The organism is Streptosporangium sp. H16, from assembly GCF_051918855.1.
In the GTDB taxonomy this organism is placed as follows: domain Bacteria; phylum Actinomycetota; class Actinomycetes; order Streptosporangiales; family Streptosporangiaceae; genus Streptosporangium.
Genome location: NZ_JBPXMD010000020.1, coordinates 114,323 through 167,937 on the forward strand (window position 1 = coordinate 114,323; position 53,615 = coordinate 167,937).

Here is a 53,615-nt window from a genome sequence, read left to right on the forward strand (position 1 = left end):
CAGACCTCGGAGCGGCGCAGGCCTCAGAGCGGCCTCAGGGCAGTCTCAGAACGGCTCAAGGCATTCTCAAGGCATTCTCAGGGCGGTCTCAGGGCAGTCTCAGGGCAGGGAGGCCGGGGGGAGGTTGCGTCCGAGGAAGTGCACGGCCCGGTCCCAGGCGGCCCGCGCGGCCTCCGGGTCGTGGAACTGCGGGGCCTCGTGGTTGTGGAAGGCGTGCCCGGCCTCCTCGGCGACGTACACCTCGACGTTCGGCCGTCCGGCCGCGGCCTTCTCCACCACGGAGACCCGCTCTCGCGGGATGTAGGGGTCGGAACCGCCGAACACGAGCAGCAGCGGGCAGGTGATCTTCTCCAGCATGCCCGCCGCGTCGGGTACGGCGGATCCGTAGAACGACAGGACCGCGTCCACCTCGACCGTGGCCGCGAGCAGGTAGCCGATCGAGCCGCCCAGGCAGAATCCGACCACCCCGGCCCCGCCCTCCGCCTCGGGGAGCCCGCGCAGGTGCGCCAGTGCCACGGCCGAGTCGGCCACCCCGTGGGGAACGTCGAACGTGGAGACCATCTCGATCGACAGGGCCGTTCCTGCGTCGTCGTGGCCGGACACCCAGTTGGGCCGGATCCGCCAGAACAGGTCGGGGGCGCCGACGACGTATCCGAGCGCGGCCAGGTCCTCGGCCACCTTCCTGATGTACGGCCCCACCCCGTAGATCTCCTGGACCAGCAGGACGACCGGGCCCCGGCCGGCCGGGGGCAACCACAGATGCAGGTCGAACGAGCCGTCGGCGACGGTGACCGTCTCGGTGCGAGCTTCCACGTGTTCCTCCTGCTGGCGTATGGCGACCGGCTGATGTACGGCGACCGGCTGATGTAGGGCGACGGACGGGCGGTGAGACGAGCGGGCAGTGAATCGCATGAATCGCATGAATCGCATGAATCGCATACCCGTCGAACGCGGACAGATGTGCGGGTGGACGTACGGCCTGCCCGTCAGATGGTTCTGGCCAGGGCGCGGGAGATGCCCAGCGCGGCGGCCTTGACGGCCGGGGCCAGCCGGGTGGGCTGGAAGCGGGCCAGCGGCACCGAGACGGACAGCGCGGCCACGGCCACGCCGTCGCCGAACACCGGGGCCGCGATGCACGCGCCGCCCAGCTGCGCCTCCTCCCGCTCGTAGGCCAGCCCCGCCGCCTGGATCTGGCCGATCGCCTCCTCCAGGCGGCGGGGGTCGACGATCGAGTGCGGGGTCAACCGGCGCAGCGGGCGGCCGAGGACCTCGTCGATCAGGTCGGGCCCGGAGTAGGCCAGCAGGGCCTTGCCGATCCCGGTACAGGTCAGCGGGAGGCGCCCGCCGACGCGTGAGGGCAGCGCGAAGGTCTCCTGGCCGCGGATCTTCTCGACGTAGACGACGTCGAGGCCGTCGCGCACGCCCAGGTGGACGGTCTCGTGGGTCGCCTCGTAAAGGTCGTGCATGAAGGGCAGCGCCGCGTGTCTCAGGTCGCGCTCCAGGGGCACGATGCTTCCGAGTTCGAAGAGGCGGCGGCCGAGATAGTAGCCGTCCGGCCGGCGGGTGATCGCGCCGATCGAGGTCAGTTCGGTGAGCAGCCGGAAGGCGGTGGTCTTGGGCAGGTGGCAGCGCTCGGCGACGTCGGCCAGGCGCAGCGGTCCTCCCGTGGGGCGGAACGCGTCGAGTACGAGCCAGGATTTCTCCAGCACGGACAGCCGGTCGGGGTTCCGTTTCACGGAACGCATTCTTGCCTACGGGCCACTCACGGCTCTATACCCGTACATAGTGACCTTAAGGAGTACATCACCGAGGAGCAGTCTTGTCTGACCAGGTGAACCACTTCATCGGTGGGGTGCCGGTCGCCGAGGGCGCGACGTTCAGCACCTATGACCCGGTGACCGGCCTGCCGGTGCGCGAGGTCCGCGAGGCGGACCGGGAGATCGTCGGCAGGGCGGTGGCCGCCGCCCGCGCGGCCCTGCCCGCGTGGGCGGCGCTGCCGGTGGCGGAGCGCGCCGCCTGGATGCGCCGCCTCGCCGACGCGATCGAGGAGCGGTTCGAGGACCTGGTGGCGGCGGAGATCGCCGACACCGGCAAGTCGGTCACCCAGACCCGCACCCTGGACATCCCGCGCGGGGCCGCGAACTTCCGGTCGTTCGCCGAGATCGCGGCCCAGCACCCGGAGGACGCGTTCCACCTGACGGACGTGCTGAGCTACACCGTCCGCAAGCCCCTCGGCGTGGTCGCGGTGATCGTGCCGTGGAACCTGCCGTTCCTGCTGGCGACCTGGAAGCTCGGTCCCGCGCTCGTCGCGGGCAACACCGTCGTGGTCAAACCCTCGGAGCACACGCCGGGCTCGCTCGCGGTGCTCGCGGAGATCGCCGCGTCGATCGGCCTGCCCGCCGGCGTCCTCAACGTCGTGAACGGCTTCGGCGGCGGCTCCACCGGCCAGTTCCTGGTGGAGCACCCCGGCGTGGACGCGGTCACCTTCACCGGCGAGAGCCGTACCGGATCGACGATCATGAAGGCGGTCGCGGACCGGGTCAAGCCCGTCTCGTTCGAGCTGGGCGGCAAGAACGCCGGGCTGGTCTTCGCCGACGCCGACCTGGACGCGGCCGTCGAGGGGAGCGTGCGGTCGGTCTTCACCAACGGCGGCCAGGTCTGCCTGTGCACCGAGCGGCTCTACGTGCAGCGGCCCGTCTTCGAGGAGTTCACCGCCCGGCTGGCCGCGCGCGCCGGGGAACTGCGGTTCGGCCGCCCCTCCGACGAGGACGCCACGATGATGCCGATGATCTCCGCCGAGCACCGGGACAAGGTGCTCTCCTACTACGAGCTGGCCAAGCACGAGGGCGCCGAGATCCGCGCCGGGGGCGGGGTGCCGCGCTTCGGCGACGACCGCGACGGCGGCTACTACGTCGAGCCGACCGTGCTGACCGGCCTGCCGCCCGGCTCGCGGGTGAACCGGGAGGAGATCTTCGGCCCGGTCTGCCACATCGCCCCGTTCGACACCGAGGCCGAGGCGGTCGGGCTGGCCAACGACAGCGAGTACGGCCTGGCGGCGACCGTCTGGACCTCTCACCTGAGCAGGGCCCACCGGGTCGCCAGGTCGCTGGAGGCCGGGCTGGTCTGGGTCAACACCTGGTACCTGCGTGACCTGCGCACCCCCTTCGGCGGGGTGAAGCTGTCCGGCATCGGCCGCGAGGGCGGTACGCGCTCGCTGGACTTCTACTCCGAGCCCACCACGATCACCATCAAGCTGGAGCCTGGACATGACTGAGTGGAGCGAGGCCACCGACGTGCACGCGGAGGCGGCCGACCGGCTGCTGGAGGCGGCCAGGAGCGGCAAGCCGTGCGCCCCGGTGCGCGAGACGCTGCCGAGCCGGAGCGCCGAGACCGGGTACGCCGTACAGGAGATCAACACCAGGCGGGCGCTGGACGAGGGCCGCAGGCTGGTCGGCAGGAAGATCGGGCTGACCTCCGCGGCGGTCCAGCGCCAGCTCGGCGTGGACCGGCCGGACTTCGGGATGCTCTTCGCCGACATGGCCTATCTCGACGGCCTGCCCGTGCCGACCGGCCGCTTCCTGCAGCCCAGGGTCGAGGCGGAGGTCGCGCTGGTTCTCGGGAACGACCTGGAGGGCGGTCCGTTCACGGTCGCCGACGTCATCCGGGCGGTCGACTTCGCGCTGCCGGCGATCGAGATCGTCGACAGCCGCATCGCGGGGTGGGACATCACGCTCGTCGACACGATCGCCGACAACGCCTCCAGCGGCGCGTTCGTTCTCGGCAACACCCCGGTGAGCCTGCGCGGCCTGGACCTGCGCCTGGCCGGGATGACCATGAACCGGCGAGGCCAGGAGGTCTCCACCGGCGCGGGCGCGGCCTGCCTCGGGCATCCGCTCAACGCCGCGGTCTGGCTGGCCGACGCGCTGGGCGGCACGGACTTCCCGCTGCGCGCCGGGGACGTCGTGCTCACCGGCGCTCTCGGCCCGATGGTCGACGTCGAGCCGGGCGACGCGTTCGAGGCCCACATCGAGGGCCTCGGCTCGGTCAGGACGGTGTTCTCGTGACGGCCCACGCCGCGGGGGGATCCGGGAAGGCGGTGTTCTCGTGACGGCTCGCACCGCGGGGGGATCCGGGAAGGCGGTCCTTCCGTGAAAATCGCCATCATCGGTTCGGGGAACATCGGCACCGACCTGATGTTCAAGGCACTGCTGTCGGAGAAGGTCGAGGTCGTCGCGATGGCGGGCATCGACCCCGACTCCGACGGCCTGGCCCGCGCCCGCCGCCGGGGGATCGCCACCACCCACGAGGGTGTGGAGGGTCTGGTCGCGCTGCCCGGGTTCGCCGAGGTGGACGTCGTCCTCGACGCGACCTCCGCGGGCGCGCACCGGCACAACGACCGGGTGCTCCGGGCGCACGGCAAGCGCGTCATCGACCTCACCCCCGCCGCCGTCGGCCCCTACGTGGTGCCCCCGGTCAACCTGGACGCCCACCTCGCCGAGCGGAACCTCAACATGGTCACCTGCGGCGGGCAGGCCACCATCCCGATCGTCGCGGCGGTCGCCTCGCGGGTGCCCGTCCGGTACGCGGAGATCGTCGCCTCGATCTCCTCCCGGTCGGCGGGGCCAGGCACCCGGGCCAACATCGACGAGTTCACCGAGACCACCTCCCGGGCGATCGAGCGGGTCGGCGGCGCGGCGAGGGGCAAGGCGATCATCGTCCTCAACCCGGCCGAGCCGCCGCTGATCATGCGCGACACGGTCTACTGCCTGGTGGACGAGTGCGACGAGACGACCGTGGCGGAGGTGGCGGGCGCCGTGCTGGAGATGGTGGCGCGGGTCAACGACTACGTGCCCGGCTACCGGCTCAAGCAGGACGTGCAGTTCGAGACGATCCCGGCCGGGGAGCCGCTGCCCGACGGCACCCGCGACGGCGGCGTCAAGGTGACCGTCTTCCTGGAGGTGGAGGGCGCCGCCCACTACCTGCCCGCCTACGCGGGCAACCTCGACATCATGACCTCCGCCGCGCTGCGCACGGCCGAGCGTCTGGCCGAGCCGCCGGACCGGGCCGCGGACGCGGGCCGTACGGACGCCGAGGCTCGTACGGACGCGGAGGTGGGCGCGTGAGGCTGTACATGCAGGACGTGACACTGCGGGACGGCATGCACGCCGTCCGGCACCGCTACACCGCCGCCCAGGCCGCCGAGATCGCCGCGGCCCTCGACGCCGCCGGGGTGGCGGCCATCGAGATCGCGCACGGCGACGGTCTCGCCGGGGGCAGCTTCAACTACGGCGCGGGCGCGCACACCGACGACGAGTGGATCGAGGCGGTCGCCGGGGTGGTGCGGCGGGCGAGACTGACCACCCTGCTGCTGCCCGGCATCGGCACCATCCACGACCTCAGGCGCGCCCACGCCCTCGGCGTCACCTCGGTCAGGGTCGCCACCCACTGCACCGAGGCCGACATCTCCGCCCAGCACATCTCCACCGCGCGCGAGCTCGGGATGGACGTGGCCGGGTTCCTGATGATGTCCCACATGGCTCCGGCCGAGGAGCTGGCCCGGCAGGCCGCGCTCATGGAGTCGTACGGCGCCCACTGCGTCTACGTGACCGACTCCGGCGGCCGGTTGACCATGGACGGGGTCAGGGAGCGGGTCAGGGCCTACCGCTCGGTGCTCGGCGAGGGCACGGAGATCGGCATCCACGCCCACCACAACCTGGGTCTGGGCGTGGCCAACTCGGTCGTCGCGGTGGAGAACGGCACCTACCGGGTGGACGCCTCCCTCGCCGGGATGGGCGCGGGCGCGGGCAACTGCCCGATCGAGGTGTTCGCCGCGGTGGCCGACCTGATGGGCTGGGAGCACGGCTGCGACCTGCACGCCCTGATGGACGCGGCCGACGACCTGGTCAGGCCGCTGCAGGACCGGCCGGTCCGGGTGGACAGGGAGACGCTGACGCTCGGCTACGCGGGGGTCTACTCCAGCTTCCTGCGGCACGCCGAGGCGGCCTCGGAGCGGTACGGGGTCGACACCCGGACCATCCTGACCGAGGCGGGCCGCCGCCGGATGGTGGGCGGCCAGGAGGACATGATCGTGGACATCGCGCTGGACCTGGCAGGGGCGGGGAAGCAGCCGGACCTGGCACGGGCGGAGGCGCGACCGGACCTGGCGAGGGCGGGGGAGCAGCCGGACCTGGCGCGAGAGGGGGAGCGGTCATGACCGACCTCCACAAGCTCGCCGCCGTCCTGGACGAGGCCGCCCGCACCGGTCGCGCGGTGCCGAGGCCCGAGCAGGACTACGGCGTGGCCGACGCCTACCGGGTCCAGGAGGAGCTGATCCGGCTCCGCCTGGAGCGGGGGGACCGGCTCGCCGGGGTGAAGCTGGGCTTCACCAGCGAGGGCAAGCGCCGCCAGATGGGCGTGCGCGACGTCATCTTCGGCCGGGTTCCGGAGTCGTCGGCCATCCTCGACGGCTCGTATGCCGATATATCGAGATACATCCATCCGAGGGTGGAGCCGGAGGTCGTCTACCTCGTCGGGCGGCGCATCGCGTCGCCGGGCGACGCGCTCGCGCCGGGCGCCATCGCGGCCGTCGCGACCGGCGTCGAGGTCATCGACTCGCGCTACGAGGACTTCAGGTTCTCGCTGCCCGACGTGATCGCCGACAACACCTCGGCCGCCGGGTACGCCGTCGGCCCCTGGCAGCCGTACGACCCGTCGCGCTGGAACCTGGGCGTCGTCCTGGAGATCGACGAGCGCGTGGTCCACGCCGGGTCGACCGGCGCGATCCTGGGCGACCCGCGCCGGGCCCTCGCGGAGGCCGCCCGCCTGGCCCTCCGGGCGGGAACGGTCCTGGAGCCGGGCTGGGTCCTCCTCGCCGGTGCCGCCACGCCCGCCGAGCCGCTCACGCCCGGCGCGCGGGTGCGGGCCGAGATCCAGCACCTGGGCTCGGTCTCGTTCACCGCCTCCGCACCGGAACCCGCTCCTGAGGTTCCGGGGACCTCGGGGGCTCCAGGGACCTCGGGGGCTCCAGGGACTTCGGGGACTTCGGGGGAGGGATCATGAGCGACGGGCTCGTCATCGCGGGGAAGGCCACGCCGCGGGGCAGGTTCCCGCACGTCAAACGGGCGGGAGACTTCCTATACGTGTCCGGGACCAGCTCGCGCAGGCCCGACAACACGATCGCCGGAGCCGAGGCCGACGAGTTCGGCACGGTGGCGCTCGACATCGCCGAGCAGACCAGGGCCGTGATAGAGAACATCGGCGACATCCTCCGGGCGGCCGGGGCCGACCTGAGCGATCTCGTGCAGATCACCACCTACCTGGTGAACATCAACGACTTCGGCGGGTACAACGCGGTCTACGCGGAGTACTTCGACGAGACCGGCCCGGCGCGCACCACCGTGGCCGTCCACCAACTGCCCCACCCGCACCTGCTCATCGAGATTCAGGCCGTGGCACACCGACCGGAGGAGCGCCCGTGATCCCGCCCATCGACCTCACCACGTGGATCGACGAGCACGCCCACCTGCTCAAGCCACCGGTGGGCAACAAGATGGTCTTCGAGGGCGCCGGCGACTTCATCGTCATGGTCGTCGGCGGCCCGAACGCGCGGACCGACTTCCACATCGACCCGTACGAGGAGCTCTTCTACCAGATCCGCGGCAACATGCACGTCAACGTGATGACCCCCGAGGGGCCGGAGACCGTGCACGTGCGCGAGGGCCAGATGTGGCTGCTCCCGGCGAACACGCCGCACTCGCCGCAGCGCCCCGAGGAGGGGTCGGTCGGCCTGGTGGTGGAGCGGATCAGGCCGGAGGGCGTGCTGGAGCGGTTCCTCTGGTACTGCCCTCGGTGCAGTGGCGTGGTCCACGAGGTCGAGCTCCAGGTCCGCGACATCGTGACCGACCTGCCGCCGATCTTCCAGGCGTTCTACGACGACGAGAAGGCGCGCACCTGCGAGAACTGCGGCACCGTCCACCCCGGCAAGGGATAGTCGTTGATCATCGACGTCCACACGCACCACGTCCCCAAGGGCTGGCCGGAGCTCGGCTGGCCGGGGGCGCCCCGGCTCAGGATCGACTCCGAGCGGGAGGCCGTGATCCTGCTCGGGGACCGGGAGTTCCGCCGGATCGCCGACGACTGCTGGAGTCCCTCGGTCCGCCTGGAGCGGATGGACGCCGACGGGGTGGACGTCCAGGTCGTCTCGCCGACGCCGGTCTTCTTCTCCTACGAGCGCCCGGCGGCCGAGGCCGTACGGGTCGCGAGGGTGTTCAACGACCTGGCGCTGGAGATCTGCGCCTCCGAGCGGCTGGTGCCGTTCTGCCAGGTGCCGCTCCAGGACCCCGACCTGGCCTGCGCCGAGCTGGACCGGTGCCTGGCCGCCGGGCACGCGGGCGTCGAGATCGGCAACCACGTCGGCGACCGCGACCTCGACGACGAGGGGGTCGTCCAGTTCCTCCAGCACTGCGCCTCGGTGGGCGCGCCCGTCTTCGTCCACCCCTGGGACATGGCGGGCGGCCCCCGGCTGGAGCGCTGGATGGCGCGGTGGCTGGTCGGCATGCCGGCCGAGACGCACCTGTCGGTGCTGGCCCTGATCCTGGGCGGAGTCCTCGACCGGGTGCCGGAGACGCTGCGCCTGTGTTTCGCGCACGGCGGCGGCTCGTTCGCCTTCTGGCTCGGCCGGTTCGAGAACGCCTGGCACCGCCGCAACGACCTGGTCGGGGTCTCGGAGTTCCCGCCGTCGCACTATCTCGGCCGGTTCAGCGTGGACTCGGTCGTGTTCGACGAGCGGGCGCTGCGGCTGCTGGTCGACACGATGGGAGAGGACGGGGTGATGCTCGGCTCCGACTTCCCCTACCCGCTGGGCGAGTCGCCGGTGGGCTCGCTGATCCGCCGGGCGGGGTTCCTCTCCGACACCGCCCGCGCCAAGCTGCTCGGCGGCAACGCCACTCGTTTCCTCGGCCGTCAACCGGGGCGGAATGCCATGAAATCTGACATTGACGGCATTATGGGAGGGTTGCCAGGCGCCTAACCGGGAGACGATTCGTGGCCATCAGCCGTGCGGAGTGCGTCGCGCTCGACGCCGCCGACCCCCTCAAGCACATCAGGGACGAGTTCGTCCTGCCCGACGGGACGATCTACCTGGTCGGCAACTCCCTCGGTGCCCCGCCGAAGACCGCGACGGCCGCGGTGACGCGGACCGTGGAGCAGGAGTGGGGAGGCCGCCTGGTCGGCGCCTGGAACACCTCCGGCTGGTTCGACCTGCCGCTGACCACGGGCGACCGGCTCGCCCCGCTGATCGGCGCGGGCCCCGGCCAGGTGGCGGTGGGCGACAGCACCTCGATCTCCATCGTCAAGGCCGTGTCCGCCGCCCTGGGGCTGCGCCCCGGGCGCCGGGTCGTCATCTCGGACCTGGCCAACTTCCCCACCGACCGCTACGTGGTCGAGGGGCTGGCCGAGGCGCTGGGCGGCTACGAGATCCGCGACGTCACCGGCGTCGACGACCTCGCCGGCGCCCTCTCCGACGAGGTCGCGTGCGTGCTGCTGTCGGAGGTGGACTACCGGACCGGGGCCCGCCACGACACGGCCTCGGTCACCGCGCTGGTCCAGGCGGCGGGCGCGCTGATGATCTGGGACCTGTGCCACAGCGCCGGCGCCTACCAGGTGGACGTCTCGACGGCCGACTTCGCGGTCGGCTGCACCTACAAGTATCTGAACGGCGGCCCGGGATCCCCGGCCTTCGTCTACGTCCACCCGCGCCACCAGGCCGAGGCGCGGCCCATGCTGACCGGCTGGCACGGCCACGCGGCGCCGTTCGCGTTCGAGCCCGGCTTCCGCCCCGCCGACGGCATCCGGCGCTTCACCGTGAGCACCCCGCACGTGATGTCCTTCGCCTCGCTCAACGCCTCGCTCGACATCTGGGAGCGCGTCGACCTGGCCGCCGTACGGGCCAAGAGCGTGGCGCTGGGCTCGATCTTCATCGAGCTCGTCGAGGAGCTCTGCGCGCCGTACGGGCTGGAGCTGGTCTCGCCCCGCGACCCGGAGCGCAGGGGCAGCCAGGTCAGCTTCGGTCACCCCGACGGCTACCCGGTCATGCGCGCCCTGATCGACCGCGGCGTCCACGGCGACTTCCGGGCCCCGGACGTCCTCAGGTTCGGGTTCGCGCCGCTCTACATCCGTTTCGCGGACGTCTACGACGCTGCCGTGATCCTGACCGAGGTGCTGGAGAAGGAACACTGGCGCGACGACCGCTACAACCACCGCCTCACCGTCACCTGAGATCACCGTCACCTGAGATCACCGTCACCTGAGATCACCGTCACCTGAGATCACCGTCACCTGGGTTCACCGTCACCCGAGAAAAGGGGACCCCGCCGGGGGGAAGGCGTCCTGACCGGGAGAGAGCGGGCGCCTGCTGAGGGGAGCGGGCCTCAGCGCCTGCTCAGCCGGCGTCCCTTGTACATCGGGTGGTCGGTCTCCCAGTATCTCCAGCCCTCCACCCGCGCGGGGACGCTGGCCACTCCGGCGGCGATCTTGCGCACCCGGCAGCTGTAGATCTGCCGCCACGCCGAGAAGCCCACCCGGTAACCGAAAACGCGATACCACATGTTTCCGTACTTGCCGTCGGTGATCTCCTGCACGTATTCGTGCCCGGTCTCGACGATGTACTCCTCGGCGAGCAACGGGTTCACCATGTTTCGCAGCTGGCGGATCAGCTCGTCCCTGTCGATCTCGCCGATTCTTTCCCTCTCGATCTCCATCTCGGCGTACACGCGGTGCTGCCGGGTGACCGAAACCGTCATCGTGCCGCCGGGGCCGTCGATGAAGCGCGTACGGGGAACGAAGAAATTCCTCGGCTTGAAGGAGTGGAACCGGAAGAAGGACCTCGGCTTGCATTTCTTCCGCGCCTGCTCCGCAAGCGTGTGGCGGGGGCCGTCGTCATCGTCGTCGGTGCCGAAGTCGGTGCCGGTGCCGGTGGTGGTCTCGCTGTTGGGGCCGGTGTCGGTCGCGGAGTCGGTGTCGTCAGGGGCGGAAGTGCTGGTGGAGGTGCTGGTCGACCTGACGGACGAGTCCGAGTCCGAGTCCGAGTCGGGTGGCGGGTCGCTGAGCGCGGACGCGGTGGCGGGTGAGGGGAAGGCGGGGGACATGGGGGACACGGGGGCCATGAGGGCCACGGAGAGGGATCCGGCCAGGGCCAGCATCGCCGGCCTTTTCGCCGGCCGGCGTCCCTTCCGCCGTTCACGCGTGGTCGCGGCACTTGTTTCAGGGGTGGGAGTGAGCATGGAGACACCATTCCCTTCGAGACGTGGTCCGTGGCCGCGACCAATCCGCTGACCGGAATACGGCTTTTGCCGGTACGCCGAGCCACTCATCGTGACAGTGATGATGCTTACAGTCGCGATTGAGGGCCATGTGGTGACACGCCGAGACCCCGTCCACTGAATAGGGAAAGGCGGAGGGAAGGGGGCTAGAGTGATTGTCCGCCGGTGCGCGCCGACTCGTCGCCGGGCTGCGAGGGCGCGTCGAGCCTGGCGACGAGCCTCTTGGGAGCGACGGCGCGGTAGCTCTCCTCGACCCAGTCGAGGAGCATCTCGGTCTCCGGGAGCGCGCCGGAACCCGTCAGGGGAATCGACACCCACCCCGCTCTGCCCAGCCCGTAGCCGGACGGTTTGGCGCCCTCGACCGCAAGCGCGTGGCCGTTCGACTCGGGTAACTTCATCCCGACGCTCGGGCTCCACTTCTCGGTCGGCTCGTCGACGCCGAGGAAGAGGAAGATCTTCTTGTTGACCTTGACGACCGTGTCGCCCCAGGGGTGGTCCTCATAGGATTCCGGCAGGCGCAGCGCGAACTCGCGCAGCGTCTCGCGGACCTCACTCCAGTTGTCCATGGCGCCCATTGTGAACCTCGGCACCGACGATTCCGGCCGGATCCGGCACGGGCCGGCCCGGGTGCCCGCGACCGTGCGGTTCAGGGGCGCGGGATGCTCCGCAGGTTCGCCTTCGCCATCTCGATCATGCGCCCGACCCCGCCGTTGAGCACGATCTTGCCCGCGGCCAGGGCGAACCCCTTCACCTGCGCCCGGCTGATGTTCGGCGGCATGGCCAGCACGTCCGGGTCGGTGACCACGTCCAGGAGGAAGGGCCCGGGGGTCGCGAAGGCCGTGGCCAGGGCCTCCCGTACGTCCGCGGGATCCTCGACCCGCAACGACCCGATCCCGGCCGCGGCGGCGATCGCCGCGTAGTCGACGGGAGCGTGGTCGGTGCCGAAGTCGGGCATCCCGTCCACCATCATCTCCAGCTTCACCATGCCGAGCGAGGAGTTGTTGAACACCACCGTCTTCACCGGCAGGTCGTGCAGCCGGACGGTGAGAAGCTCCCCGAGGAGCATGCCGAGCCCGCCGTCCCCGGAGAGCGAGACGACCTGCCGGCGCCGGTCGGTGAACTGGGCGCCGATGGCGTGCGGGAGGGCGTTGGCCATGCTCCCGTGCCAGAACGAGCCGATCACCCGGCGGCGCTCGCCGGGGCTGATGTAACGGGCGGCCCAGACGGTGCACATCCCGGTGTCCACGGTGAACACCGCGTCGTCGGCGGCCAGCTCGTCCACCAGGTTCGCGACGTACTCGGGGTGGATCGGGAGGTGGTGCTCGATGTCGTGGGTGTACGCCTCCACGACGTTCTCCAGCGCCTTGAGGTGTTTGCCCAGCATCCTGTCGAGATGGCGGCGGTCCGTCTTCTGGGCGACATGGGGCAGCACCGCGCGGATCGTCGCGCCGACGTCGCCGTGCACGGCCAGCTCCAGCGGGGTCCTGCGGCCCAGCCGCGCCGCGTCGTGGTCGATCTGGACCGTACGCGCGCCCGGCAGGAAGTCGTCGTAGGGGAAGTCGGTCCCGGCCAGCACCACCAGGTCGGCCTCGTGCATCGCCTCGTAGCAGGCGCCGTACCCGAGCAGCCCGCTCATCCCCACGTCATACGGGTTGTCGTACTGGATCCACTCCTTGCCGCGCAGCGCGTGCCCGACCGGGGCCAGGACGCGTCCGGCCAGCGCCATGACCTCGTCGCGGGCGTGGCGCGTCCCGGCGCCGCAGAACAGCATCACCTTCTCCGCGCGGTTCAGCGCCGCCGCCAGCTCGGCCACCTGGTCGGGGTGGGGGACGACCGTGCCGGTCCTGGTCAGGACGTCGTGCTCGTCGGTGGGGTGGGCGGCGGGCAGGTGCGCCACGTCGCCGGGAAGCACCACGACCGAGACGCCGCCGAGGCCGATCGCCTGCTGGACGGCGATGCGGAGCACCCGGGGCATCTGCTCGGGAGTGCCGATCATGTCGCAGAAGTGGCTGCACTCCACGAACAGGCGCTCGGGGTGGGTCTCCTGGAAGAAGCCCGTGCCGATCTCCGAGGAGGGGATGTGCGAGGCCAGCGCGAGCACAGGGGCGCCGCTGCGGTGGGCGTCGTAGAGCCCCTGGAGCAGGTGGGTGTTGCCGGGCCCGCAGCTGCCCGCGCAGACCGCCAGGCGCCCGGTGACCTGTGCCTCGGCCGCGGCGGCGAACGCCCCGGCCTCCTCGTTGCGCACGTGGATCCACTCGATGCCGTCGGCCTTCCTCACGGCGTCGACCACCGGGTTCAGGCTGTCACCCACCACCCCGTAGATCCGTTCCACTCCGGCCTGGCGGAGAACCTCGATGAACTGTTCGGCAACGGTCGCCATGGTGCCCCCTTGTTTCCGGCGTCACCGGGGTACCTCACCGTATTTCGCCGGATCACTCCGGATCACTCCTGGAGGAAGTGCCCGACGAGGTGCTCGGAGACCGCTTCCGGGCGCTCGACGTTCGCCAGGTGGGCCGCTCCGGGCAGGACGACCAGCCGGGAGCCGGCGATCCCCTCGGAGATCCGTTCCGCGTGCTCGGGCGGCGTGGCGGGGTCGTCGGCCCCGGCGAGCACGAGCGTGGGCGCCGAGATCAGGGGCAGCTCGGCGCGGAGGTCCATGGCTCCGACGGCCTCGCAGCAGGCGGCGTACCCCTTGGCGGAGATGCCGCCGAGCATCGCCGCGTACGGTTCCCGCCCGGTGAAGGCGGGGGTGAACCACCGGGCCACGGCCGTCTCGGCGATCGACGCGGTGCCCGCCTCGCGGACCGCGCTCGCCCGCTCGGCCCAGGACTCGGGGGTGCCCAGCTTCGCCGACGTGCACAGCAGCGCGAGCCGGTCGATCCGCTCGGGCGCGTGCGCGGCCAGCCACATGCCGACCATGCCGCCGAGCGAGAGCCCCGCGAGGGAGACCTTCGGCAGTTCCAGCAGGTCGAGGAGGTCCAGCACGTCACCGGCCAGGTCGGCGATCGAGCACCTCCCGGTCGCGGGGGACCGCCCGTGGCCCCGGTGGTCGAAGCGGACGACCCTGAAGTGCCCGGTCAGCGCCTCCATCTGCGGATCCCACATCTCCAGCGTGGTGCCCAGCGAGCCGGCCAGCACGACCGGCCGCCCGCCTGCGGGTCCTTCGATCTCGTGATACAGCACTGTTCACCTAACGCACATAAGTTCTTTATTCGGACATACTGTAGCCGGGAGGATACGTTCTCCAGAGAAGATGGCCAGGTCCGGCCGGAGGCCTGTCACTTTCCGTGGCGACCTACCTACCATGCGGCGAGGTAACCGCTCATGGAAGGGTCCAGATGACCGGGCAGAACTCAGCGACCGCGTCCGACTACGTGTTCGACAACGACGGGGACCACTCGTCCGACCAGCACCACTATCTCGCTCGGCTGCTGGATCCGCTGACCTTCGAGCGCCTCGCCCTGACCGGCGTCGGCGCCGGCTGGAACTGCCTGGAGGTCGGGGCCGGTGGGGGCAGCGTGGCCCTCTGGCTGGCCGATCGGGTGGCGCCGGGCGGGCGCGTGCTGGCGACCGACATCAAGCCGGGCCTGATCCCGTCCAGGCCGGGGCTGACCGTGGCCCGCCACGACATCGTCACCGACCCGCTGCCGGAGGCCGCGTTCGACCTGATCCACGCCAGGCTCGTGCTCAGCCACCTGCCGCGGCGCCGCCAGGTCCTGCGACGCCTGCGGGCCGCGCTGCGGCCCGGTGGCTGGCTGCAGCTCGACGAGATCGACATCACCCGCTGGGTGGCGCCGTCCACCTCCGGCGGGCGGGAGGGGGAGGTGTACGGGGCCTACGTCACGGCGATGGCCCGGGTACTGAGCGCGGCGGGCAGCGATCCGACCTGGGGGGGCTCCGCCGCGCGGGACATGGCGGCGGCGGGGCTGGTCGACATCGACCAGACCCACTGGACCGAGGTGTGGGAGCGCGGTTCCGCCGGCCTCGGCCTCCTGATCAGCAACAGCCACCACCTCGAGGACCGCCTGGTAGAGGCGGGGATGACCCTCGGGCAGCTCCGGGAGGTCCGGGAGGTCATGTCGGCTCCGGGTTTCAGCGCCCCCTCCTTCGAGATCCACTCCATCCTCGGCCGCAGGGCGGGCGACGGCTGAGCGGCTCGCGGACGTGTGACGGCAGAGAGTGGCTCGCGGACGAGCCCGAGGCCGCGTGAGCCCGAGGTCGCGCGAGTCCGAGGTCGCGTGAGCCCGAGGTCGCGTGAGCCCGAAGCCGTGCACGAGTCCGATCTCACATCTCGTATTTCGGCCATTTACCGGCGCTGTGATCTGTGCCACCCTCCATAACAAAGCTCTAGAAGCGGATTCTAGATTTTGGCTACAGGAAGGCCGGCGCATGGTCGACACGCCCACCACCCCACGCCTGAAACTCGGAGCGCCTCGCAACGGAGAGGTCGACGCCGGGTCTCGTGCCCCCTACGGCTGGGCCCCCCTGGTCGTGCTCTTCATCGTCGGGCTGGTCGACCGCATCGAGTTCAACCTTCTGTCCGGAGTGCTGCCGCTCATCCAGGCCGAGTGGGGCTTCAGCGACACCGTCGCCGGTTCCATACCGACCGCCTCCGCCCTGGCGGCCGCGCTCGTCGCGCTGCCCGCCGGGTACTTCGCCGACCGGCGCAGCCGCACCCGGATCATCGCCGTCGTCGTCTTCTGCTGGGCCCTGGCCACGCTCGGCTCGGGGCTGGCCACCGGCTTCGCGATGTTCTACGCGATGCGCGTCTTCCTCGCCGCCGCCGAGAGCATCGACAATCCGGCCGCCGGCAGCCTCCTGGCCGACTACTACCCCCCGGCTACCCGTGCCCAGGCCTACGGCTGGACCCGGGTGACCGCCTACCTGGGAGGCATCGGCACGCTGCTCGGCGGCGTGCTCGCGGAGGCGTTCGGCTGGCGCAGCGCGTTCCTGATCATGGTCGTGCCGGGCGTGCTCACCGCACTCCTCGCGTGGCGGCTCCACGAGCCCGTCAGGGGCGACCTCGACCGGCTCGTCGCCAACGCGGCCCCCGGCGGTCCCGGTACCGATTCCGGCACCGATTCCGGCACCGATTCCGGCACCGATTCCGGCACCGATTCCGGCACCGATTCCGGCACTGTCCTCGACGCCGGTTCCGGCCTCGCCACCGCCGAGGCGCCCGCTCCCAAACCGCCGTTCGCCCGCCAGCTGCGCGAGGTCCTCACCATCCGCACCCTGCTCGCGGTCTCCATCGGCCTGATGCTGCTCAGCCTGGGCCTCGCCGGGATCTTCTACTGGCTGCCCTCGCTGCTGGTGCGCAACTTCGGCATCGGCCCCGCCGCCGCGGGTTCGCTGGGCGGTCTCATGACCATCGTCGGCGTGGTCTCGGGAACCCTGATCGGCTCATGGCTCGGCAGGCGCTGGCACGGCACCCGCAAGGGCGGCAGGCTCCTGGCGGGTGGCGGGGGCATCACGGCCGGGTCGCTCGTCCTGGCCGTCGCGCTCACGATGGACTCCCTGGCCGCCTTCTGCGTCGTGCTCACGGCCTCCAGCGTGCTGACGTCGATGGCCATCCCCAACATGACCGCCTCGCTCGCCGACGTGATCGGCGCGTCCTCCCGCGGCCTCGGCTTCGCCGTCCTGCAGGTCCTCATCACCGCCGGCGCGGCGTTCGGGCCGCTGGTCGTCGGCATCGCCTCCGACGGCACCGGCTCGCTCATCTCCGCCATGTACGTCCTCATCGTGCCCATGGTGGTCGGCGGCCTGCTCACCCTGTCCGCGCGTGGCTTCTTCGAGAGCGACGCGCGGCGGGTTCTCGAGGACGCCCGCCGCTGACCCCGGCCCGCCGGCCCGGTCGCCCATCGCCGGACGGGCGACCGCCGACCGGCGACAAACAGTGACGGAACGATGTCAATCCGTGGCGAGGGGCGAGAGGTGCCCGCTCGCGTACGGCACCCGGTGTGAGCTGGGTGATTGCCGAAAACTCCGGTTTGCATGAGAAAGCGGTCACCCAGCCCACTGCGAACATTGATACCCAATATTCGCTCCGGTGGCTTGAAGCTCGATATGTCCCATGGGCATAGTGTGTCGAATCACACACGCACCAGTCGCGGCGTGCGACCGCGGGGCACTTCTCGCCCGCGGCTGTCGGCCACGCACAGGAACCGCGGATTGGACACGTCGAATGAGTTCCCCCCCTCCGATTCGCTGGAAGATCCTCCGGATCCTCCTCCTTCCCGTGCTCTCGTTGATCGTCCTGTGGGTGTTCATCGCCTACTCGACCGTCGCGCAGGTCGCCGGCATCGCCCAGACCCAGAACCGCTGGCAGGTGATCGGGGCGCCGATCCGGCAGCTGATCGTCGAGATCCAGCGGGAGCGCCAGTTCTCCGCCGACGCGGCGGGCGCCACCGCCCACAGCAGGGCGCTCACCGAGCAGCGGCGGGTCACGAACACCAAGCTGGACCTGGTGCGCCAGGCGATCACGTCCGCCGAGGCCTACGAGCCCGACAACGCCCCGACGGACGTGCGGGCGCTGCTGGCGGCCATGGACGGGCTCATCCAGGTGCGCACCTTCGCCGACAGCGGTGCGATCAAACCCATCCAGGTCACCGACGGCTACAACGAGTTCATCAGCGTCGCCAACCGGCAGTTCGGCGACTCCGACGCGATCGCCGAGGTGTCGTCCTTCCGCGTCGTCCGCGGCATGGGCGCCTACAGCACCGCCGGCGAGTACGCGAGCAGGGAGCACGCCGTGCTCACCGCCGCGATGAAGCGTGGCGAGATGACGCCCGTCGAGCACGCGGCCTTCGTCTCGGCGATGACCAGCCGGAGGAACTACCTGGCCTACGCGGAACGGGACATGGGGCCCGAGCTGCGGGCAGGGTCCGAGACTCTCGCCGAGAGTCCGGCCTACCTGCGATTCAAGGCCAACGAGGACAGGATCTTCTCCTGGAACCTCATCGGCAAGCCTCCGCTGGACGCCGCCGAGTGGAAGCGTGACGCCGAGGCCGTCATCGGCGCCGTCGCCAAGCAGAGCGTGCAGGAGTTGGCCCGCGCCGCGGCCAAGGGCGAAACGCTCAGGAACGACGCCTATCTGCGGGTCGCGCTGATCCTGGGACTGGGCCTGCTCGCGATCATCATCTCGATCATGGCCTCCTACCGGTTCGGCCGCTCCCTGATCTCCGAGCTGAAGCGGCTCCAGGCCTCGGCCGTGGAACTGGCCGAGGAGCGGTTGCCCCGGCTGGTCGAGCGGCTGCGCAGGGGCGAGGACGTGGACCCGGCGACCGAGGCCCCCGAGCTGGCCCCGGCGAAGACCGCCGAGGTCGACCGCGTCGTGCACGCCTTCTCCGCCGTGCGGCGTACCGCGGTGGAGGCCGCGGTCGGCCAGGCGACGCTCCGCAAGGGCGTCGGCCAGGTCTTCCTGAACCTCGCCTGGCGCAACCAGGCGCTGCTCCACCGCCAGCTCACGCTCCTCGACACGATGGAGCGCCGCGTCGAGGAGCCGGAGACCCTGGAGGGTCTCTTCAAGATCGACCACCTGACCACCCGCATGCGGCGGCACGCGGAGAACCTGATCATCCTGTCCGACGCGGCCCCGGCCCGCAGGTGGCGCGACCCGGTGCCGATCTTCGACGTGGTGCGCAGCGCCGTGCTGGAGGTCGAGGACTACACCCGCGTCACCGTGCTTCCCATGCCGCAGGCGCCGCTGCTGGTCGGCGCCGCGGTCACCGACGTGATCCACCTGATCGCCGAGCTGGTGGAGAACGCCACCATCTTCTCGCCGCCGAACACCGTGGTGCACGTACGGAGCATGGTCGCGGCCAACGGCTTCGCGCTGGAGGTCGAGGACCGGGGACTGGGACTGAGCCAGGCCAACCTCGACGAGCTCAACGCCAAGCTCGCCGATCCGCCGGAGTTCGACCTGGCCGACAGCGACCGGCTCGGCCTGTTCGTCGTGGCCAGGCTCGCCGCCCGGCACGGGATCAAGGTCGTGCTGCGCCCCTCGCCGTACGACGGCACCACCGCGATCGTGTTGCTGCCGCAGAACCTGCTCGCCACCTGCGCGTCGCTGGCCGCGGAGGCCGAGCCGCACCGGGCGCGGCAGGGCGGCGCGCACGCGGGCGGGCCCGTCCGGGCGCTGAGCGCGACACCGGAGGAGTGGCCCAAGGCCCTCTCCGGCGCGCAGGACGAGGTGACGGTCAACGCCTCCGAGACCACGCAGAACTGGTTCCCCGCCCAGGAGCGGCGCGAGGCGTCCCCCGACCCGGCCCCCCCGACGCCCGTGCGGCGGGCCGTGTTCGTACCGGACACCAACGACGACCTGGACGGGCTGCCGATGCGGGTACGGCAGGCTAATCTGGCCCCCCAGCTCCGCCAGGCGCGTTCCCCCGAGAAGCGCGACATCAGCGCGCGCACTCCCGAGGAGCTCTCAAACCTCATGTCGTCCATGCAACGAGGCTGGCAGCAGGGCCGCAGCCAGGCCGAGCAGGAACTGGACGTGTGGAAGCGAAAGGATGGCCACTCCGATGCCCGACCCCAGATCTGAACTGAGCTGGTTGCTCGACGACCTGACCCAGCGGGTCACCGGTATCCGGCACGCCATCGTGCTGTCCGCCGACGGCCTGGCGATGGGCGGCTCCCGGGAGCTGACCCGGGAGGACGCCGAGCATCTGTCCGCCATCTCGGCGGGAAGCCACAGCCTCGCGCTGGGCGCGGGGCGGCACTTCGGCCTCGGCGGCGTGCGGCAGACCATCATCGAGATGGAGGGCGGCTTCCTGTTCGTCACCGCGGCGGGGCAGGGGGCCAGGCTGGCCGTGCTGGCCGCGGGCGACGCCGAACTGGGCATGGTGACCTACGAGATGGCGCTGCTGGTCAAGCGCGTCGGCGAGCACCTGTCCGCACAGCCGAGGGGAGCTGCCCCGGCGCCCGCCTGGAACGGTGCGAGGACGTGACGGGAGAGGATCCCGGGCCTTTGATCAGGCTCTTCGGGGTGACCGGCGGCAGGGCGCGCCCGGTCGGGGAGAGCTTCGACCTGGTGGCCATCGTCACGACCGTCGAGATGCCCGTCGAGCCGGTCGGGCTGGTGCCCGAGCATCTCGACGTGCTGTCCACGTGCCGCCGGCCCACCCCCGTGGCGGACGTCGCCGCGCACCTCAAACTGCCGCTCAACATCACCCGCGTACTCCTCAGCGAACTGCGCCGTGAGGGCCTGGTCACCATCGACAGGCCCCGGCCGATGGGGAAGACGATCGACGAACGCATCTACAGGGAAGTGCTGCATGGAATACGCGGCCTCTGAGCCGGGGACGGCCCCGGCAGACAGCCCGGCCATGGCCATCAAGATCCTCGTCGCCGGCGGTTTCGGGGTCGGCAAGACGACCATGGTCGGCACGATCAGCGAGATCAGGCCCTTGCACACCGAGGAACTGCTGAGCGAGCGCGGCATCTACGTGGACGACACCGCGGGCGTGGAGTCCAAGATCACCACGACCGTCGCGCTGGACTTCGGCCGGATCACCATCCGCGACGGGCTCTGGCTCTACCTGTTCGGCACCCCGGGCCAGGACCGGTTCTGGTTCATGTGGGACGAGCTGTCCGTCGGTGCCCTCGGCGCGGTCGTGCTCGCCGACACCCGCCGCCTGCAGGACTGCTTCCCCGCCGTGGACTACTTCGAGCAGCGCGGGCTCCCGTTCGTCGTGGCGGTCAACTGCTTCGACGGCGCGCGGCGGCACGACCCGATCAAGGTACGGCGGGCGCTGGGCCTGGACGGCGTGGCCCCGATCGTCCTCTGCGACGTGCGCAGGCGCGATTCGGTCAAGGAAGTGCTGACCACGCTGGTCACCTACTCGGCGGGAGGTGCCTTCCAGGCGGCTCACGCGGGCGCCTGACGCCCGAGCCCTCCTTCTTCCCCGCCGAGCCCGTTCTCCCCACCGAGCTCGGCGGTGCCGTGGGCCGGGTTCTCCGGGACATCCTCGGCCCTGCCGTCGCGTTCCCCGTCCCGCTGGCCGCGCCTCCTGTCGCGCTCTCCCAGGAGCCGCGCGGTCTCCTCGGAGACCTCGGTGGCCAGCACGGCCGACACGACGTCGATCAGGTGGCTGGTGAAGAGACGGTCGTCCTTTCCCTCGGGCCCGGCGGCGCGGCGGGCCAGCTCCACGTACGTGACCCGGATCGCCATGAAGCGCTGGTGCAGCCGGCGCAGGGCGACCTCGGACAGCAGCGGGGCCACGAGCTCGCGCCAGCGGTCGATGCTCTGCCCCGGGTCCGTGCTCCGCGTGGCGGGGAGGGGCGTGCGCTGGACGAGCTGCTCCATGATCCGCAGGTAGTACCGGCCGCCGTCGGGGTCGGCCAGCTTGGCGGCCATCGGCCGGACCAGCGCGGCGGCGAGGGTGCGGCGGGCCTCGGCCTCCGGCAGGTCGCCCCGGGACTCGTACTCGTCGAGCAGCTGGTGGCGGCGCGCCTCGATCTCGGGATGGTGCTTGGTGAGCACCGCGCCCAGCAGTCCCGCGCGGTCCCCGAAGTGGTACTGCAGCGCCGTCGAGTTGCGCTGCCCGGCGGCACTGTTGATCTCGCGGAGTGACACGCCGTCGATCCCGCGCTCGGCGAACAGCCGCTCGGCCGCCGCGACCAGGCGCCTGCCGGTCGCTTCCGGGTTAGGGGGCATGCCGTGCTCCTGCCTTGCCGGTGAACGCACCGGTCGCTAGGGTAATAATGCATGTGTATCAAATCATGAAGCAGTCGCATCAAGGTCGCGGCACACAGCGGGGAGTCCCCGCCCGGCGGCCCTTCGGACCTGTCAGCCGCCGCAAGGGGAGGACCCCATGGCCATCGACTTCACCCTCGCCCCCGAGCACGAGGAGATCCGCCGCCGCGTGCGGGCCTTCGTGCGGGAGACCATCATCCCGGCCGTCAGCGGCTTCGACGACCTCGACGACCTCGACGACACAGGGAAGGTCACCGCGCGCGACGAGTACATCCGCGTCATCTTCGACCTGCGCGCGAAGGCGCAGGCCGAGGGACTGTGGCTGCCGCACATGCCCAAGGAGTGGGGCGGCATGGGCCTCGGCCACGTCGAGCTGGCCATGGTGCAGTCAGAGGCGGCCAAGACCCGGCTCGGGCCGTGGGTCCTCAACTGCTCGGCGCCCGACGAGGGCAACATGCACACGCTGCTGCACTGGGGGACCGACGAGCAGAAGGAGAAATACCTCAAACCACTGCTCAAGGGCCACAAGATGTCGTGCTTCGCGATGACCGAGCCGGAGGTGGCCGGTTCCGACCCCACGCTCATCCGCACCCACGCCGTCAAGGACGGCGAGGAGTGGGTCATCAACGGCCACAAGTGGTTCATCTCCAACGCCCGCCGGTCGAGCTTCGCCATCCTCATCGCCAAGACCGAGCTCGACGTGCCCGAGGGCTCGCGCGGCGGCAACACGGCCTTCCTCGTCGACCTCCCGCAGGAGGGGTGGAACGACGTCCGAGAGGTCGAGACGATGCACGGCTCCACCGGCCACAGCGAGATCGTCATCACCGACCTGCGGGTGCACGACAGCCAGATCCTCGGCGGGCGCGGCAACGGCCACCGGCTCGGCCAGTACCGGCTGGGCCCGGCGCGGCTGGCGCACTGCATGCGCTGGATCTCCCAGGCGGAGACGGCGCTCGACATGATGGTCGACCGCGCGCTCAACCGCTACAGCCACGGGTCGCTGCTCGCCGAGAAACAGGGCATCCAGTGGCTGATCGCCGACTCGGCCATGGAGCTGTACCAGTGCAAGCTGATGGTCCTGCACGCCGCCTCGAAGATCGACAAGGGTGAGGACTTCCGGACCGAGGTCTCGATGTCGAAGCACTTCGTGGCCAACAGCCTCAACCGGATCGTCGACCGGGCGATCCAGGTGCACGGCGCGCTCGGCTACTCGACCGACACCCCGCTGGCCAAGATGCTCCAGCACGCCCGCTGGGCCCGCTTCGCGGACGGGGCCGACGAGATCCACCAGATGCGCATCGCCGAGCGTACGATCGCGGCGTACCGGAGCACGGGCTCGACCAACGCCGCCACCGGAGGGTTGCCACTGTGAGTACGGAGAAGACGGGCGGGTTCACCGCGGGCAGCGGCGGTGGCGGGCTGCTCAGCGGGCTGGGCGCGAAGAGCCCGGGGATCTCGGCGGAGGCGTTCAACGTGGTCCGCGGCGACGACCTGGAGGGCAGGGTCGCCCTCGTCACCGGCGGCGGCAACGGCATCGGCGCGGGCGTGGCCCGGCGGCTGGCCGAGGGCGGGGCCCGCCTCGTGCTCGCCGACATCGACGACGTCGCGGGCGGGAAGCTCGCGGACGAGCTGGGCGCGACGTACGTCCACTGCGACGTGTCGCGGCTGGAGGACAACGAGGCGGCGGTGGCGACCGCGGTCGAGCGGTACGGCAGGCTCGACCTCGCCTTCCTCAACGCGGGCATCGCCACGGGCTTCGGGCTGGGAGAGGACTTCGACGTCCGGCGCTACCGCCGGGCGATGGGCGTCAACCTCGACGGCGTCGTCTTCGGGGTGCACGCCGCGATCCCGGCCCTGCGCGCGGCGGGCGGCGGCACGATCGTGGCGACCGCGAGCATGGCGGGCATCGTCGGCATCCCGTCCGACCCCGTCTATGCCGCCAACAAGCACGCCGTCGTCGGCCTCGTCCGCTCGCTCGGCGAGGACCTCCGGCCGCAGGGGATCAAGGTACAGGGCCTGTGCCCGTCGTTCGCCGACACCGCGATCCTCGGCGAGGGCAAGGCGGTGCTGGAGCAACTCGGCTTCCCGATCCTGGACGTCTCGTCCGTCGTCGACACGTTCGTCCGGCTGCTCGACAGCGACGGCACCGGCGAATGCTGGTTCGTGATCCCGGGCCGCGAGAGCGAGCCCTTCACCTTCCGCCGCGTCCCCGGCCCGCGAACCTGAGTCTGTTCCGTATCGGGCGAACGCCGAACTCGCGATTCGCGTCGCAGCTCGGCTGTGTGTGTTCCGATGGTGTCTGGTTACACTCGACACATGAGCGTGATGCGTGAGGAGCTTCACCATCTGGTGGACCGCCTGCCCGAGGAGAAGGTGGCACCACTGCTACGCCTTGTCCGAGACCAGTTCGACGAACAGCCCATCGTCCGTGATCTGCCATTCATCGGAACGCTCGAGGCCGAGCCGGATTTCGCGGAACGCTCTGAAGAGATCTTGCGATCGGAGGACAATCACTCTTCGTGATTGTCATTGATTCAGGGCCTTTGGTCACAGCGGTCAATATCCGGGACAACCATCACGAACTCTGCGCCGGGCTTTTGCGGACTCATCCGGGTCCGCTTCTCGTTCCCGCCACAGTTGTCACGGAAGTCTGCCAACTCATCGAGAAGCGCCAAGGAAGCAAAGCGGAAGCGGCTTTTCTGCGATCTTTTCAATTTGGGCTGGTTCTGATCGACCTCCTCAATGAGGATTTGGACCGAATGAGTGATTTGGTGGAAATGTACGCCAATCTCCCGTTAGGTGCGGCTGATGCCTCAGTGATCGCGGTGGCTGAGAGGCTTGAGCTGGCCGAGGTTGCCACACTCGATCGTCGTCATTTCACCGTCGTACGTCCCCGGCACGTAAACGCGTTCACCCTCTTGCCCGAGCGGTTCTGAGTACGGAACTGAAGGATCATCGCCAGCGGCATCCGGACGGATCGGCTATCGAGGAACCGTTTTGTGGCCCTCGGAAGGGTGATGAGACCTGATCCGTTGCCTTTGCGTGGATATTCTCCGGCGCGTCAACCCGGGCGGTCGCCTGTCGTGAGGGCGTGGAGTTCGCGGGCGGCGGGCAGGGTTCGGGCCCGCTCGGGGAGAGCGGCCACGACCTCCCGCATGATCTTGCGTCTGGCGATCGTGGTGGGAAGGGAGGTCGCGAGGTCGAGAGCGTGGCCGAGCCCTTCGGTCACATCGCGATCCTGGACCAGCCCCCATGCCTGGATGAGGCCGATGTTGGCCCTTCCCCCGGCCTTCTCGCGCGGACACGAGGCGAGAGCCTGCTCCAGCATCGGCATCGCCGACTTCCCGTCTCCCAGCTTGGTGAGCACGAACGCCTCGGCGTACTGCGCGCTTTCCAGAGGCAGGCCCCACACGGAGATGGGGTCATCGGTCACGGAGGTGGGAAGGCGCTCGTACACGCCCCTGAAATCGTCGAGGACCTCGCGGGCGGAGGTTACCTGCCCAGCCTCGGCGAGAATGCGGCTGCGCCCTTTCAGCGCCTGCGCCAGGCCGAGGCTTGGACGGCCGTCGGCGAGATGCACGGCCTCCTCAATCAGGGTGTCCGCGGCCGGTCCGAGACGACGCATGTAGAACGACTGGGTGGCCTCTTCCGCGCGTATCCACACGCTCAGCTCACGGTCGCCGGAGGCGTCGGCGGCCGACCGGGCGGCACGCCACGAACGCCAGCACGCGCGGGCACTGGAGGTCTCAGCCAGGTCAAGGGCCAGGAACGCGGCCAGCTGGGCGTAGACGCGCAGCAGGGTGGTGTGCTCGGCCGGGGCCTGAGCGTGCGTCAGAGCCTGCTCCAGGTTGCGGATGTCGCCTGTCAGGTCGGCGATCCTGGAAGCCGGCGGCTCCGTCCACACGCCTTGCGCGTAGTCCCACGCGATCTGCTCCCAGTCGCTCACGCTGTTCTCGGCCGCGTGATCCGTGGTCCGCCCCAGGCCCGCGTGCAGAGCGTCCACGGCGGAAGCAGGGATGCCGGAACCGGCACCCATCGTGATCAGGAGTTGGAGAAGGGTACGGCGCTCCACATCATCCTCATTACGTCCTGAGGTGCTGGTTTTTTCGTTACTTACCCGGAATCGGGCGAGTTCCACGACGAGAGCGTGAAGCTCTGCGATCTGCCCGTTCGCCTCCAGTGCCGTGTCGATCGCCCGAGCGCTGGAGATGTCCATTCGCGAGGCGGCGCGTTCCCAGGCGGAGATCATCGTGTGGTCCACGTGGACCATTTCGGCGAGGCCGCGCTGCGAAAAATGGGCATTTTCCCGCCAATGGCGAATGGTGCTGCCAAGCAGGCGCCAAGGGGAATCAGCGGGATTAACCGGCTGGGGCGTACGTGGCATTCCGTACTCCGGGGTTGGGGAGGTTGGGGGGTGCGCGTCTTCCCCCAACAAACCTCTTGGATATCTCGTCGGCCGATTCCACTATTACACGGACGCGGTGAAAAGCCTCGTGAAATGGCGGAGCCCGCCACGGCATCGCACGCCGGGACGGGCCCCTTGATCGGATGGAGGTCCGATCCATGGACGATGGTAAATCAACGACACCCGAGCCGGTGATTTCGGGCTGGCGGGTCATTCTCAGTGACAGGGGGCGGCTGTGGGCCTCCCGCGTCGTCCCGTTCACCGATGCCGAGTTCGACGCCGGAGCGGCGCGTACGGTCGACGCCGACACCCTCGACGAGTTGCGGGCCGAGGTCGAGCGGCAGGAGAGTGCCGCTCGGCGGGGGACCGGGCAGGCGGTCTCGTGATCTGGCACAGGCCCGCGCCTGCCAGGGGGCGGCACCGTGACGGCATGGTCCCCGCCCTCGTTCCTCGCCGCTCTTGGGATCGGCGGGCACGCGCGGACGCGGAGCGACTGGATCGAGAGTGGAAGGACTGGGCCGTCTTCTACGGCACGCACTCGCGCCTGTTCTACGCGATCGCGGCCTGGCCCGTGGCCGGACCGGTGACCCTCCAGGCTTCCACCGCCGACGATCTCGAAGCCCAGAGGTACGGAGTCGCCATGGCCTTGGCCGTCCGGCCTGAGGCGGCCACTGCCCGTACATCCCCTGAACGGGCGCGGCGGCGTTCCCGCGACCGTGCCGAGGACCCCCGCGAGCGGCGGTGCGAACCTTCCGGGACCGCTCGCGAGGGCGGGGACGACCGGGGACCATGAGCCCGGTCGCCACGCGGTGCCCTCGTCAGGGGTGGCGAGGGCACCGTTCCCGCCAGAGGTGGTCCGGTGAACATAGATGAGCGGGACATCGCCGGAGGCTCGTGCCAGAATGCCGTCGACTTCGACTTCGACTTCGACTTCGACTCGGTCTCGGTCTCGATAGTGGTAGAGCCGTACAGGTTCTTCCGCCCACGTCGGTTGGCGGGCCAGCTCACCGAGGACGAAGTTCTCTATCAGCGGACCCACGGGGGCGGTTGTGTCCGTAACCCGGGATGAGGTAAGGCCGGAAAGGTGTGCTCCAAGCCCAGAATCGACCACCAGGAGTTTGGGCGTCGCGATGGCGCGGGTGGTCGCGTTGGAGGACCAGGCCGGAATCCGTCTCTTCTCCGATGCGAGAGGCGGCCACCGGCTCATCGCCGACCTGGCCTGCCGATCAGCGTGGACGGCTGAGCGCGGCCTCGGCCAGATCCGTCCATTTCTCGGCCGAGGAGTGGGGCACGACCACCCAGTCCTTCATCGCCCTGCCCCGCCCCGAGGGGTCGAACAGGGACGCCCCGGCCAGCTGGAGCGCGGCTGTGTGTTCGGGGGTGTCCCTGACCAGCCGGAACACCATCGCGCCGTCGCGCTGCAGGCTCGCGAACACCTTCCCCGCCTGATCTTTCAGCGCGGGACTCCCCATCATCTTGGAGATCCCCACACCCAGGTCGGCCAGCTCGGCGCCGACCTGCCTGAAATCCTCTTCCGCGCTCATCGTCAGTCGGTCCCCAACTCCGTGGCGGCGTGGTCGAGCGGCTCGTCGTGGCCGGGACCCTTCCCACGTGACGCGATCGCCTCGGCCCCGCCCTCCGGCAGCACGGCGATCAGGCTAGCCGTCCTGGCGGTACCGATCAAGGCCGGATGCGGGGTGCCGAAGCCGGCCCGGCCGGCCACGACGGGCTGACCGGGCAAAGCACTACCGGGCCGGGGAGGCGTCCGGATCGCTCACCGAGATGGCGCCCGAGGGGCACAGCTGCCGGGCCCGGCGGGCGGCGGCGTGCAGCTCGGGCGGGGGCGTCTCGTCGAGGAGCACGACGGTGCCCTCGTCCTCGCTCTGGTCGAAGACCTCCGGCGCGGTGAGCACGCACATGCCCGCTCCGATGCACCGCGCCACGTCCGTGGTGACCTTCATGTCCTCTCCTACCATCTGACCGGCAGCTCCCGTACACCGTAGATGGACATCGTGTCCCGCATCGGGACCTCATCCGCCGGCACGGCGAGGCGCAGGCCGGGGAAGCGGTCGAACAGCATCGGGAACGCGGTGCGCATCTCCACGCGGGCGAGCTGCTGGCCGAGGCACTGGTGCAGCCCGTGACCGAACGTCAGGTGCCCGGTCGCGGGGTTGGTGATGTCCAGGTGGTCGGGGTCGGAGAAACGCGCGGGGTCGCGGTTGGCGGCCAGGAGCGAGAGGGTCACCGGGTCTCCGGCCCTGATGAGCTGCCCCTCCACCTCGACGTCCTCCAGGGCCGCGCGGAGCGGGCCGACGTGGATGATCCCGAGGTAGCGCATCAGCTCCTCGACCGCGTTGTCGATCAGCGAGGGGTCGGCGCGCAGCGCGGCGAGCTGTTCGGGGTGCTGGAGCAGGGCGAAGGTGCCGAGGCTGAGCATGTTCGCCGTCGTCTCGTGCCCCGCGACGAGCAGCAGGAACCCGATGTTGCTCAGCTCCTCGTCGGTCAGGTCGCCGTCCGCGATCAGCCCGCTGAGCAGGTCGTCGGCCGGGTCGGCCCGCTTGGCCGCGATGAGCCGGGCGAAGAACGCGCCGAAGCCGACGAACGTCGCGCGGATGTCCTCGACGGAGGACTCCAGGTTCAGCAGCACCGCGGTGGACCGCTGGAACTCGTCGCGGTCGGCGTACGGGACGCCGAGCAGCTCGCAGATCACCAGCGAGGGGATGGGCAGCGCGAACTCCCGCACCAGGTCCTGGGGAGGCCCGGCCTTCTCCATCGCGGCGAGTCGCTCCTCGGTGATCTCGCGGATCCTGGGCTCCAGCTGCTTCATCCGCCGCACGGTGAACTGCGCGGTGAGCGGCTTGCGGTAGCGGGTGTGGTCGGGCGGGTCCATCCGGATGAACAGGCCGGGGTCGGCCGGGCGGCGCATCTCCTGCATCAGGGGGAAGGGCACCGGGACGTGCAGCAGCTCGCGCCGGGAGCTGAACCGGGGGTCGGCGAGGATCGCCCGTACGGCGGAGTAGCCGGTCACCAGCCAGCCCGTCGTGCCGTCCGGGTAGGCCATCGGGGCGACGGGCCGCTCCTCGCGCAGCGAGGCCAGGCGCTCGGGCGGTTCGAAGGGGCTGGGACGTCCGAAGGGGAAGGTGACCGCTTCCGGGTGGGCGGGGTGGGACTGTGTCATCTCGCGCTCCTCTGCGGTGATGCGCTTCGTCCCATCCAGAAAACTACATCGTGTGCAAAATTACAATAGGTGCAAAGTATGCTCAGATGCATTAAGCTGCCCGCATGAGTGAGGTCCCGGGACTGCGCGAACGCAAGAAGCTCCGCACCCGGCACGCGCTCATCGCCGCCGCGCTGGAGCTCTTCATGGAGAAGGGCTACGAGCAGACCACCGTCTCGGAGATCGCCGCGGCCGCCGACGTCTCGACGCGCACCTTCTTCAGCTACTTCGCGAGCAAGGAAGACGTGATCTTCTCCAACACGCGCGACGGCCTCGATCGCGTGCTGCGGGTGGTCGCGGAGCCCCGTCCGGGAGACCGGGCGATCGACCTGCTGACCCGTGCCGTCACCTCCGTCTTCTCCGAGCTCGTCCTCGACGGGCAACTGCAGAGAGAGATAGGCCCGGTCAACTACCTCGTCATGACCGTTCCCTCGTTGCGGGCGCGTAGCCTGCTGCTCCTCTTCGAGGGCCAGCGGGAGCTCGCCGAGGCCCTGCACCGGGCATGCCCGGAGGAGCTGAGCCTCGTCGAGGCGTCGGCGGCCGTCGGCGCGGTGATCGGGGGCGGCAAGCTCGCCGCCTTCGTCAGCATGAGCAACGGCGCCTCACCGGAGGAGATGCTGGAGTCCGGTCGCCGGGCCACCGAGTACGCCCTGTCGGCCCTTCGCGCCGCCGCCTCGCGGGTGTCCTGACCTCGTCCCGCCTCGCGGGTGTCCCGACCTCGCTCTGTCGGCCTTCCGTGCCGCCTCGCGGGTGTCCCGGCCTCGCTCCGCAGGCCTTCCGCGCCGTCCCCCTTCGCCGTCCCGGCCTCGCCCTTCTCCCCGCGTCGCGTACGGCCACGCCGCTCCATACCTCGGACCGGCGGATCTCCCTGGTATGCCGCCGGTGACGCTTTCGCGTCTATGCTGACGTGACATGGCGACGTCCTCTCCCACCGCGGTCCTGCTGGGAGAGAGGCGCTTCGTCCTGCTCGCCTCGGCTCGGACGATCTCCGTGCTGGGGGACGGCTTCGCCCGGGTGGCCCTGGCGTTCGGCGTGCTCGCGATCCCCGGGAGCACCCCCGCGCAGCTGTCGCTGGTGATCGCCTGCCAGGCCGTGCCGCAGCTGCTGCTCATCCTCGTCGGCGGCGTGCTGGCCGACCGGTTCTCCCGGTCAGGCCTGATGGTGATCGCCGACGTTCTGGGCACCGCCGCGTACGGCGGGCTGGCGGTGATGCTCCTGACCGGCGATGCGCCGATCCCGGCGGTGGCGCTGCTGGCGACCCTGGCGGGGGTGGCCACCGCCCTGTTCGTACCGGCGATGACCGGGGTGGTACCGGAGGTCGTGCCCCGGGAGAGGCTGCAGGAGGCCAACGCCCTGCTCGGGGTCGCGAGGAACGGCGCCATGGTGCTGGGGCTGGCGCTGTCCGGTGTCGCCGTCGCCCTGGTCGGCGCCGGGTGGGCCCTGGCGCTCAACGCCGTCTCGTTCCTCGTCAGCGCCGCGCTGATCCGCGCCATGCGCCTGCCCCGGCGCCTCCGGGTGTCCATGGGATCCGGCTGGTCCGACCTGCGGCACGGCTGGCGGGAGTTCGTCTCACGCCAGTGGCTGTGGGCCGTGGTGCTCCAGTACGCCTTCGTCGTCGCCGCCGTCGGGGCCAACGTCGGCGTGCTCGGTCCCCTGATCGCCGAGCGGGACCTGGACGGAGCGAGCTCCTGGGCGCTGATCGTCACGGCCCAGGCGCTGGGAACCGTCGCGGGCGCGGGCCTCGCCGCGCGCCTGCGGCCCCGGCGCCCCATGCTCCTCGCGGTGCTGGCCACCTTTCCCATGGCGCTGCCGATGGCGCTCCTCGGAGCCGGGGCACCGCTGTGGACGATCGTGGTCGCGATGTTCGCCGCCGGGGTGGCCGGGGACGTGTTCGGCGTGCTGTGGACCACCACCATGCAGCGCGAGGTGCCTCCCGAGGCGCTCTCCCGCGTCAGCTCCTACGACTGGTTCGGATCCCTGGCCCTGGCGCCCCTCGGCATTCTCGTCGCCGGTCCCGTCGCCGCCGCCGTCGGTCCCGGCACCGCCCTTCTCGGCTGCTCCGGTCTCGTCGTGGTCGCCACGCTCGCGGCGCTGCTCTCCCCCCAGGTCCGCACTCTCCGGGCGCCGGCCACCGAGGAAGCCGTACGGCCCGCGCCAGGGGAGAGCGCGGGCCGTACCCAAGAGGGCGGTTAGGGGTTGGGGACGGTGTCGACCCAGGTGGTCGAGGCGGAGCGGTAGTCGTTGACGCGGCTCAGGACGGTGGCGGGGGCGACTTGGGCCAGCCGGCGCCGGGCACGCCGGGGCCACCGGCGTTGGTGCGCACGGTCCAGTTGTGCGCGGAGACGTTCGGGTCGGCGTTGCGGTACGCGAAGTCGTCGAACACCACGCCGCTGCCCCCGGGAGGAGGCGTGATCGTGGGAGTGGGCGTCGGGGCCGGGCACGAGCCCCGGCCCTTCCCTCCCTCACCTGATCGCGGCCAGGTCCACGACGTACATCTTCTCCCCGAGCTGATAGGTGATCAGCCGGTCGAAGCCGATGTCGGGGATGCGCATGCCTCCTCTCTTGTCCCGTTGTATGCCTAGGTCGGAGGACGTGCCGGTGAGCAGGTCGTAGAGGAAGACGCCACCCTCCATGGGCATCCTCAGGTGGAACCGCTCCATGCCGGAATCGAACACCCGGACATCGAAAGGCACCGTCCGCTCCCCGGAACCGTCACGGTCGCGGACGAAGGCGCGTGGGTCGGATCCCTTGGGCACGCGCTGGCCGGAACACCGGTCGACGCCGCAGAAGACGAAGCTCTCGTCGGGCTTGACCACGGCGCCACGCCGCTCCCCCGTCTCGACGTTGAACAGCTCGCTGAAGTCGACATGCCTGTCCGGGGCGTCCCGATCGGTGTGGTGGCCCACCCAGGGCCACCGCAGGAGGTACTGCCCCTCGGTCCCCGGCACCGCCCGCGGCTCGCCGCCGCGCAGCGGCACCCGGTACACCCCGAAGCCGTCGCGGGTGAAGACCACGTCGGAGCCCACCACTTCCAACGCCTGGATGTGGCGGCCCTTTCTCGTGACGTCCAGGGAAACGTCGGTCACCTTCCGAGGGCTGCCGCCGCCGACGGGCACCGCCCAGATCCGCACGACCCGCTGCCGGCCCGGCTCCTTGTACAACGTCCACCAGACGATGTTTCCACCGCCCGCGGCGACGTCTTGGGAAGGGGACGTCGAATTCCCGGCCGGGATCTCGGCGATCCGCCGGGGCCTGCCGCTCTCCAGGTCGTAGCTCCACAGGAACTGCCTCCTCCCGTCGCCCTTCGCCGTCTTGACGAGCAGCGTGCGGTCGTCGATGAGCAACTGCGGGATGTAAGCGCGGCCGTCGGGCAGCTTGGCGGGGATCTTGTGCAGGGCCTGCGGCCATACCCGCTCGATGGGCGGCGGCTTCTCCCCCGGGGTCGGGGCCGGGGTCGGCTGGGGCGTCGGTCCCTGCGCGTCCGTGGCGTTCACCGCGGGCTGCTTCACGGCCGTCGAGCCCAGGACCCGCACCGCCGTACCCGCCCCACCGGCCACCACGACCACGGCCGCCGCCGCGAGCAGCGCGGCGGGCGCCCGCCGGGGGCGGCGGCGTGCCCGGACCGCCGCGGACAGCCTGGTCCTCGCCTGCTCGGGCACCTGGTCCGCCGCCCCGGCCAGGACGCGGGTGAGCTTGTCTTCGATGTCGGTCATCGCGTGCTCCCGTGGGCCGCAGGTGAGGTGGAGAGGGAGGACCGCAGTTTGTCCAGGCCGCGGGAGGCCTGGCTGCGCACGGTCCCCTGCGAGATGCGGAGCACCTCGGCGATCTCGGCGTCGGCCAGCTGCTCGTAGTAGCGGAGCACCAGCACGGCGCGCTGTCTGCGGGGCAGCGCGGCCAGCTCCTGCCAGAGCCCCTGGTCCTCCTCGGAGGGGAAGACCGCCTCCCAGGTCCGCTCGGGCGGCTCCCCGGTGAGATGCTCGCGCCTGCGCCGCCGCCAGATGCTGACGTGCAGCCGCGCCATCGTCGTCCGGGCGTAACCGTGCGCGTCGCTCTTGCGCCGCACCCTCGGCCAGGCGTCGCGCAACCGGGTCAGCGCCTCCTGCGCGAGATCGGCGGCGTCGTGGGGGTTGCCGGTCAGAACGTACGCGTAGCGGAGCAGAGCCTCACCCCGCTCGGCCACGAAGTCGTCGAAACCGGGCTCGTCGTCCACATACCGTCCCTTCTCCATCGTCATGGCCTAGACGCCGAAGAACCCGGAAACGTTGCACCGCGCCGTCGATGCGTACAGGCCGCGCTGGATGTCGGCGGGCGGCTCGGCTACGTTCGTTCAGGTGACGACCACCTCGGCTGTCCCGGTTCGGGGCGGTCTGCCCCGATGACATCCCTCGACGACCTGGTGGTCCGGGCGCGCTCCCTCGTACGGGAGGGGCGCCGCGCGCTGCTCGGCGTCACCGGAGGCCCGGGGGCGGGCAAGACCACCCTCGCCGAACACCTGGTCCGCCTGCTGCGGCCGGCGCCTCCCGAGGGGCTGCCGGAGCGGGAGTGGGTGGCGTACGTGCCGATGGACGGCTTCCATCTCGCCGACGTCGAGCTCGACCGGCTCGGGCGCCGCGACCGCAAGGGGGCCCCGGACACCTTCGACGCCGCCGGGTACGCGGCCCTCCTGCGCCGCCTGCGCGAGGACGAGGACGATCCGGTCTACGCGCCGGCCTTCGAGCGCGACCTGGAGCAGCCGATCGCCGGCAGCATCCCGGTCCCGCGGGCCGCCCGGCTCGTCGTCACCGAGGGAAACTATCTGCTGCTCGACCAGGGCGACTGGGTGCGCGTGCGGTCCTGGCTGCACGAGGTCTGGTACTGCGACCTCGACCCGGACGAGCGCGTGCGCCGTCTCGTCTCGCGGCACGAGCGCTTCGGCAAGGACCCCGACGCGGCGGTGGCCTGGGCGCTGGGAACCGACCAGCGCAACGCCGACCTCATCGCCACCACCCGCTCCCGCGCCGACCTCGTCGTCCCGGACGCCGTCCTGCGCTCGATCGGCGACAGCGAGACGGGGCCCGGTTGACGCGGGCCGGTTGAGGCAGGCCGGTTGACAGAGACCGGTCGGCCCGGCGAGGTCGACTCCGGGGAACGGGGAAGCCGGCGCGGTCCGCGGGCAGGCCGTCTCGCGGACCGTGAACCCGGTCGGGGGGTCGTGGCGATACATCGCTGATCACTTTTCCGACGGGAAGGCCGGCCCTCATGCCATGGTGCCCGCGATGACCGCGCCACTCACCGCCCAGACTCGCGACTGCGACCTCATCGACGAGTCGCGGACCCACCCGGAGGCATTCGCGGCGCTGTTCGACCGCTACTCCGGAATGCTCTACCGGTACGTCTCCCGGCGGCTGGGCCCGGAGATCGCCGAGGATCTCGTCGGCGAGACGTTCCTGGTCGCCTTCGCCCGCCGGAGCCACTACGACCTGGCCTACGCCGACGCCCGGCCGTGGCTGTTCGGCATCGCCACCAGGCTCGTCTCCCGGCACCACCGCACCGAGGCCGCCCGTTACCGGGCGCTGCGGCGCAGCCCCGCCGAGGGCACCGTGGAACCCCCCGCCGACCGGGTGGTCGCGGAGGTCACCGCCCAGGTGTCCCGCCCGGCGCTCGCCCGTGCGCTGGCCGGGCTCTCGTCCGGGGACCGCGACGTCCTGCTGCTGGTCGCCTGGAGCGACCTGTCGTACGTGGAGGTCGCCCGGGCGCTGGACATCCCGATCGGCACCGTGCGGTCCCGCCTGAACAGGGCCAGGCGGAAGGTACGCGCGGAGTTCGGCGACAGCAATCCGATGCACGAGGAGGAGTGACCATGGACGATCTGACGATGCTCCGCGACCTCGGCCGCGAGCTGGAGCACGAACCACCCGCCACGCTCGCGCACCAGCGTGCGCGCCTGCTCGACGCCTCGGCCGGCTCCCCCCGGAGCCTGTCCCGCGCCCCGGCCCGCTCCCGGTGGCGGCTGCCCCGCGCGATGCGGGGCTGGCCGATGCTCGCGCTGGTCGCGGCGGTCACCGCCGTCGTCGTCGTCATTCCCGTCGTGCTCCTGAGCGGGCGCCCGCTCGCATCGGGCCCGTCGGGAGACCGCCCGTACAAGCAGGGAGAGGCGCTCAACGTGCTGGTGGTCGGGATCGACGGTGAGGCGCTCAGCCCCCGCTGGCGCGAGGCCGCGGGGATGCGCAGTGACACGATGATCCTGCTGCATATCTCCGCCGACCGGCGGAAGACCCGGGTCGTCAACATCCCCAGGGACTCGATCGTCCGCATTCCCGCCTGCGAGTCCCCGGACGGGACGGCGCTTCCGGCCAGAAACGACATGATCAACTCGGCGTTCCACACGGGCGGGCTGTCCTGCGCGTGGAAGACGGTCGAGTCGGCCACGGGGATCCATGTCGACCACGCGGTGGAGATCCATTTCTCCGGGTTCAAGGGCGTGGTCGACGCGCTCGGCGGGGTGGAGGTCACGCTGCCGCGGCCGGTGGACGATCACAAGGCGAAACTGCGGCTGCCCGCGGGAAGGCGTCTTCTGCTCAACGGCGAGCAGGCGCTGGGTTACGTGCGGCTCCGCAACTTCGGCGACGGGACCGACCTGGAGCGGATCAAGCGCCAGCAGCATTTCATGAGCAGGCTGCTCATGAAGGCGAACAGTCAAATGGACAACCCCGCGAGGCTTCTCGCCCTCATCACCGAGGTGAAGAAATCGGTCAGGACCGATGCCGGGTTCGACCTGGGGGCGATGTACGCCATCGCGCGGGGCATGGCGAAGTTCGGGCCCGGCTCGGTCGCGTTCTCCACGGTTCCCACCCGTCCGCACCCCGAGGATCCGAACCGTCTCGCGTGGGACGGGGCCGCCGCCGAGCGGCTCTTCGCCGGGATCAGGAAGGACGGCGGGTGAGCCAGAGGGCTTCTCGTCCCCGGCTGTCGGCGAGGACATAAGTGGATAAAAGGGGCGGAGGTGCCGAATGTGGCTCGGTGTGAGTTTTGATGGTCGATGTGGTTCGTCTTTCCTGAAAAAAGGCGATATCTCCGTGGAAACATCCGCACGTCATGGGAGAACCCATGTCCGTTGCCCGCTGTATCACCACCGCCGCCCTCGCCGCCCTCATGGTGGCGCTCACCGCGCCGGTCGCGTCCGCCGCTCTCATCCCGCCCCGGCCCGCCGTGCCGGGCGAGTGCTCGCTCTTCGGGGCGGTGACCGTCAGGAAGGGCGATCGTACGGAGACCTGGACGTGGGGGCCGGGCTACCAGAGCTACCTCAGCAGTGAGAGCAGTTCCCGGCAGTTCACGCAGACCATGTAGGAGTTCACGCAGGCCATGTGGGGGAGGTCAGGCCGGGTGCCGGCGGACCCGGCCGGTGAGGCCGGGGCCGCCGGAACCCGGCCGCCCGAATTTCCGATCATTCTCTGACCATGGGCCTGAACTGGTCATTTCTTGGCAGCATGCCGCCGTCCCTCAAGGGTGAGCCTGTCCGACGGTCTTAGCGTCGAACGATGGAGATCGACGTGATGTCGTCCCGCCAGGACGAGCGGGCGGCCCTGACACGCCGGGTCGTGGCCGATCGAGCGGACGCATGAGCGGCGCGGGGAACGGGTGGTACGGCACCGGCCCGTTTCCGTACACCCGGGCCGAACTTTCCCGGGACGAAACACTCCATGGTCCCCGGGACGAAACACTCCGTGGCGAGGCGTCCCGGAACCAGCGAGCCTGGAGTGAGTCATCGCGGCGCGTACCGTCCCAGGGCGGGCTGCCCAGAGGGCAGGTCGTGGTGATCGCCGGGGAGCCGGTGGCCGGGAAGGCCAAGCTCGGGTTGATCCCGCCCTTCACCGCGTACGAGGCCGCGGCGCTGGCCGCCGCCGCCCTCGAGGACACGCTGCGCGCGGTCGCCCGCGTCCCGGTCGCCCGGCGAGTGCTCGCGCTCGACGGCGCCCCGGGACCCTGGCTCCCGCACGGGTTCACGGTGCTGCCGCAGCGCGGGAACGGGCCGGACGAGCGGCTCGCCGCGGCCCTCGACGACGCCCACCGGCTCCTGCCCGGTCCGGTCGTGCTCATCGGCATGGACACCCCGCAGGTCACCCCGGACATGCTGGTCTATGCGCTGTCCCTGCTCAGCGCCTACGACGCGGTGTTCGGCCCGGCGACGGACGGCGGGTTCTGGCTGCTCGGGCTGCGCGCCCCCGACCCCGCTCTCCTGCTCGGCGTCCCGATGCCGGAACCGACCACCGGCGAGATCCAGCTGCGGAGGCTGGGGGAGGCCGGGTTGAGCGTCGCCCTGATGCCCCGTCTCACCGATGTGGACACCGCGGCGGACGCGTTCACGGTGGCCGCGCAGGCCCCGCGGTCCTTTTTCGCCGCCACTCTCGCCAGGATGAGCGCGCTCCGGTGAGCGGGGCACCGGGAGGCGGTACGGAAGCCTAGAAAAGCGTTGGGGCGGCGGCCTCGTCCGCCCGCTCCAGCTCGCCCGGCTCGAAGAGCCTGATCACGCCGTACGTGCCGTCGTACCCGGGTTCCCGGATCACCTCGCCGCGGCGCAGCCGCCCGACGGCCTCCGCGAGCGGCGGTGAGTGGGCCGCGATGTCGTCGACCGGTACGTCCTCCAGAATGCCCAGCTCGGGTCCCAGGACGGCGGTGAGCCTGTTGACCTCCTTGAGGACCTTCTTGCTCTTCGACCCCACGTCGAGGATCTCGCCCACGATCTCCGGCAGCGGTACGAGGTTGCGGAAGCCCGCGACGCCCTCCGGCCGGAAACCGCCGGGCCGGTCGGCCAGTTCCTGGACCCGGTTCAGCACGCCCACCGTGAGCGGCTTCCCGCACACGGGGCAGATCCCGTCGCGCCCGCGCGTCTCCTCGGGGTCCATCCGGATGTCGCACTTGCGGTGCCCGTCGACGTGGTACTTGCCCTCCTCGGGGAAGAACTCGGTCGTTCCCGCGTACCCGGCCCCGGTCTGGAGCGCTCGCAGGACGGCGAAGTAGTCGAGGTCGGTCTCGAACACCGTGGTCTCGCGGCCGAGCATGGGCGGCGAGTGGGCGTCGGAGTGGCTGACCAGCCGGTAGCGGTCGAGGGCGGAGACCCGCCAGTTCATGGCCGGGTCGCTGGACAGCCCGGTCTCCAGCGCGAAGATGTGTTCGGAGAGCTCGCCGTAGCACTCCTCGATCGTGTCGAACCCGGACTTCGAGCCGAAGACGCCGAACCACGGCGTCCAGACGTGGGCGGGCACCAGGTAGGCGCCGTCGCCGCTGCTCAGGGTGATCTCCAGCAGGGCGCGGGAGTCCATGCCGAGGACGGGCCGCCCGTCCGCGCTCAGGTCGCCGATCCGTTCGAGCCTCGCGTTGAACGCCGCGGCCTCGTCGAAGCCCGGCATGTAGACCAGGTGGTGGATCTTGCGGGTACGTTCGCCACGCCGGTAGATCGTGGAGATCTCGGTGGACAGCATGAATCGCACCTGGTCGGAGGCCACCCCGGCGGGCGGCGGACCGAGGACGTCCGGAGCGCGTTCCTCGCGCAACCGGAACAACCCCGGCTCCGCCGGTACGAGGTTCTCGCGCAGCTGCTCGAACCACACCGGATGTGTGAAATCACCGGTGCCCATCAGCGCGATGCCCTTGCGCCGCGCCCACCATGTCAGATGTTCCAGATCGCTGTCTCTGCTGCAGGCCCGAGCGTATTTCGAGTGAATATGCAGGTCAGCATGGAAACGCATTCATCACATTCTGCCACAGGCCAGATATGGCGCGTAGGAAAGGGGCGAACCGGCCGTCGTGGATCGTCGCGAACGGGTGCCCTCGTGCGGGGACGGCCGCGAAACGCGGCCGGAGCCGCTGAGCGGATCCCCCGGGAGGTCCTCTCAGCGCTCCGGAACGCCCTGCGGCCCGCGGTTCCCGCTCAGAGCGGTTTGTTGGCGACCAGCAGTGTGGTGAGCTCGTTGAGCGCGACCGGCTCCTCGACCGTGAACCCGGCCTCCGTCAGCCATCCGACCCCCTGGGAGACCGTGTACTCCGACGAGCCGCTGATCATGGCCATGTTGAGGCTCATCAGGAGGTTGAAGACGCCTTCGCGGCGCTCGTCGTCGATCATACTGTCGTAGACGAGGAGCGTGCCGCCGGGGGGCAGCTGCTCGAAGGCCCGCCCCACCAGCTCGCGGCGGCGCTCGTCGACCCAGTCGTGCAGGACGTGGCCGAATATGTAGACCTGGGTGTCGGGCAGCGGGTCGCTGAAGAAGCTGCCCGCCTGGTAGGTGACCCGGTCACGGAGGTCGGTCTCCCCTCCCACCGCGTCGACCAGCTCGTCGAAGAATGGCTCCAGCGGGGGCAGGTCGAAGGTCACCCCGCGCAGGTGGGGGTGGGCGGCGGCGATTCTCGTGGTGAGCAGCCCGCGGCATCCGCCCAGGTCGGTGAAGGACTTCACCTCGTGCCAGCGGTACTTCTCGGCGAGCGGGCGGGCGAGCAGTACCGCGTAGCCGTCCATCGCCTCCGTGAAGGCACGGGCCCGTCGGGGGTCGGCGTACAGCTCGGACGTGAAGTCGCCATTGGCGGAGAACTTCTGCGCCAGGTTCTCGCCCGACCGCAGGAACGCGCCGAGGGTGCCCCAGGCCGGGTAGAGCCGGCGCTGGTTGAAGGCGAGGAAGCCGCCGATGTACTCGGGCTTGGTGGGGTCGAGGTAGGCCGAGGCGAGGGGGGTCGTCCTGTACTGGGAGCCGTCCCGCGACAGCAGGTCCATCGCGACCAGCGAGTCCAGGTAGTCGTGGGTCAGCGAGGGATGCAGACCGAATTCCTGCTGGATCTCCGAGGCGTCGGCGGGACCGCGGGACAGGCGGGCGAAGATCCCCAGCTCGATCCCGGCGAACAGGGCCTGTGCCTGGAAGAATCCGGTCGCCGTCCTGACGATGGGCAGTGCGCTCTCCGGAAGGGACATCCGGCTTCCTTTCTGATAGGTGTGGAACGAAAGGGGCGGTCGGAGGGGGGAAGGGGCGGCGCGCGGGCCGTACCGGGAGCGCGCGGTGGGAATCGGGACGCGAGGGCCGTGCCGGGGAGGGCGAGGGAAGGTCAGGGGGCGAGCCGTACCGGGAGCGCGTGGAGGGACCGTGAGAAGAAGTCGCGGTGCCAGGTCACGTCCTCGGGGGCGCAGTCGAGGGTCAGATCGGGAAACCGCTTCAGCACCGCGTTGATGGCCACCTGTGCCTCGAGCCGCGCCAGGGGGGCGCCCAGGCAGTGGTGCAGCCCGTGGCTGAAGGCCAGGTGCGGGTTGGGGTTGCGGGTGATGTCCAGCCGGTTCGGGTCGGGGAAGGCCGCCGGGTCGCGGTTGACCGAGTGCACGGACACGATGATCAGCGAGCCGGCCGGGATCGTGGTGTCCCCGATCTCGATGTCCTCCGTCGCGTGTCCCTCGATCAGCGCCAGCGAGCTCTCGTAGCGGAGGAACTCCTCGATCGCGGAGTTGATGAGCTCGGGTCGCGCGGCGAGCAGGGCGAGCTGGTCGCGGTTGACGAGCAGCGCGTGGAGCCCATTGGTGATCAGGTTAACGGTGGTCAGGAAGCCCGCGAAGATGAGGAGCATCACGGTCGCGACGAGCTCCTTCTCCGAAAGCCTGTTCTCGCCGTCGCGCGCCTCGATCAGCCCGTGGATGAGGTCCTCGCCGGGGTTCAGCCTCTTGTGCTCGATCAGCTTCTTGACGTACTCCCCGATGCTGGCCTGCTTCTCCCGGAAGCGCTGCACGGGGTTGCCCTCGTAGCTCTCCTCAAGGAAGAAGAAGACGGTCTTCTCCCGCAGGTCCGCGAGATCTTCCGGAGGCAGCCCGAGCAGCTCCCCGATGACCATCATTGGCAGGGGGAAGGCGAAGTCCTCCATGAGGTCCGCCCTGCCCTCCTTCTCCAGCTTGTCGAGCAGCCGGTCCGTGAACTCCTGCACGCGGGGGCGGAGGAGCTCGGTGCGGCGGTGGGTGAACGCCTTCTGCACCAGCTTGCGCAGCCGGGTGTGCTCCGGGGGGTCGGTGCTGACCATGTTGTTGGCGAACGAGCTCTCGCGCTTCCTGTCACCGGCGGAGGGCCCGTCGGAGTGGTGCACGGCCTTGCTGAAGCGGGGATCGACGAGCAGCGCGCGGGCGTCCTCGTAGTGCGGGACGAACCAGGCCTCCAGCCCGATGGGGGTCTGCATGCGATGCACTCGTCCCGCCGCGCGCAGTCGCTCGTAGAAGGGATAGGGATCGGTCAGGGCCGAGTCGGGAATGCCACTCAGCGGCAGGGTCGTCTCCGACATGTGCGCTCCTCGAAGGGTTCAGGCAGGTGAGACGGGCCGGGCGCGTCAGGCGAGCCAGCGGCCGTCCTTCATCACCGTCCGGCCGGGGATCTCACCGCGGTGCCGCCAGGCGAGAACGCGCCGGGGGGTGAGGAAGAGGTAGACGCAGCCGGGCACTCGGGAGGGGTTCACCGGCAGCTCGGCGAGGATCGCGGGGGCGTCGGCGGGCAGCTCGGGGTAGGGCACGATCTCCACGGGACCGTCGATGAGCACCACGTCGGCAGGGCTGCCGAGCGCGGCCCGCGCGAAGCCGTGCCCGCGGAGGTTGCGGACCGTCCGGTGCCGCTCCTGCGTCGCCATCACCAGATGGACTCCGTCCCACACGCATCCGAGCGGGACCAGGTGCGCGTCGGGGGTGCCGCCGGTCGCGAGCCAGGCGTGCCTGTCGGTCGCCAGCCTCTCCAGTACGTCGGCCCTGCGTCGGCCGAGATCGCGGGCGGGGGGCAGGCCGACGCCCCGCGCGGTGCCGGTCACGGACATGCTCTCTCCTTTCTCGGACGGTTTCCTGCCCGGTCGCTCAAATGGTGGAAATAGCCGAAACGGCTGCCGTGGCGTTTCCCACCAGAGCGAGAACGGCGAATGTGGTACGGAGCAGATTCCATTTTCCCCAGAGTCCTCTCGGATCTTCCCAGTTCGCCGGCATCGCGTCGGGGTCGAGTGATTTGACGCGCCGGTTGATGGGGACGTTACGGGTTTGTGAGACCACTCCGACGCAGGCCAGGCAGACGGCCGACGCTATGAAAAGAAATCTCGCCGTATCGTTTCTGGAAAGAGCGGAGAGAATGACGTCCAGAGCGAGTGACGTGCCGACGATTATCGGCATCATCGGGTCGTAGGCGCGGCCCAGGAGTTTGTGGGCCGCCACGTAGCGATCGGGTGCCATCGCCTGCATCGCGGGCCAGACGCCCACCGCGTGAGTGAACAGCACGCCGGCCGCGAGCCCGCTGCCGACCAGTACGGCGGCGGTGAGAATTTGGGCAATCACGTATGTCGCTCCTCCTCTCGGTCACCGCATGAAGTATCACGCCCAGGACTTGAGGCGGCCTCGAATATGGCTGGGGAACAGCCGTCCCGTCTCTTCGACCGGCTTTGAGCGTAATTCGAGGATGCTTCGAGCAGGTGCGGTGATGATGATGACGCTCAGCGGAGGTATCCGTCTGGATAGGAGACTTTGAATGGCGACAGCCCGATCTAAGGTCAGTGCCGACGAGGTTGCGCCGAATCGTCGCCGTGGTGGTGACATTCGCGTTCTTCTCGGCCCCGCGACCGTGGGATCGACTTCGGGATTCATGGGGGTGCTGACCCTGGAGCCCGGTGAGTTCGTGTCCGAGCACTACCACCCGTACTCCGAGGAGTTCCTCTATCTCGTGCGCGGAGAGCTGACGGTCCGGGTGGACGGGGCACCGATCCGGCTGAGCGCGGGCGAGGCGCTCATGATTCCCATCGAGGTCCGGCACCGGGTCGAGAACGACGGGAGCGAGCAGGCGCTCGCGGTGTTCCAGCTCGGCCCGCTGGCGCCGCGTCCCGAGCTCGGCCACGTCGACACGGAGCCGTTGCCCAACGCCTCGGAGCCCTCTCTCAGCGTGGGGGACGGGAGATGACACGCCGCCAGGTAGCCGTCACCGGCATCGGGGTCGTCGCCCCGGGCGGGACGGGCCGCAGGGCCTTCTGGGAACTGCTGACGTCGGGCCGTACCGCGACCAGGGCGGTCTCGCTGTTCGACGCCGAGGGGTTCAGGTCGCGCATCGCGGCCGAGTGCGACTTCGACCCGATCGCGGAGGGGCTCACCGCGCGCGAGGCCCGGAGGATGGACCGGGCCGCGCAGTTCGCCGTCGTCTCCGCCCGGGAGGCGATCGAGGACAGCGGTCTCGATCTGACCGGGCTGGAGCCGTCCCGCGTCGGCGTGACGCTGGGCAGCGCGGTCGGGTGCACGATGAGCCTCGAAGAGGAGTACGTCGTGGTGAGCGACTCGGGACGGCAGTGGCAGGTCGACCCGTCCTACGGCGTCCCGCACCTGTACGGGCATCTGGTGCCGAGCTCGATGGCTGCCGAGGTCGCGTGGACGTGCGGCGCCGAGGGCCAGGTCACCCTCATCTCGACGGGATGCACGTCCGGCCTCGACGCCGTCGGGTACGGCGCGCGCCTGATCGCGGAGGGAACGGCCGACGTCGTGGTCGCCGGCGCCACGGACGCCCCGATCTCGCCGATCACCGTGGCCTGCTTCGACGCGATCAAGGCGACCTCGCCGAGGAACGACGATCCCGCGCACGCCTCGCGCCCGTTCGACAGGGACCGCAACGGTTTCGTGCTGGGCGAGGGGGCCGCCGTGTTCGTCCTGGAGAGCCTGGAGCACGCCCGGCGCCGCGAGGCCCACGTCTACTGCGAGGTGGCGGGCTACGCCACGCGCGGCAACGCGTACCACATGACCGGGCTGAAGCCCGACGGGCGCGAGATGGCCGAGGCCGTCCGGGTGGCCCTGGACACCGCCCGGGTGAACCCGGAGGACGTGGACTACATCAACGCGCACGGTTCCGGGACCAAGCAGAACGACCGGCACGAGACGGCCGCCTTCAAGCGCAGCCTGGGCGACCACGCGTACCGGACGCCGGTCAGCTCGATCAAGTCCATGGTCGGGCACTCGCTCGGCGCGATCGGGGCCATCGAGGTGGCGGCCTGCGCGCTGGCGATCGAGCACGGGGTGGTGCCTCCCACGGCCAACCTCGACACGCCCGATCCGGAGTGCGACCTCGACTACGTCCCGTACACGGCGCGGGAGTGGCCGGTCGACGTGGTGCTCAGCGTGGGCAGCGGCTTCGGCGGGTTCCAGACGGCGACCGTGATCACCGCCCCCGGAAGGCTCGTGGCATGAGCGCTGCCGCCCCGGTGGTGACGGGGGTCGGCGTCGTGGCCCCCACCGGCCTCGGCGTGGAGGAGCACTGGGCCGCCACGCTCAGGGGAACGAGCAGGATCGGCAAAATCGGCAGGTTCGACGCGTCCCCGTACCCGGTGCGCCTCGCCGGGGAGGTCGGCGACTTCACCGCGAAGGGGAACGTCCCCGGCCGCCTGATCCCGCAGACCGACCACTGGACGCACATGGCGCTGGTGGCGACCGACATGGCCCTGGCCGACGCCGGTGTGAACCCCGCCGACCTGCCCGAGTACGAGATGGGCGTGGTCACGGCGAGTTCCTCCGGCGGGGTGGAGTTCGGCCAGCGCGAGATCCAGGAGCTGTGGGACAAGGGGCCCCGGCACGTCGGCGCCTACCAGTCGATCGCCTGGTTCTACGCCGCGACCACCGGGCAGATCTCCATCCGGCACGGCATGCGCGGTCCCTGCGGCGTCGTGGTCGCGGAACAGGCCGGCGCCCTGGAGTCGCTCGCCCAGGCCCGCCGGGTCCTGGAGGACGGCGCCCGGCTGGTCGTGAGCGGCGGCACCGACGCCCCGTTCAGCCCCTACGGGCTGACCTGCCAGATCGCCAACGGGCGCCTCAGCACGCGGACCGATCCGCGACGGGCCTACCTCCCCTTCGACGCCGACGCCAACGGCTACGTGCCGGGTGAGGGGGGCGCGATCATCATCGTGGAGAACGCGCGGACCGCCAGGGCGCGCGGGGCGGAGAAGACGTACGGCGTGATCGCCGGTCACGCCGCCACGTTCGACCCGGCCCCGGGGAGCGAGCGCCCGCCGGCCCTGCGACGGGCCATCGAGAACGCGCTCGCCGACGCCGGCCTGGAACCGCGCGACATCGACGTGGTCTTCGCCGACGCGGCCGGCGTCCCCGAACTCGACCGGGCCGAGGCGGAGGCGATCACGGCCGTATTCGGCGAGCGGGCGGTGCCGGTCACCGCGCCCAAGACGATGACCGGGCGGCTGTACGCCGGAGGGCCCGCCCTCGACATCGTCACCGCCCTGCTCGCCATCCGCGACTCGATCATCCCGGCGACGATCGGCGTCGGTGACCCGGTCCCCGACTACGCGATCGACCTGGTCACGGACGAGCCCCGGGTCATCGAGGTGCGCACCGCGATGGTGCTCGCCCGCGGATACGGAGGGTTCAACGCCGCGCTCGTGCTGCGGGCGTCCCCGTGAGCGGCCGGCCGTACGGACGACCGTGCCGCGGGCGTCCCCATGAGCAACCGGCCGTACGGACGACCGCGGCGCGGGCGTCCTGAGCGACCGGCCGTACAAGCAACGACAGGAGCAGCGATGAAGGACTTCGACCTCGACGATCTGCGGGAACTCATGCGGATCAGCGCGGGCGTGGACGAGGAGATCGACATCGAGGGCGACATCGTCGACACCACGTTCACGGACATGAACTACGACTCGCTGGCCGTGCTGGAGCTGGCCAGCCGCATCGAGCGGGACTGGGGCGTGGCCGTCCCCGACGAGGTGGCCACGGACCTGAGGACCCCCCGCGAGGTGCTCGATTACGTCAACCGGAAGGCAGGGGTGAACTGACCATGGCGGGACACACCGAACGGGCGATCGTCATCTCCGCTCCGCCGGACCTGGTCTGGAGGATGACCAACGACGTCGAGTTGTGGCCGGACCTCTTCAGCGAGTACGCCAAAGCCGAGATCATCCACCGGGAGGGTGACACGGTCCGCTTCCGCCTGACGATGCATCCCGACGACGACGGCAACGCCTGGTCCTGGGTATCGGAGCGCACGGCGGACCCGGCGACGCGGACCGTGCGGGCGCACCGGGTCGAGACCGGCTGGTTCGAGTACATGAACATCCGCTGGGAGTACCGCGAGGTGCCCGACGGGGTGGAGATGCGCTGGATCCAGGACTTCCGCATGAAGGCGGACTCGCCGGTGGACCTGGAGCAGATGACCAGGCGGATCGACACCAACACGCCGGTGCAGATGGAGCTGATCAAGAAGAAGGTCGAACAGGCGGCACGGGAGGCCGGGACCACATGACGGACCTGCTGCTGCCGCTGGCGCTCCTGGCCAACGGTCTCGCCGCCGGTGTGCTGGTGGGCACGGTGCTGGGGGTCGTCCCGTTCTACATGACGCTCGCCGCCGACAGCTACGTCAGGGCGCACGCCTTCGCGGTCGGCAGGTACGACCCTTTCCAACCGGCCTGCCTGCTGATCACCTTCGCGGCGGACGTCGCGGCGGCGATCACGGCACCCACGGCGGCGGTACGCGCGCTGTGCGCGGTCGCCGGCCTGGCGGCCGTCTCCGTGGTGGCCATCTCGCTGACCAGGAATGTCCCGATGAACCGCTGGATCAGGGCGCAGGACCCGGAGACGCTGCCCGCTGGGTGGGACATGGAGGCGTTCAGGCGGCGGTGGGCGCGGTGGAACAGCACGCGCACCGCGGTGGCGCTGCTCGCCCTCGTCCTGAACACGGTGGCCGCCGCGGCCCTGCCGTGAACGGCCGCCACCGTCTCGCCGTGAACGGCCGCCGATCCCGTGACAACAGAGGAGAAAGCTCGTGAGTTTCCGACTGGATGGAAAGAACGCCCTGGTCACCGGCGGAAGCCGGGGGATCGGGCGGGCGGTGGCGCTCGGCCTCGCCCAGGAGGGATGCAATGTCGTCGCCTGCTACCGCGCGGACAAGGAGGCGGCAGGGAGGCTGGAGAGCGACCTGGCGGCCACCCCGGGCCGGCACAGCGTCGTGCAGGCAGACGTGAGCCGCCCGGAGGACGTGAACGCCCTGATCGACGAGTGCCGCGGCACGCTGGGCTCGCTGGACGTCGTCGTGCACAACGCGGGGGCCATCAGTCACGTACCCTTCGCGGACCTCGAACTCGACGAGTGGCACCGGATCCTCGACACCAACCTCACCGGCATGTACCTCGTGGTGCGCGGGGCCCTGCCCCTGATGTCCGAGGGCGGGTCGGTGATCGCGATCGGTTCCAAGGCGGCGATGGTCGGCGTGCCGCTGCGCACCCACTACACCGCGTCCAAGGCGGGCGAGCTCGGCCTCGCACGGTCCCTGTCCAAGGAACTCGGCCCGCGCGGTATCCGGATCAACGTGATCGCGCCCGGGATCATCAACACCGACGCCGTGACGAACCTCAGCCCCGAGCACGCGCAGCGCTACCGCACGATGACCGCCCTCGGCAGGCTCGGCGAGCCCGAGGAGGTCGCGGACGCGGTGCTGTTCCTGTCCAGCGACCGCTCCCGATACATGACCGGCGAGACCATTCACGTCGACGGAGGGATCTGACATGGCGGAGACGACCGTATTCCGGGTGATGCTGCGGATGCAGATCTTCCCGGGCATGGAACGGGACTTCGAGAAGGTCTGGTACTCCGTCGCGGACGTGGTCGGCGACAACCCCGCGAACGTCGGGCAGTGGCTGCTGCGGAGCGCCGAGGAGGAGAGCGTCTACTACATCATGAGCGACTGGGTGGACGAGGCGAGGTTCCGCGAGTTCGAGGGCAGCGACGCCCACGTCGAGCACCGCAGGAAGCTGCACCCGTACCGCTCGCACGGCACCATGGCGACCCTGAACATGGTGTTCGACCTCGGCCGCGAGCGTCTGGAGAGCGGCGGATGAGCGGTCAGGTCCGGGTCGTCGTCTACTACTCCGCCTCCGCCGAGGAGAGCGGCTCCGTGGTTGAGGCCTACCGCGAGGTCAACGGCGGGATGCGCGGCACCCCCGGCCTGCGGAACAGCCAGCTGCTCCGCTCGGCGCTCGAACCCGGCGAGTTCGCCGTGGTCAGCGAGTGGGCGAGCCTCGCGGAGTTCCGTGCTTGGGAGGAGGGGACGCGGCACAAGGGACAGACGTCCTCGCTCCGGCCCTACCGGGACGACAGCCAGGGGAGAGGTTACGGGGTCTATGAAGTCGTGGACGAACTCTGAGCCGGTGACGGGGCCCCTTACGGAGCCCCCCATGGAGTCTCCGGCGGAGCCCCGGCTCGCGTGGCGGCTCGCCGGCAGGGTGGGGCGGCACCTGTGGGCCGGGTTGCAGGGCGTCGGGAGAGTGGGCTTCGCCGACGTGTGGTTGACCGACGTGAAAGATGGCAGGGAGGACCCGCGATGACCACGACTTCTCCACCTTCTCCACCGACGACCTCTCCACCCACGATCTCCCCGCCGGCGGTGCGGGGCATTGAGTGGGTCCGCTGCTCGCGGTGCGCGGAGATGGTGTACGGCAAGCGGTTCGCGCGGGAGCTCGGGGTGTGCCCCGGCTGCGGGCTGCACACCAGGGTCGGCGCCGGGCAGCGGATCGAGCAGCTCTTCGACGAGGGATCCACCGAGCCGATCGAGGCCCCGCCGACCGTGGACGACCCCCTGGGGTTCGCGGACGACAGGCCCTACGTCGACCGGCTGCGCGAGACGCGCCTGAAGACGGGGCTGGACGAGGCCGTCGTCTGCGTCCGCGGGACGATCGAGGGACACCCGGCCGTCGCGGTCGTCATGGACTTCCGCTTCATGGGCGGCAGTCTGGGCACCGGCGTCGGGGAGCGCATCGTCGCCGCAGCCGAGGTCGCGCTGGCGGAACGCGTACCGTTCCTGCTGGTGACGGCGTCGGGAGGCGCGCGGATGCAGGAGGGCGCGCTGTCGCTCATGCAGATGGCCAAGACCAGCCAGGCCCTGGCCGAGCTGGACGAGGCCGGGATCCTGACGGTGGGCGTGGTCACCGACCCGACGTACGGCGGGGTGGCCGCGTCCTTCGCGACCCTGCCCGACGTCATCCTCGCCGAGCCCGGCGCCCACATCGGGTTCGCCGGACCCCGCGTGATCAAGCAGACCATCGGCCAGGACCTCCCCGAGGGCTTCCAGACCGCTGAGTTCCTGCGTGCCAAGGGGCTCATCGACGGGGTCCGGCCGCGGAGCGCGCTGCGCTCGACGCTGGCCAGGCTCTGCGCCCTCGGGAGCCCGGAATCCGGCACCGGGTCGGTATCGGGCACTGGCTCCGGTTCCGTGTCCGGCTCCGGTTCTGTGTCCGGGGCCGTGTCCGGAGCGGCGGGCACGCCGGAGTCGCGGCCGTCTGAGCTGATCCTCCGGCCGGAGGAACTGCCGGCCAGGAACGGCTGGACGGCGGTCCAGCTCGCCCGGCACCTGGGCCGTCCCACCACGCTCGACTACGCCGGCTACATGCTGGAGGAGTTCGTGGAGCTGCACGGCGACCGTCTGGGCGGCGACTGCCCGGCCATCGTCGGCGGGATCGGGCGGCTCGACGGCAGGCCAATCGTCCTCGTCGGCCACCAGAAGGGGCGCGACACCCGCGAGCGGGTCGAGCGCAACTTCGGCATGCCGACCCCCTCCGGCTACCGCAAGGCGGCCCGGCTGATGCGGCTCGCCGCCAAGCTCGGCTGTCCGGTGCTGACGCTCATCGACACGCCGGGCGCCTACCCGGGCATCGAGGCGGAGGAGAACGGCCAGGCCTGGGCGATCGCGGAGAACCTCCGCCTGATGTCGTCGCTGCCCGTGCCGGTCGTGGCCGTCGTCACCGGCGAGGGCGGCAGCGGAGGGGCGCTGGCGCTCGGTGTCGCCAACCGCGTGCTGACCCTCTCCAACGCGGTGTACTCGGTGATCAGCCCCGAGGGCTGCGCGTCCATCCTGTGGAAGAACGGCGCCGACGCTCCCCGGGCGGCCGACGCGCTGCGGCTGGACGCCCGGGAGCTGCTCGGGCACGGGGTCGTCGACGGGGTGATCCCCGAGCCGGGAGAGGGCGCCCACACGGACCCCGCGAGGAGCGCGCAGCTCCTGGGCGCGGCGGTCGCGGAGGCATTCGGGGAACTGGCCGTTCACGATCCGAAGAAGCTGGTCGCGGAGCGACGCCGGCGGTTCCGCCTGTTCGGCTCGGCACCGCGATAGACGGGGAACGCTGATGAGTGAAGGAAGCGCCGTGGAAAAGACGTCAGAAGCCACCTCGCACGCGCTGATCGGTGAGCTCTGCCGGTGCGCCGTCGAACTCATCGGCGCGAGCCGGTCCGGCGGCAGCGGGGTGCGGCGGGTCCGGTTGCAGGCGGGTGACTCGAGTGTCGAGCTGGAGTGGCCGGAGGCCGTGGTCGCCGTCGCGGACGGTCCCGTGGCCGTCCTTCCCGCCGCGTTGCAGCCCGCGTGGGCCGTGCCCGGGATCGACGACGCGCACCATGTCTGCGCGCCGACCGTGGGGACGTTCTACCAGGCGCCGGAACCGGGGGCGCCACCCTTCGTCGGCGTGGGCGACACGGTCGAGAAGGGACAGCAGATCGGGATCGTGGAGGCGATGAAGCTGATGAATCCGATCGAGGCCGACCTGCCCGGCCGCGTCGTGGAGATCCTGGTGCTCGACGGCACACCCGTCGAGTACGGCCAGCCGCTGTTCGCCATCGCCCCCCTCGATGCGCCGTGAACGCGCCTGGGGGTTCGTCAGGGGGCTCCACGATCTCGTCGGTTCTCATCGCCAACCGGGGCGAGATCGCGCTGCGGATCGCCCGTGCCTGCCGTGAGCTGGGCATACGCACGGTCATGGTCTACTCGACGGCCGATCGCGGCTCACCCGCGCTGCGCCTGGCCGACCAGCTGGTGCAGATCGGACCGGCCGCGGCGAAGCGGAGCTACCTCTACCCGCCGGCGATCATCGAGGCGGCGCTGAGCGCCGGGGTGGAAGCGGTCCATCCCGGCTACGGATTCCTCTCCGAGGACGCCGACTTCGCGGAGATGTGCGAGGCGGAGGGGATGACCTTCATCGGCCCGCCGCCGCCGGTCATCGCCTCCCTGGGGGACAAGACGCAGGCGCGCAAGCTCGCCACCGGAGCCGGGCTGCCCGTCCTGCCGGGGAGCGCCGGCACGCTCTCCAGCGGGCAGGCGGCCAAGGACGTCGCCGGCGAGATCGGCTATCCCGTCATCATCAAGGCGGCGGCGGGCGGCGGCGGGCGCGGCATGGCGGTGGTCCGCGACCCCCGCGACTTCGCGAAGGCCTTCGCCGAGACCCGGGCGAGCGCCCAGGCGGTGTTCGGGGACGGGCGGGTCTTCGTCGAGAAGTACGTCGACACCGCGCGGCACGTCGAGGTCCAGGTGCTCGCCGACCTGCACGGCAACGTCGTGAGCCTCGGGGAGCGCGACTGCTCCGTCCAGCGGCGCAGGCAGAAGCTGATCGAGGAGTCGCCGGCGCCCGGGATCCCGGCGGAGCTCACCGCGCGCATCGGGGAGGCCGCCGTCGCCTGCGCCCGCGCCGCGGGCTACGTGGGGGCCGGTACGTTCGAGTTCCTGGTGGACGCCGAGGGCGGTTTCTTCTTCATCGAGGCCAATTGCCGGATCCAGGTGGAACATCCGGTGACCGAGATGGTCACCGGGATCGACCTGGTCAGGGAGCAGCTCCTGATCGCCTCGGGCCGGCCGATCTCTTTTGCCGGGGAGGGCGTCGTCCCGCGCGGGGTGTCCATAGAGTGCCGGGTGAACACCGAGGACCCCGCGCGCGGATTCCTCCCGACGCCGGGACGCGTCGAGGAGTTCGTCCCGCCGGGCGGGCCGTTCACCAGGGTCGACACACACGGTGCCAACGGTGTCTCGGTGAGCGCCGACTACGACTCGCTGCTGGCGAAGGTCATCGTCTGGGCGCCCGATCGGGAGCAGGCGATCATCCGGATGGAACGCGCGCTGAGCGAGTTCGTCGTCACGGGGCGGGGGATGTTCACCACGATCGGGTTCCTCCAGGAGGTGCTGGCTCATCCGCTGTTCCGCGAGGCGAAGCACCACACGTCGCTGGTGGACGAGATGATCTCTCTCCGGCCGTGAGGAGCCCGCTTCTCCAGCCGTGAGCGGTCCGGTTCCTCTCGGTCCGGTTCGTCATCGCCGTCGGCCGCCGTTGCCGGCCGTGCGAACGGCCGCGGGCCGGTGCCGGCGGTGTGCTGCCGCCGGCTACGGGCCGCTGCCGAACGTGTGCTGCCGCCGGTTGCGGGCCGGTGCTGACGAGGTGCCGGCGCTGACGAGGTGCCGGCGCTGACGGGCGCCGGCCGACGACCGCGGGCCGGCGCCGACCGGGTGACGACCTCGGACCGGTGCCGACCACGCGGACGGCTCATGGCCGGATGGCCGTGCGCGCGACGTGCCTCGGCCGCGCGCTCCTCGGGGCGCTGGTTGCCAGTACGGCCTGCTGGAGCTCCTGCATCTCGAAGCCGGGTTCCAGGCCGAGTTCCTCGCGCAGGAGATACCGCAGGCGGTGGTAGACCTCCAGCGCCTCGTGGCGGCGGCCGGCGCGCGAGAGCGCCTCCATGAGCTGCAGGTGGAACCACTCGTCGAGCGCGTAGACGGTGGTGAGCTCTTTGAGCTCGCCGATCAGCTCGTGGTGCTGCCCCATCTTCATCTGTGTCTCGATCTTGAGCTTGATGGCATGGACGCGGAGCTCCTCCAGCCGGGTCCGGTAGATGTCCAGGCGTGGTCCGGTGACCACGTCGGCGAGCGCCGGCCCGTGCCACAGGTCGAGCGCGTGGCGGACCGCCTTCGACGCGCGCTCGACGTCGCCCGCGTGCAGGCTCTCGCGGGCGACGTCGACCAATCCCTCGAACTCGATGGCGTCGAGGGCGTCGCGCGCGATGGTGAGCAGGTAGCCCCCGTGCTTGGTGACGAGCCTCGGGGAGTCCTCGGGGCCGGTGCCCTGGGAGAGCAGTTTCCGAAGTTGGTAGACGTAGGTCTGCAGGGTCGTCTGCGCGCTCGTCGGCGGACGTCCCTCCCAGAGTTCCCCCATCAACACCTCTGTCGGAGTGAC

At 70.6% G+C, this 53,615-nt stretch carries 61 protein-coding genes and 1 pseudogene (1 of these 62 cut by a window edge); 40 read left to right on the forward strand and 22 right to left on the reverse strand.

Annotated features, from left to right (window positions below; genetic code table 11):
- Window positions 1-99: 99 nt before the first annotated feature.
- Both ACTOQ2_RS29195 and ACTOQ2_RS29200 read right to left on the reverse strand, forming a co-directional pair.
- Window positions 100-813, reverse strand: a complete 714-nt coding sequence (locus tag ACTOQ2_RS29195; RefSeq protein WP_440103848.1) for a dienelactone hydrolase family protein — start codon at window positions 811-813, stop codon at window positions 100-102.
- A 173-nt stretch (window positions 814-986) separates the two neighbouring features.
- On the reverse strand, window positions 987-1,745 hold the full coding sequence (locus tag ACTOQ2_RS29200) for an IclR family transcriptional regulator (protein WP_350972479.1): 759 nt from the start codon (window positions 1,743-1,745) through the stop codon (window positions 987-989).
- A 74-nt stretch (window positions 1,746-1,819) separates the two neighbouring features.
- On the opposite strand from ACTOQ2_RS29200, the gene ACTOQ2_RS29205 reads away from it, so the two are divergent.
- From ACTOQ2_RS29205 to kynU, 9 genes are all read left to right on the forward strand, one after another.
- Window positions 1,820-3,274, forward strand: coding sequence for a 2-hydroxymuconic semialdehyde dehydrogenase (locus ACTOQ2_RS29205; RefSeq protein ID WP_440103851.1), 1,455 nt, complete (start codon window positions 1,820-1,822; stop codon window positions 3,272-3,274).
- Window positions 3,267-4,064, forward strand: coding sequence for a 2-keto-4-pentenoate hydratase (locus tag ACTOQ2_RS29210; RefSeq protein WP_440103853.1), 798 nt, complete (start codon window positions 3,267-3,269; stop codon window positions 4,062-4,064). Before ACTOQ2_RS29205 ends, ACTOQ2_RS29210 begins: the two co-directional genes overlap by 8 nt.
- An 84-nt stretch (window positions 4,065-4,148) precedes the next feature.
- Entirely contained in the window at window positions 4,149-5,123 is a 975-nt protein-coding gene (locus tag ACTOQ2_RS29215) for an acetaldehyde dehydrogenase (acetylating) (RefSeq protein WP_440103855.1), read from the forward strand.
- Window positions 5,120-6,214 carry a 4-hydroxy-2-oxovalerate aldolase gene (gene dmpG, locus ACTOQ2_RS29220; protein WP_440103857.1) on the forward strand — a complete coding sequence of 365 codons (1,095 nt, stop codon included), beginning with the start codon at window positions 5,120-5,122 and terminating at the stop codon, window positions 6,212-6,214. The genes ACTOQ2_RS29215 and dmpG overlap by 4 nt, the downstream gene beginning before the upstream one ends.
- Window positions 6,211-7,059, forward strand: coding sequence for a 2-keto-4-pentenoate hydratase (locus tag ACTOQ2_RS29225; RefSeq protein ID WP_440103859.1), 849 nt, complete (start codon window positions 6,211-6,213; stop codon window positions 7,057-7,059). The genes dmpG and ACTOQ2_RS29225 overlap by 4 nt, the downstream gene beginning before the upstream one ends.
- Window positions 7,056-7,478: a RidA family protein gene (locus ACTOQ2_RS29230; protein WP_440071323.1), complete on the forward strand. Its 423-nt coding sequence runs from the start codon at window positions 7,056-7,058 to the stop codon at window positions 7,476-7,478. The genes ACTOQ2_RS29225 and ACTOQ2_RS29230 overlap by 4 nt, the downstream gene beginning before the upstream one ends.
- Entirely contained in the window at window positions 7,475-7,990 is a 516-nt protein-coding gene (locus ACTOQ2_RS29235; protein ID WP_440103861.1) for a 3-hydroxyanthranilate 3,4-dioxygenase, read from the forward strand. Before ACTOQ2_RS29230 ends, ACTOQ2_RS29235 begins: the two co-directional genes overlap by 4 nt.
- Before the next feature lie 3 nt (window positions 7,991-7,993).
- Window positions 7,994-9,028 carry an amidohydrolase family protein gene (locus ACTOQ2_RS29240; RefSeq protein WP_440103863.1) on the forward strand — a complete coding sequence of 345 codons (1,035 nt, stop codon included), beginning with the start codon at window positions 7,994-7,996 and terminating at the stop codon, window positions 9,026-9,028.
- Between the two features lie 14 nt (window positions 9,029-9,042).
- Window positions 9,043-10,275: a kynureninase gene (kynU, locus tag ACTOQ2_RS29245; protein ID WP_440103865.1), complete on the forward strand. Its 1,233-nt coding sequence runs from the start codon at window positions 9,043-9,045 to the stop codon at window positions 10,273-10,275.
- 152 nt (window positions 10,276-10,427) lie between these two features.
- Here the strand turns inward: kynU and ACTOQ2_RS29250 are convergent, their stop codons facing one another.
- The 4 genes from ACTOQ2_RS29250 to pcaD all read right to left on the reverse strand — a co-directional run bounded on the left by ACTOQ2_RS29250 (window position 10,428) and on the right by pcaD (window position 14,501).
- On the reverse strand, window positions 10,428-11,153 hold the full coding sequence (locus ACTOQ2_RS29250; RefSeq protein WP_440103867.1) for a hypothetical protein: 726 nt from the start codon (window positions 11,151-11,153) through the stop codon (window positions 10,428-10,430).
- 311 nt (window positions 11,154-11,464) lie between these two features.
- On the reverse strand, window positions 11,465-11,884 hold the full coding sequence (locus ACTOQ2_RS29255; RefSeq protein ID WP_440103869.1) for an MmcQ/YjbR family DNA-binding protein: 420 nt from the start codon (window positions 11,882-11,884) through the stop codon (window positions 11,465-11,467).
- Between the two features lie 80 nt (window positions 11,885-11,964).
- Complete coding sequence (locus ACTOQ2_RS29260) at window positions 11,965-13,698, reverse strand: pyruvate dehydrogenase (RefSeq protein ID WP_440103871.1); 1,734 nt, start codon at window positions 13,696-13,698, stop codon at window positions 11,965-11,967.
- Window positions 13,699-13,760: 62 nt separating this feature from the next.
- A complete protein-coding gene (gene pcaD, locus ACTOQ2_RS29265) occupies window positions 13,761-14,501 on the reverse strand; it encodes a 3-oxoadipate enol-lactonase (protein ID WP_440103873.1) in 741 nt (246 codons plus the stop codon).
- Window positions 14,502-14,656: 155 nt separating this feature from the next.
- On the opposite strand from pcaD, the gene ACTOQ2_RS29270 reads away from it, so the two are divergent.
- The 6 genes from ACTOQ2_RS29270 to ACTOQ2_RS29295 all read left to right on the forward strand — a co-directional run bounded on the left by ACTOQ2_RS29270 (window position 14,657) and on the right by ACTOQ2_RS29295 (window position 21,205).
- The gene (locus ACTOQ2_RS29270; RefSeq protein ID WP_440103875.1) at window positions 14,657-15,469 is read left to right on the forward strand and encodes a class I SAM-dependent methyltransferase; all 813 of its coding nucleotides are present in this window, start codon (window positions 14,657-14,659) and stop codon (window positions 15,467-15,469) included.
- Between the two features lie 238 nt (window positions 15,470-15,707).
- A complete protein-coding gene (locus ACTOQ2_RS29275) occupies window positions 15,708-17,153 on the forward strand; it encodes an MFS transporter (RefSeq protein ID WP_440103877.1) in 1,446 nt (481 codons plus the stop codon).
- Window positions 17,154-17,502: 349 nt separating this feature from the next.
- Window positions 17,503-19,863: a sensor histidine kinase gene (locus ACTOQ2_RS29280; RefSeq protein ID WP_440103879.1), complete on the forward strand. Its 2,361-nt coding sequence runs from the start codon at window positions 17,503-17,505 to the stop codon at window positions 19,861-19,863.
- Window positions 19,844-20,269 (forward strand): roadblock/LC7 domain-containing protein, encoded by a 426-nt coding sequence (locus ACTOQ2_RS29285; RefSeq protein WP_362695154.1) that lies wholly within the window; start codon window positions 19,844-19,846, stop codon window positions 20,267-20,269. Before ACTOQ2_RS29280 ends, ACTOQ2_RS29285 begins: the two co-directional genes overlap by 20 nt.
- A gap of 20 nt (window positions 20,270-20,289) precedes the next feature.
- Complete coding sequence (locus tag ACTOQ2_RS29290; protein ID WP_440071312.1) at window positions 20,290-20,616, forward strand: DUF742 domain-containing protein; 327 nt, start codon at window positions 20,290-20,292, stop codon at window positions 20,614-20,616.
- Complete coding sequence (locus ACTOQ2_RS29295; protein ID WP_440071311.1) at window positions 20,597-21,205, forward strand: GTP-binding protein; 609 nt, start codon at window positions 20,597-20,599, stop codon at window positions 21,203-21,205. The genes ACTOQ2_RS29290 and ACTOQ2_RS29295 overlap by 20 nt, the downstream gene beginning before the upstream one ends.
- Here the strand turns inward: ACTOQ2_RS29295 and ACTOQ2_RS29300 are convergent.
- A complete protein-coding gene (locus tag ACTOQ2_RS29300) occupies window positions 21,190-21,978 on the reverse strand; it encodes a TetR/AcrR family transcriptional regulator (protein ID WP_440103881.1) in 789 nt (262 codons plus the stop codon). The two genes, ACTOQ2_RS29295 and ACTOQ2_RS29300, sit on opposite strands and share 16 nt — an antisense overlap.
- Window positions 21,979-22,135: 157 nt before the next feature.
- Between ACTOQ2_RS29300 and ACTOQ2_RS29305 the strand changes: the two genes are divergently transcribed.
- The 4 genes from ACTOQ2_RS29305 (at window position 22,136) to ACTOQ2_RS29320 (ending at window position 24,953) form a co-directional block, all read left to right on the forward strand.
- Window positions 22,136-23,389, forward strand: a complete 1,254-nt coding sequence (locus tag ACTOQ2_RS29305; protein ID WP_440103883.1) for an acyl-CoA dehydrogenase family protein — start codon at window positions 22,136-22,138, stop codon at window positions 23,387-23,389.
- Window positions 23,386-24,243 carry an SDR family oxidoreductase gene (locus ACTOQ2_RS29310; RefSeq protein WP_440103885.1) on the forward strand — a complete coding sequence of 286 codons (858 nt, stop codon included), beginning with the start codon at window positions 23,386-23,388 and terminating at the stop codon, window positions 24,241-24,243. Before ACTOQ2_RS29305 ends, ACTOQ2_RS29310 begins: the two co-directional genes overlap by 4 nt.
- Window positions 24,244-24,333: 90 nt before the next feature.
- Complete coding sequence (locus tag ACTOQ2_RS29315) at window positions 24,334-24,540, forward strand: hypothetical protein (protein WP_440103887.1); 207 nt, start codon at window positions 24,334-24,336, stop codon at window positions 24,538-24,540.
- Window positions 24,537-24,953 carry a type II toxin-antitoxin system VapC family toxin gene (locus ACTOQ2_RS29320; protein ID WP_440103889.1) on the forward strand — a complete coding sequence of 139 codons (417 nt, stop codon included), beginning with the start codon at window positions 24,537-24,539 and terminating at the stop codon, window positions 24,951-24,953. The genes ACTOQ2_RS29315 and ACTOQ2_RS29320 overlap by 4 nt, the downstream gene beginning before the upstream one ends.
- 125 nt (window positions 24,954-25,078) lie before the next feature.
- Here the strand turns inward: ACTOQ2_RS29320 and ACTOQ2_RS29325 are convergent, their stop codons facing one another.
- Window positions 25,079-26,401, reverse strand: a complete 1,323-nt coding sequence (locus ACTOQ2_RS29325; RefSeq protein WP_440103891.1) for a helix-turn-helix domain-containing protein — start codon at window positions 26,399-26,401, stop codon at window positions 25,079-25,081.
- 179 nt (window positions 26,402-26,580) lie between these two features.
- On the opposite strand from ACTOQ2_RS29325, the gene ACTOQ2_RS29330 reads away from it, so the two are divergent.
- Complete coding sequence (locus ACTOQ2_RS29330) at window positions 26,581-26,808, forward strand: hypothetical protein (RefSeq protein ID WP_440103893.1); 228 nt, start codon at window positions 26,581-26,583, stop codon at window positions 26,806-26,808.
- Window positions 26,809-27,362: 554 nt separating this feature from the next.
- On the opposite strand, the pseudogene ACTOQ2_RS29335 reads toward ACTOQ2_RS29330, so the two are convergent.
- The 5 genes and pseudogenes from ACTOQ2_RS29335 to ACTOQ2_RS29355 form a co-directional block, all read right to left on the reverse strand.
- Window positions 27,363-27,629: pseudogene (locus ACTOQ2_RS29335) on the reverse strand (DUF4143 domain-containing protein); the annotation flags it as partial.
- A 19-nt stretch (window positions 27,630-27,648) separates the two neighbouring features.
- Window positions 27,649-27,966 (reverse strand): hypothetical protein, encoded by a 318-nt coding sequence (locus tag ACTOQ2_RS29340; protein WP_440103895.1) that lies wholly within the window; start codon window positions 27,964-27,966, stop codon window positions 27,649-27,651.
- Window positions 27,967-27,968: 2 nt separating this feature from the next.
- Entirely contained in the window at window positions 27,969-28,163 is a 195-nt protein-coding gene (locus ACTOQ2_RS29345; RefSeq protein ID WP_440103897.1) for a hypothetical protein, read from the reverse strand.
- Between the two features lie 4 nt (window positions 28,164-28,167).
- Window positions 28,168-28,383, reverse strand: coding sequence for a ferredoxin (locus tag ACTOQ2_RS29350; protein WP_440086682.1), 216 nt, complete (start codon window positions 28,381-28,383; stop codon window positions 28,168-28,170).
- 8 nt (window positions 28,384-28,391) lie between these two features.
- The gene (locus ACTOQ2_RS29355; protein ID WP_440103899.1) at window positions 28,392-29,600 is read right to left on the reverse strand and encodes a cytochrome P450; all 1,209 of its coding nucleotides are present in this window, start codon (window positions 29,598-29,600) and stop codon (window positions 28,392-28,394) included.
- A gap of 104 nt (window positions 29,601-29,704) precedes the next feature.
- On the opposite strand from ACTOQ2_RS29355, the gene ACTOQ2_RS29360 reads away from it, so the two are divergent.
- Complete coding sequence (locus tag ACTOQ2_RS29360; protein ID WP_440071301.1) at window positions 29,705-30,328, forward strand: TetR/AcrR family transcriptional regulator; 624 nt, start codon at window positions 29,705-29,707, stop codon at window positions 30,326-30,328.
- Between the two features lie 223 nt (window positions 30,329-30,551).
- Window positions 30,552-31,832, forward strand: coding sequence for an MFS transporter (locus ACTOQ2_RS29365; RefSeq protein ID WP_440103901.1), 1,281 nt, complete (start codon window positions 30,552-30,554; stop codon window positions 31,830-31,832).
- A gap of 58 nt (window positions 31,833-31,890) precedes the next feature.
- On the opposite strand, the gene ACTOQ2_RS29370 is transcribed toward ACTOQ2_RS29365, so the two are convergent.
- The 3 genes from ACTOQ2_RS29370 to ACTOQ2_RS29380 form a co-directional block, all read right to left on the reverse strand.
- Complete coding sequence (locus ACTOQ2_RS29370; protein ID WP_440103903.1) at window positions 31,891-32,025, reverse strand: hypothetical protein; 135 nt, start codon at window positions 32,023-32,025, stop codon at window positions 31,891-31,893.
- Between the two features lie 76 nt (window positions 32,026-32,101).
- Entirely contained in the window at window positions 32,102-33,352 is a 1,251-nt protein-coding gene (locus tag ACTOQ2_RS29375) for a TolB family protein (protein WP_440103904.1), read from the reverse strand.
- Window positions 33,349-33,867 (reverse strand): SigE family RNA polymerase sigma factor, encoded by a 519-nt coding sequence (locus ACTOQ2_RS29380; RefSeq protein WP_440103906.1) that lies wholly within the window; start codon window positions 33,865-33,867, stop codon window positions 33,349-33,351. The genes ACTOQ2_RS29375 and ACTOQ2_RS29380 overlap by 4 nt, the downstream gene beginning before the upstream one ends.
- 147 nt (window positions 33,868-34,014) lie before the next feature.
- Here ACTOQ2_RS29380 and ACTOQ2_RS29385 point away from each other — a divergent pair, with 147 nt between their 5' ends.
- From ACTOQ2_RS29385 to ACTOQ2_RS29405, 5 genes are all read left to right on the forward strand, one after another.
- On the forward strand, window positions 34,015-34,701 hold the full coding sequence (locus tag ACTOQ2_RS29385; protein ID WP_440103907.1) for a nucleoside/nucleotide kinase family protein: 687 nt from the start codon (window positions 34,015-34,017) through the stop codon (window positions 34,699-34,701).
- Window positions 34,702-34,894: 193 nt separating this feature from the next.
- Window positions 34,895-35,476: an RNA polymerase sigma factor gene (locus tag ACTOQ2_RS29390; protein WP_440103909.1), complete on the forward strand. Its 582-nt coding sequence runs from the start codon at window positions 34,895-34,897 to the stop codon at window positions 35,474-35,476.
- A 2-nt stretch (window positions 35,477-35,478) separates the two neighbouring features.
- Window positions 35,479-36,561, forward strand: a complete 1,083-nt coding sequence (locus tag ACTOQ2_RS29395) for an LCP family protein (RefSeq protein WP_440103911.1) — start codon at window positions 35,479-35,481, stop codon at window positions 36,559-36,561.
- 164 nt (window positions 36,562-36,725) lie between these two features.
- Window positions 36,726-36,965, forward strand: a complete 240-nt coding sequence (locus tag ACTOQ2_RS29400) for a hypothetical protein (RefSeq protein WP_440071283.1) — start codon at window positions 36,726-36,728, stop codon at window positions 36,963-36,965.
- A gap of 463 nt (window positions 36,966-37,428) precedes the next feature.
- A complete protein-coding gene (locus ACTOQ2_RS29405) occupies window positions 37,429-38,049 on the forward strand; it encodes a TIGR04282 family arsenosugar biosynthesis glycosyltransferase (protein ID WP_440103913.1) in 621 nt (206 codons plus the stop codon).
- A 28-nt stretch (window positions 38,050-38,077) separates the two neighbouring features.
- On the opposite strand, the gene ACTOQ2_RS29410 is transcribed toward ACTOQ2_RS29405, so the two are convergent.
- The 5 genes from ACTOQ2_RS29410 to ACTOQ2_RS29430 all read right to left on the reverse strand — a co-directional run bounded on the left by ACTOQ2_RS29410 (window position 38,078) and on the right by ACTOQ2_RS29430 (window position 42,939).
- A complete protein-coding gene (locus ACTOQ2_RS29410) occupies window positions 38,078-39,364 on the reverse strand; it encodes an endonuclease Q family protein (RefSeq protein WP_440103915.1) in 1,287 nt (428 codons plus the stop codon).
- 182 nt (window positions 39,365-39,546) lie between these two features.
- Window positions 39,547-40,575: a methyltransferase gene (locus ACTOQ2_RS29415; protein WP_440103917.1), complete on the reverse strand. Its 1,029-nt coding sequence runs from the start codon at window positions 40,573-40,575 to the stop codon at window positions 39,547-39,549.
- A 131-nt stretch (window positions 40,576-40,706) separates the two neighbouring features.
- Window positions 40,707-41,915: a cytochrome P450 family protein gene (locus tag ACTOQ2_RS29420; RefSeq protein WP_440103919.1), complete on the reverse strand. Its 1,209-nt coding sequence runs from the start codon at window positions 41,913-41,915 to the stop codon at window positions 40,707-40,709.
- Window positions 41,916-41,960: 45 nt separating this feature from the next.
- Window positions 41,961-42,434, reverse strand: coding sequence for a pyridoxamine 5'-phosphate oxidase family protein (locus tag ACTOQ2_RS29425; RefSeq protein ID WP_440103921.1), 474 nt, complete (start codon window positions 42,432-42,434; stop codon window positions 41,961-41,963).
- A gap of 37 nt (window positions 42,435-42,471) precedes the next feature.
- The gene (locus ACTOQ2_RS29430; protein WP_440103923.1) at window positions 42,472-42,939 is read right to left on the reverse strand and encodes an anthrone oxygenase family protein; all 468 of its coding nucleotides are present in this window, start codon (window positions 42,937-42,939) and stop codon (window positions 42,472-42,474) included.
- 304 nt (window positions 42,940-43,243) lie between these two features.
- On the opposite strand from ACTOQ2_RS29430, the gene ACTOQ2_RS29435 reads away from it, so the two are divergent.
- The 13 genes from ACTOQ2_RS29435 to ACTOQ2_RS29495 all read left to right on the forward strand — a co-directional run bounded on the left by ACTOQ2_RS29435 (window position 43,244) and on the right by ACTOQ2_RS29495 (window position 52,645).
- The gene (locus ACTOQ2_RS29435) at window positions 43,244-43,555 is read left to right on the forward strand and encodes a cupin domain-containing protein (RefSeq protein WP_440103925.1); all 312 of its coding nucleotides are present in this window, start codon (window positions 43,244-43,246) and stop codon (window positions 43,553-43,555) included.
- The gene (locus tag ACTOQ2_RS29440) at window positions 43,552-44,823 is read left to right on the forward strand and encodes a beta-ketoacyl-[acyl-carrier-protein] synthase family protein (protein WP_440103927.1); all 1,272 of its coding nucleotides are present in this window, start codon (window positions 43,552-43,554) and stop codon (window positions 44,821-44,823) included. Before ACTOQ2_RS29435 ends, ACTOQ2_RS29440 begins: the two co-directional genes overlap by 4 nt.
- Window positions 44,820-46,043, forward strand: a complete 1,224-nt coding sequence (locus tag ACTOQ2_RS29445; protein ID WP_440103929.1) for a ketosynthase chain-length factor — start codon at window positions 44,820-44,822, stop codon at window positions 46,041-46,043. Before ACTOQ2_RS29440 ends, ACTOQ2_RS29445 begins: the two co-directional genes overlap by 4 nt.
- Before the next feature lie 117 nt (window positions 46,044-46,160).
- Entirely contained in the window at window positions 46,161-46,415 is a 255-nt protein-coding gene (locus ACTOQ2_RS29450; protein ID WP_440103931.1) for an acyl carrier protein, read from the forward strand.
- 2 nt (window positions 46,416-46,417) lie between these two features.
- Window positions 46,418-46,882, forward strand: coding sequence for an SRPBCC family protein (locus ACTOQ2_RS29455; protein WP_440103932.1), 465 nt, complete (start codon window positions 46,418-46,420; stop codon window positions 46,880-46,882).
- The gene (locus tag ACTOQ2_RS29460; protein ID WP_440103933.1) at window positions 46,879-47,340 is read left to right on the forward strand and encodes an anthrone oxygenase family protein; all 462 of its coding nucleotides are present in this window, start codon (window positions 46,879-46,881) and stop codon (window positions 47,338-47,340) included. Before ACTOQ2_RS29455 ends, ACTOQ2_RS29460 begins: the two co-directional genes overlap by 4 nt.
- 61 nt (window positions 47,341-47,401) lie before the next feature.
- Window positions 47,402-48,139, forward strand: coding sequence for an SDR family NAD(P)-dependent oxidoreductase (locus tag ACTOQ2_RS29465; RefSeq protein WP_440103935.1), 738 nt, complete (start codon window positions 47,402-47,404; stop codon window positions 48,137-48,139).
- Window position 48,140: 1 nt separating this feature from the next.
- A complete protein-coding gene (locus ACTOQ2_RS29470; protein WP_440103937.1) occupies window positions 48,141-48,473 on the forward strand; it encodes an antibiotic biosynthesis monooxygenase family protein in 333 nt (110 codons plus the stop codon).
- Window positions 48,470-48,778, forward strand: a complete 309-nt coding sequence (locus ACTOQ2_RS29475; RefSeq protein ID WP_440103939.1) for an antibiotic biosynthesis monooxygenase family protein — start codon at window positions 48,470-48,472, stop codon at window positions 48,776-48,778. The genes ACTOQ2_RS29470 and ACTOQ2_RS29475 overlap by 4 nt, the downstream gene beginning before the upstream one ends.
- A gap of 31 nt (window positions 48,779-48,809) precedes the next feature.
- Window positions 48,810-48,959: a hypothetical protein gene (locus ACTOQ2_RS29480; protein WP_440103941.1), complete on the forward strand. Its 150-nt coding sequence runs from the start codon at window positions 48,810-48,812 to the stop codon at window positions 48,957-48,959.
- Between the two features lie 59 nt (window positions 48,960-49,018).
- A complete protein-coding gene (locus ACTOQ2_RS29485; protein WP_440103943.1) occupies window positions 49,019-50,740 on the forward strand; it encodes an acetyl-CoA carboxylase carboxyltransferase subunit alpha in 1,722 nt (573 codons plus the stop codon).
- Window positions 50,741-50,771: 31 nt separating this feature from the next.
- On the forward strand, window positions 50,772-51,260 hold the full coding sequence (gene accB / locus ACTOQ2_RS29490; protein ID WP_440103945.1) for an acetyl-CoA carboxylase biotin carboxyl carrier protein: 489 nt from the start codon (window positions 50,772-50,774) through the stop codon (window positions 51,258-51,260).
- On the forward strand, window positions 51,257-52,645 hold the full coding sequence (locus tag ACTOQ2_RS29495) for an acetyl-CoA carboxylase biotin carboxylase subunit (protein ID WP_440103947.1): 1,389 nt from the start codon (window positions 51,257-51,259) through the stop codon (window positions 52,643-52,645). Before accB ends, ACTOQ2_RS29495 begins: the two co-directional genes overlap by 4 nt.
- A 283-nt stretch (window positions 52,646-52,928) precedes the next feature.
- Here the strand turns inward: ACTOQ2_RS29495 and ACTOQ2_RS29500 are convergent, their stop codons facing one another.
- Window positions 52,929-53,615, reverse strand: the 3' portion of a protein-coding gene (locus ACTOQ2_RS29500) for an AfsR/SARP family transcriptional regulator (RefSeq protein ID WP_440103949.1). The gene runs 114 nt beyond the window's last position; the window shows 687 of its 801 coding nt (coding positions 115-801); its start codon lies beyond the right edge, outside the window — the gene reads right to left on this strand; the stop codon is at window positions 52,929-52,931.

Bases quoted from the DNA above. Each gene is read 5' to 3' on its own strand.
- ACTOQ2_RS29330 (WP_440103893.1), top strand. From the start codon at position 26,581: ATGGACGATGGTAAATCAACGACACCCGAGCCGGTGATTTCGGGCTGG.
- ACTOQ2_RS29340 (WP_440103895.1), bottom strand. From the start codon at position 27,966: ATGAGCGCGGAAGAGGATTTCAGGCAGGTCGGCGCCGAGCTGGCCGAC.
- ACTOQ2_RS29315 (WP_440103887.1), top strand. From the start codon at position 24,334: ATGAGCGTGATGCGTGAGGAGCTTCACCATCTGGTGGACCGCCTGCCC.
- ACTOQ2_RS29395 (WP_440103911.1), top strand. From the start codon at position 35,479: ATGGACGATCTGACGATGCTCCGCGACCTCGGCCGCGAGCTGGAGCAC.
- ACTOQ2_RS29360 (WP_440071301.1), top strand. From the start codon at position 29,705: ATGAGTGAGGTCCCGGGACTGCGCGAACGCAAGAAGCTCCGCACCCGG.
- ACTOQ2_RS29295 (WP_440071311.1), top strand. From the start codon at position 20,597: ATGGAATACGCGGCCTCTGAGCCGGGGACGGCCCCGGCAGACAGCCCG.
- ACTOQ2_RS29455 (WP_440103932.1), top strand. From the start codon at position 46,418: ATGGCGGGACACACCGAACGGGCGATCGTCATCTCCGCTCCGCCGGAC.
- ACTOQ2_RS29260 (WP_440103871.1), bottom strand. From the start codon at position 13,698: ATGGCGACCGTTGCCGAACAGTTCATCGAGGTTCTCCGCCAGGCCGGA.
- ACTOQ2_RS29280 (WP_440103879.1), top strand. From the start codon at position 17,503: ATGAGTTCCCCCCCTCCGATTCGCTGGAAGATCCTCCGGATCCTCCTC.
- ACTOQ2_RS29355 (WP_440103899.1), bottom strand. From the start codon at position 29,600: ATGACACAGTCCCACCCCGCCCACCCGGAAGCGGTCACCTTCCCCTTC.
- ACTOQ2_RS29380 (WP_440103906.1), bottom strand. From the start codon at position 33,867: ATGGAGAAGGGACGGTATGTGGACGACGAGCCCGGTTTCGACGACTTC.
- ACTOQ2_RS29210 (WP_440103853.1), top strand. From the start codon at position 3,267: ATGACTGAGTGGAGCGAGGCCACCGACGTGCACGCGGAGGCGGCCGAC.
- ACTOQ2_RS29435 (WP_440103925.1), top strand. From the start codon at position 43,244: ATGGGGGTGCTGACCCTGGAGCCCGGTGAGTTCGTGTCCGAGCACTAC.
- ACTOQ2_RS29300 (WP_440103881.1), bottom strand. From the start codon at position 21,978: ATGCCCCCTAACCCGGAAGCGACCGGCAGGCGCCTGGTCGCGGCGGCC.
- ACTOQ2_RS29420 (WP_440103919.1), bottom strand. From the start codon at position 41,915: ATGTCGGAGACGACCCTGCCGCTGAGTGGCATTCCCGACTCGGCCCTG.
- ACTOQ2_RS29350 (WP_440086682.1), bottom strand. From the start codon at position 28,383: ATGAAGGTCACCACGGACGTGGCGCGGTGCATCGGAGCGGGCATGTGC.
- ACTOQ2_RS29445 (WP_440103929.1), top strand. From the start codon at position 44,820: ATGAGCGCTGCCGCCCCGGTGGTGACGGGGGTCGGCGTCGTGGCCCCC.
- ACTOQ2_RS29375 (WP_440103904.1), bottom strand. From the start codon at position 33,352: ATGACCGACATCGAAGACAAGCTCACCCGCGTCCTGGCCGGGGCGGCG.
- ACTOQ2_RS29325 (WP_440103891.1), bottom strand. From the start codon at position 26,401: ATGCCACGTACGCCCCAGCCGGTTAATCCCGCTGATTCCCCTTGGCGC.
- ACTOQ2_RS29425 (WP_440103921.1), bottom strand. From the start codon at position 42,434: ATGTCCGTGACCGGCACCGCGCGGGGCGTCGGCCTGCCCCCCGCCCGC.
- ACTOQ2_RS29400 (WP_440071283.1), top strand. From the start codon at position 36,726: ATGTCCGTTGCCCGCTGTATCACCACCGCCGCCCTCGCCGCCCTCATG.
- ACTOQ2_RS29230 (WP_440071323.1), top strand. From the start codon at position 7,056: ATGAGCGACGGGCTCGTCATCGCGGGGAAGGCCACGCCGCGGGGCAGG.
- ACTOQ2_RS29460 (WP_440103933.1), top strand. From the start codon at position 46,879: ATGACGGACCTGCTGCTGCCGCTGGCGCTCCTGGCCAACGGTCTCGCC.
- ACTOQ2_RS29475 (WP_440103939.1), top strand. From the start codon at position 48,470: ATGAGCGGTCAGGTCCGGGTCGTCGTCTACTACTCCGCCTCCGCCGAG.
- ACTOQ2_RS29440 (WP_440103927.1), top strand. From the start codon at position 43,552: ATGACACGCCGCCAGGTAGCCGTCACCGGCATCGGGGTCGTCGCCCCG.
- ACTOQ2_RS29450 (WP_440103931.1), top strand. From the start codon at position 46,161: ATGAAGGACTTCGACCTCGACGATCTGCGGGAACTCATGCGGATCAGC.
- ACTOQ2_RS29270 (WP_440103875.1), top strand. From the start codon at position 14,657: ATGACCGGGCAGAACTCAGCGACCGCGTCCGACTACGTGTTCGACAAC.
- ACTOQ2_RS29480 (WP_440103941.1), top strand. From the start codon at position 48,810: ATGGAGTCTCCGGCGGAGCCCCGGCTCGCGTGGCGGCTCGCCGGCAGG.
- ACTOQ2_RS29365 (WP_440103901.1), top strand. From the start codon at position 30,552: ATGGCGACGTCCTCTCCCACCGCGGTCCTGCTGGGAGAGAGGCGCTTC.
- ACTOQ2_RS29415 (WP_440103917.1), bottom strand. From the start codon at position 40,575: ATGTCCCTTCCGGAGAGCGCACTGCCCATCGTCAGGACGGCGACCGGA.
- ACTOQ2_RS29275 (WP_440103877.1), top strand. From the start codon at position 15,708: ATGGTCGACACGCCCACCACCCCACGCCTGAAACTCGGAGCGCCTCGC.
- ACTOQ2_RS29305 (WP_440103883.1), top strand. From the start codon at position 22,136: ATGGCCATCGACTTCACCCTCGCCCCCGAGCACGAGGAGATCCGCCGC.
- ACTOQ2_RS29410 (WP_440103915.1), bottom strand. From the start codon at position 39,364: ATGCGTTTCCATGCTGACCTGCATATTCACTCGAAATACGCTCGGGCC.
- ACTOQ2_RS29255 (WP_440103869.1), bottom strand. From the start codon at position 11,884: ATGGACAACTGGAGTGAGGTCCGCGAGACGCTGCGCGAGTTCGCGCTG.
- ACTOQ2_RS29225 (WP_440103859.1), top strand. From the start codon at position 6,211: ATGACCGACCTCCACAAGCTCGCCGCCGTCCTGGACGAGGCCGCCCGC.
- ACTOQ2_RS29200 (WP_350972479.1), bottom strand. From the start codon at position 1,745: ATGCGTTCCGTGAAACGGAACCCCGACCGGCTGTCCGTGCTGGAGAAA.
- ACTOQ2_RS29390 (WP_440103909.1), top strand. From the start codon at position 34,895: ATGACCGCGCCACTCACCGCCCAGACTCGCGACTGCGACCTCATCGAC.
- ACTOQ2_RS29385 (WP_440103907.1), top strand. From the start codon at position 34,015: ATGACATCCCTCGACGACCTGGTGGTCCGGGCGCGCTCCCTCGTACGG.
- ACTOQ2_RS29470 (WP_440103937.1), top strand. From the start codon at position 48,141: ATGGCGGAGACGACCGTATTCCGGGTGATGCTGCGGATGCAGATCTTC.
- ACTOQ2_RS29285 (WP_362695154.1), top strand. From the start codon at position 19,844: ATGCCCGACCCCAGATCTGAACTGAGCTGGTTGCTCGACGACCTGACC.